The organism is Ruegeria sp. AM2 (assembly GCF_056540685.1).
Genome location: NZ_JBQFXE010000010.1, coordinates 1 through 57,671, shown reverse-complemented (window position 1 = coordinate 57,671; position 57,671 = coordinate 1). Strand labels below are relative to the sequence as shown.

At 56.8% G+C, this 57,671-nt stretch carries 53 protein-coding genes (1 of these 53 running past the window's edge); 23 read left to right on the top strand and 30 right to left on the bottom strand.

Annotation, left to right across the window (positions count from 1 at the left end):
* The 4 genes in view from ACR0CR_RS16375 to ACR0CR_RS16360 are tightly spaced (at most 26 nt apart) and all read right to left on the bottom strand, a layout consistent with a single transcriptional unit that may run on beyond the window.
* A protein-coding gene (locus ACR0CR_RS16375) for a thiamine pyrophosphate-dependent enzyme (protein ID WP_480601074.1) crosses the window boundary here: on the bottom strand, nucleotides 1–340 show its 5' portion. Its footprint begins 1,811 nt before the window's first position; only the first 340 of its 2,151 coding nucleotides appear in the window; it begins with the start codon at nucleotides 338–340; its stop codon lies off the left edge, out of view.
* 26 nt (nucleotides 341–366) lie between these two features.
* Entirely contained in the window at nucleotides 367–846 is a 480-nt protein-coding gene (locus tag ACR0CR_RS16370; protein WP_480601070.1) for a MarR family winged helix-turn-helix transcriptional regulator, read from the bottom strand.
* Nucleotides 843–2,417: a phytoene desaturase family protein gene (locus ACR0CR_RS16365; protein ID WP_480601069.1), complete on the bottom strand. Its 1,575-nt coding sequence runs from the start codon at nucleotides 2,415–2,417 to the stop codon at nucleotides 843–845. The genes ACR0CR_RS16370 and ACR0CR_RS16365 overlap by 4 nt, the downstream gene beginning before the upstream one ends.
* 6 nt (nucleotides 2,418–2,423) lie before the next feature.
* Entirely contained in the window at nucleotides 2,424–3,215 is a 792-nt protein-coding gene (locus ACR0CR_RS16360) for a cyclase family protein (RefSeq protein ID WP_480601067.1), read from the bottom strand.
* Nucleotides 3,216–3,319: 104 nt separating this feature from the next.
* On the opposite strand from ACR0CR_RS16360, the gene ACR0CR_RS16355 reads away from it, so the two are divergent.
* The 8 genes from ACR0CR_RS16355 to ACR0CR_RS16320 are packed head-to-tail and all read left to right on the top strand — an operon-like array spanning nucleotide 3,320 to nucleotide 10,936.
* The gene (locus ACR0CR_RS16355) at nucleotides 3,320–4,888 is read left to right on the top strand and encodes a phytoene desaturase family protein (RefSeq protein ID WP_480601064.1); all 1,569 of its coding nucleotides are present in this window, start codon (nucleotides 3,320–3,322) and stop codon (nucleotides 4,886–4,888) included.
* Between the two features lie 38 nt (nucleotides 4,889–4,926).
* Complete coding sequence (locus ACR0CR_RS16350; protein WP_480601062.1) at nucleotides 4,927–6,462, top strand: ABC transporter substrate-binding protein; 1,536 nt, start codon at nucleotides 4,927–4,929, stop codon at nucleotides 6,460–6,462.
* Nucleotides 6,463–6,519: 57 nt separating this feature from the next.
* Nucleotides 6,520–7,530 carry an ABC transporter permease gene (locus ACR0CR_RS16345; RefSeq protein ID WP_480601060.1) on the top strand — a complete coding sequence of 337 codons (1,011 nt, stop codon included), beginning with the start codon at nucleotides 6,520–6,522 and terminating at the stop codon, nucleotides 7,528–7,530.
* Nucleotides 7,523–8,374, top strand: a complete 852-nt coding sequence (locus ACR0CR_RS16340) for an ABC transporter permease (RefSeq protein ID WP_480601057.1) — start codon at nucleotides 7,523–7,525, stop codon at nucleotides 8,372–8,374. The genes ACR0CR_RS16345 and ACR0CR_RS16340 overlap by 8 nt, the downstream gene beginning before the upstream one ends.
* Nucleotides 8,371–9,237, top strand: coding sequence for an ABC transporter ATP-binding protein (locus tag ACR0CR_RS16335; RefSeq protein ID WP_480601055.1), 867 nt, complete (start codon nucleotides 8,371–8,373; stop codon nucleotides 9,235–9,237). The genes ACR0CR_RS16340 and ACR0CR_RS16335 overlap by 4 nt, the downstream gene beginning before the upstream one ends.
* Nucleotides 9,234–10,031, top strand: coding sequence for an ATP-binding cassette domain-containing protein (locus ACR0CR_RS16330; RefSeq protein WP_480601053.1), 798 nt, complete (start codon nucleotides 9,234–9,236; stop codon nucleotides 10,029–10,031). Before ACR0CR_RS16335 ends, ACR0CR_RS16330 begins: the two co-directional genes overlap by 4 nt.
* A 46-nt stretch (nucleotides 10,032–10,077) precedes the next feature.
* Nucleotides 10,078–10,509 carry an acyl-CoA thioesterase gene (locus tag ACR0CR_RS16325; RefSeq protein ID WP_480601051.1) on the top strand — a complete coding sequence of 144 codons (432 nt, stop codon included), beginning with the start codon at nucleotides 10,078–10,080 and terminating at the stop codon, nucleotides 10,507–10,509.
* Nucleotides 10,510–10,531: 22 nt separating this feature from the next.
* Entirely contained in the window at nucleotides 10,532–10,936 is a 405-nt protein-coding gene (locus ACR0CR_RS16320) for a RidA family protein (RefSeq protein ID WP_480601049.1), read from the top strand.
* A gap of 63 nt (nucleotides 10,937–10,999) precedes the next feature.
* Here the strand turns inward: ACR0CR_RS16320 and ACR0CR_RS16315 are convergent, their stop codons facing one another.
* Complete coding sequence (locus tag ACR0CR_RS16315; protein ID WP_480601047.1) at nucleotides 11,000–11,644, bottom strand: GntR family transcriptional regulator; 645 nt, start codon at nucleotides 11,642–11,644, stop codon at nucleotides 11,000–11,002.
* 274 nt (nucleotides 11,645–11,918) lie between these two features.
* On the opposite strand from ACR0CR_RS16315, the gene ACR0CR_RS16310 reads away from it, so the two are divergent.
* From ACR0CR_RS16310 to ACR0CR_RS16300, 3 genes are all read left to right on the top strand, one after another.
* Nucleotides 11,919–12,725 (top strand): ABC transporter substrate-binding protein, encoded by an 807-nt coding sequence (locus ACR0CR_RS16310; RefSeq protein ID WP_480601045.1) that lies wholly within the window; start codon nucleotides 11,919–11,921, stop codon nucleotides 12,723–12,725.
* A 70-nt stretch (nucleotides 12,726–12,795) separates the two neighbouring features.
* A complete protein-coding gene (locus ACR0CR_RS16305; protein ID WP_480601043.1) occupies nucleotides 12,796–13,470 on the top strand; it encodes an amino acid ABC transporter permease in 675 nt (224 codons plus the stop codon).
* A gap of 16 nt (nucleotides 13,471–13,486) precedes the next feature.
* The gene (locus ACR0CR_RS16300) at nucleotides 13,487–15,484 is read left to right on the top strand and encodes an aminotransferase class V-fold PLP-dependent enzyme (RefSeq protein ID WP_480601040.1); all 1,998 of its coding nucleotides are present in this window, start codon (nucleotides 13,487–13,489) and stop codon (nucleotides 15,482–15,484) included.
* Between the two features lie 779 nt (nucleotides 15,485–16,263).
* Here ACR0CR_RS16300 and ACR0CR_RS16295 read toward each other — a convergent pair.
* The 3 genes from ACR0CR_RS16295 to ACR0CR_RS16285 are packed head-to-tail and all read right to left on the bottom strand — an operon-like array spanning nucleotide 16,264 to nucleotide 18,183.
* Nucleotides 16,264–16,689, bottom strand: a complete 426-nt coding sequence (locus tag ACR0CR_RS16295; RefSeq protein ID WP_480601038.1) for a GlcG/HbpS family heme-binding protein — start codon at nucleotides 16,687–16,689, stop codon at nucleotides 16,264–16,266.
* A gap of 10 nt (nucleotides 16,690–16,699) precedes the next feature.
* The gene (locus ACR0CR_RS16290) at nucleotides 16,700–17,122 is read right to left on the bottom strand and encodes a MaoC family dehydratase (protein ID WP_480601267.1); all 423 of its coding nucleotides are present in this window, start codon (nucleotides 17,120–17,122) and stop codon (nucleotides 16,700–16,702) included.
* A gap of 44 nt (nucleotides 17,123–17,166) precedes the next feature.
* Complete coding sequence (locus ACR0CR_RS16285; protein WP_480601036.1) at nucleotides 17,167–18,183, bottom strand: aldo/keto reductase; 1,017 nt, start codon at nucleotides 18,181–18,183, stop codon at nucleotides 17,167–17,169.
* A gap of 175 nt (nucleotides 18,184–18,358) precedes the next feature.
* On the opposite strand from ACR0CR_RS16285, the gene ACR0CR_RS16280 reads away from it, so the two are divergent.
* From ACR0CR_RS16280 to ACR0CR_RS16265, 4 genes are read left to right on the top strand one after another with little or no spacing between them, the layout of a single operon-like run.
* Nucleotides 18,359–19,504: an acyl-CoA dehydrogenase family protein gene (locus tag ACR0CR_RS16280; RefSeq protein WP_480601034.1), complete on the top strand. Its 1,146-nt coding sequence runs from the start codon at nucleotides 18,359–18,361 to the stop codon at nucleotides 19,502–19,504.
* Nucleotides 19,501–20,271 (top strand): 3-ketoacyl-ACP reductase, encoded by a 771-nt coding sequence (locus ACR0CR_RS16275; protein ID WP_480601032.1) that lies wholly within the window; start codon nucleotides 19,501–19,503, stop codon nucleotides 20,269–20,271. Before ACR0CR_RS16280 ends, ACR0CR_RS16275 begins: the two co-directional genes overlap by 4 nt.
* A 9-nt stretch (nucleotides 20,272–20,280) precedes the next feature.
* On the top strand, nucleotides 20,281–21,429 hold the full coding sequence (locus tag ACR0CR_RS16270; RefSeq protein WP_480601030.1) for a dihydrodipicolinate synthase family protein: 1,149 nt from the start codon (nucleotides 20,281–20,283) through the stop codon (nucleotides 21,427–21,429).
* Nucleotides 21,430–21,433: 4 nt separating this feature from the next.
* The gene (locus ACR0CR_RS16265) at nucleotides 21,434–22,294 is read left to right on the top strand and encodes a sugar phosphate isomerase/epimerase family protein (RefSeq protein ID WP_480601028.1); all 861 of its coding nucleotides are present in this window, start codon (nucleotides 21,434–21,436) and stop codon (nucleotides 22,292–22,294) included.
* A gap of 9 nt (nucleotides 22,295–22,303) precedes the next feature.
* Here ACR0CR_RS16265 and ACR0CR_RS16260 read toward each other — a convergent pair whose 3' ends face one another.
* Genes ACR0CR_RS16260 through ACR0CR_RS16250 form a run of 3 tightly spaced genes read right to left on the bottom strand, consistent with a single transcriptional unit; the run spans nucleotide 22,304 to nucleotide 24,981 of the window.
* On the bottom strand, nucleotides 22,304–22,615 hold the full coding sequence (locus ACR0CR_RS16260; RefSeq protein WP_480601026.1) for a Dabb family protein: 312 nt from the start codon (nucleotides 22,613–22,615) through the stop codon (nucleotides 22,304–22,306).
* A 21-nt stretch (nucleotides 22,616–22,636) separates the two neighbouring features.
* Complete coding sequence (locus ACR0CR_RS16255) at nucleotides 22,637–23,404, bottom strand: enoyl-CoA hydratase/isomerase family protein (RefSeq protein ID WP_480601023.1); 768 nt, start codon at nucleotides 23,402–23,404, stop codon at nucleotides 22,637–22,639.
* Entirely contained in the window at nucleotides 23,401–24,981 is a 1,581-nt protein-coding gene (locus ACR0CR_RS16250) for an acyl CoA:acetate/3-ketoacid CoA transferase (RefSeq protein WP_480601021.1), read from the bottom strand. Before ACR0CR_RS16250 ends, ACR0CR_RS16255 begins: the two co-directional genes overlap by 4 nt.
* A gap of 145 nt (nucleotides 24,982–25,126) precedes the next feature.
* Here ACR0CR_RS16250 and ACR0CR_RS16245 point away from each other — a divergent pair, with 145 nt between their 5' ends.
* Nucleotides 25,127–25,945: an aldo/keto reductase gene (locus tag ACR0CR_RS16245; protein ID WP_480601019.1), complete on the top strand. Its 819-nt coding sequence runs from the start codon at nucleotides 25,127–25,129 to the stop codon at nucleotides 25,943–25,945.
* A 52-nt stretch (nucleotides 25,946–25,997) separates the two neighbouring features.
* On the opposite strand, the gene ACR0CR_RS16240 is transcribed toward ACR0CR_RS16245, so the two are convergent.
* From ACR0CR_RS16240 to ACR0CR_RS16205, 8 genes are all read right to left on the bottom strand, one after another.
* Entirely contained in the window at nucleotides 25,998–27,602 is a 1,605-nt protein-coding gene (locus ACR0CR_RS16240) for a GMC family oxidoreductase (RefSeq protein ID WP_480601017.1), read from the bottom strand.
* Nucleotides 27,599–29,101, bottom strand: a complete 1,503-nt coding sequence (locus ACR0CR_RS16235; RefSeq protein ID WP_480601015.1) for an aldehyde dehydrogenase family protein — start codon at nucleotides 29,099–29,101, stop codon at nucleotides 27,599–27,601. The genes ACR0CR_RS16240 and ACR0CR_RS16235 overlap by 4 nt, the downstream gene beginning before the upstream one ends.
* A 27-nt stretch (nucleotides 29,102–29,128) precedes the next feature.
* Nucleotides 29,129–29,686: a hypothetical protein gene (locus tag ACR0CR_RS16230; protein ID WP_480601013.1), complete on the bottom strand. Its 558-nt coding sequence runs from the start codon at nucleotides 29,684–29,686 to the stop codon at nucleotides 29,129–29,131.
* A 21-nt stretch (nucleotides 29,687–29,707) separates the two neighbouring features.
* Nucleotides 29,708–30,745 (bottom strand): zinc-dependent alcohol dehydrogenase, encoded by a 1,038-nt coding sequence (locus ACR0CR_RS16225; protein WP_480601012.1) that lies wholly within the window; start codon nucleotides 30,743–30,745, stop codon nucleotides 29,708–29,710.
* Nucleotides 30,742–31,683 (bottom strand): ABC transporter permease, encoded by a 942-nt coding sequence (locus tag ACR0CR_RS16220; RefSeq protein WP_480601010.1) that lies wholly within the window; start codon nucleotides 31,681–31,683, stop codon nucleotides 30,742–30,744. The genes ACR0CR_RS16225 and ACR0CR_RS16220 overlap by 4 nt, the downstream gene beginning before the upstream one ends.
* Before the next feature lie 10 nt (nucleotides 31,684–31,693).
* The gene (locus tag ACR0CR_RS16215) at nucleotides 31,694–33,202 is read right to left on the bottom strand and encodes a sugar ABC transporter ATP-binding protein (protein ID WP_480601007.1); all 1,509 of its coding nucleotides are present in this window, start codon (nucleotides 33,200–33,202) and stop codon (nucleotides 31,694–31,696) included.
* A gap of 10 nt (nucleotides 33,203–33,212) precedes the next feature.
* Entirely contained in the window at nucleotides 33,213–34,178 is a 966-nt protein-coding gene (locus ACR0CR_RS16210) for an ABC transporter permease (protein ID WP_480601004.1), read from the bottom strand.
* Between the two features lie 93 nt (nucleotides 34,179–34,271).
* On the bottom strand, nucleotides 34,272–35,378 hold the full coding sequence (locus ACR0CR_RS16205; RefSeq protein WP_480601001.1) for a sugar ABC transporter substrate-binding protein: 1,107 nt from the start codon (nucleotides 35,376–35,378) through the stop codon (nucleotides 34,272–34,274).
* 267 nt (nucleotides 35,379–35,645) lie between these two features.
* On the opposite strand from ACR0CR_RS16205, the gene ACR0CR_RS16200 reads away from it, so the two are divergent.
* From ACR0CR_RS16200 to ACR0CR_RS16180, 5 genes are all read left to right on the top strand, one after another.
* Nucleotides 35,646–36,296, top strand: coding sequence for a TetR/AcrR family transcriptional regulator (locus ACR0CR_RS16200; protein WP_480601266.1), 651 nt, complete (start codon nucleotides 35,646–35,648; stop codon nucleotides 36,294–36,296).
* A gap of 121 nt (nucleotides 36,297–36,417) precedes the next feature.
* On the top strand, nucleotides 36,418–37,668 hold the full coding sequence (locus tag ACR0CR_RS16195; RefSeq protein ID WP_480600998.1) for an ABC transporter substrate-binding protein: 1,251 nt from the start codon (nucleotides 36,418–36,420) through the stop codon (nucleotides 37,666–37,668).
* A 75-nt stretch (nucleotides 37,669–37,743) separates the two neighbouring features.
* Entirely contained in the window at nucleotides 37,744–38,661 is a 918-nt protein-coding gene (locus ACR0CR_RS16190) for a carbohydrate ABC transporter permease (RefSeq protein WP_480600996.1), read from the top strand.
* Entirely contained in the window at nucleotides 38,661–39,542 is an 882-nt protein-coding gene (locus ACR0CR_RS16185) for a carbohydrate ABC transporter permease (protein ID WP_480600993.1), read from the top strand. Before ACR0CR_RS16190 ends, ACR0CR_RS16185 begins: the two co-directional genes overlap by 1 nt.
* A gap of 3 nt (nucleotides 39,543–39,545) precedes the next feature.
* Nucleotides 39,546–40,661: an ABC transporter ATP-binding protein gene (locus ACR0CR_RS16180; RefSeq protein ID WP_480600991.1), complete on the top strand. Its 1,116-nt coding sequence runs from the start codon at nucleotides 39,546–39,548 to the stop codon at nucleotides 40,659–40,661.
* A 128-nt stretch (nucleotides 40,662–40,789) separates the two neighbouring features.
* On the opposite strand, the gene ACR0CR_RS16175 is transcribed toward ACR0CR_RS16180, so the two are convergent.
* The 9 genes from ACR0CR_RS16175 to ACR0CR_RS16135 form a co-directional block, all read right to left on the bottom strand.
* A complete protein-coding gene (locus ACR0CR_RS16175) occupies nucleotides 40,790–42,493 on the bottom strand; it encodes a GMC family oxidoreductase (RefSeq protein WP_480600988.1) in 1,704 nt (567 codons plus the stop codon).
* Between the two features lie 26 nt (nucleotides 42,494–42,519).
* The gene (locus tag ACR0CR_RS16170; protein WP_480600986.1) at nucleotides 42,520–43,005 is read right to left on the bottom strand and encodes an adenylate/guanylate cyclase domain-containing protein; all 486 of its coding nucleotides are present in this window, start codon (nucleotides 43,003–43,005) and stop codon (nucleotides 42,520–42,522) included.
* Nucleotides 43,002–46,202 carry an ATP-binding protein gene (locus tag ACR0CR_RS16165; protein WP_480600982.1) on the bottom strand — a complete coding sequence of 1,067 codons (3,201 nt, stop codon included), beginning with the start codon at nucleotides 46,200–46,202 and terminating at the stop codon, nucleotides 43,002–43,004. The genes ACR0CR_RS16170 and ACR0CR_RS16165 overlap by 4 nt, the downstream gene beginning before the upstream one ends.
* A gap of 466 nt (nucleotides 46,203–46,668) precedes the next feature.
* Complete coding sequence (locus ACR0CR_RS16160) at nucleotides 46,669–48,549, bottom strand: adenylate/guanylate cyclase domain-containing protein (protein WP_480600979.1); 1,881 nt, start codon at nucleotides 48,547–48,549, stop codon at nucleotides 46,669–46,671.
* 242 nt (nucleotides 48,550–48,791) lie between these two features.
* Entirely contained in the window at nucleotides 48,792–49,685 is an 894-nt protein-coding gene (locus tag ACR0CR_RS16155; RefSeq protein ID WP_480600976.1) for a carbohydrate ABC transporter permease, read from the bottom strand.
* Between the two features lie 3 nt (nucleotides 49,686–49,688).
* Entirely contained in the window at nucleotides 49,689–50,606 is a 918-nt protein-coding gene (locus ACR0CR_RS16150; RefSeq protein ID WP_480600974.1) for a carbohydrate ABC transporter permease, read from the bottom strand.
* Between the two features lie 45 nt (nucleotides 50,607–50,651).
* On the bottom strand, nucleotides 50,652–51,905 hold the full coding sequence (locus ACR0CR_RS16145; RefSeq protein WP_480600972.1) for an ABC transporter substrate-binding protein: 1,254 nt from the start codon (nucleotides 51,903–51,905) through the stop codon (nucleotides 50,652–50,654).
* On the bottom strand, nucleotides 51,902–53,008 hold the full coding sequence (locus ACR0CR_RS16140) for an ABC transporter ATP-binding protein (protein ID WP_480600970.1): 1,107 nt from the start codon (nucleotides 53,006–53,008) through the stop codon (nucleotides 51,902–51,904). Before ACR0CR_RS16140 ends, ACR0CR_RS16145 begins: the two co-directional genes overlap by 4 nt.
* Before the next feature lie 9 nt (nucleotides 53,009–53,017).
* Entirely contained in the window at nucleotides 53,018–54,142 is a 1,125-nt protein-coding gene (locus tag ACR0CR_RS16135; RefSeq protein WP_480600967.1) for an enolase C-terminal domain-like protein, read from the bottom strand.
* 135 nt (nucleotides 54,143–54,277) lie between these two features.
* On the opposite strand from ACR0CR_RS16135, the gene ACR0CR_RS16130 reads away from it, so the two are divergent.
* Nucleotides 54,278–54,979 (top strand): GntR family transcriptional regulator, encoded by a 702-nt coding sequence (locus ACR0CR_RS16130; protein WP_480600965.1) that lies wholly within the window; start codon nucleotides 54,278–54,280, stop codon nucleotides 54,977–54,979.
* A gap of 318 nt (nucleotides 54,980–55,297) precedes the next feature.
* On the opposite strand, the gene ACR0CR_RS16125 is transcribed toward ACR0CR_RS16130, so the two are convergent.
* Nucleotides 55,298–55,492 (bottom strand): hypothetical protein, encoded by a 195-nt coding sequence (locus ACR0CR_RS16125; protein ID WP_480600963.1) that lies wholly within the window; start codon nucleotides 55,490–55,492, stop codon nucleotides 55,298–55,300.
* Between the two features lie 64 nt (nucleotides 55,493–55,556).
* Nucleotides 55,557–56,321 (bottom strand): SDR family oxidoreductase, encoded by a 765-nt coding sequence (locus ACR0CR_RS16120; protein WP_480600962.1) that lies wholly within the window; start codon nucleotides 56,319–56,321, stop codon nucleotides 55,557–55,559.
* Between the two features lie 267 nt (nucleotides 56,322–56,588).
* On the opposite strand from ACR0CR_RS16120, the gene ACR0CR_RS16115 reads away from it, so the two are divergent.
* Entirely contained in the window at nucleotides 56,589–57,377 is a 789-nt protein-coding gene (locus ACR0CR_RS16115) for an IclR family transcriptional regulator (RefSeq protein ID WP_480600960.1), read from the top strand.
* Nucleotides 57,378–57,671: the final 294 nt, after the last annotated feature.

Sequence of the window (57,671 nt, the reverse complement as noted above, 5' to 3'; positions counted from 1 at the left end):
CCAGATTGGCCAGCGCATCCGACGCTACGTTGACACCAACTGAACCCTTGAAGGTCACCGCGCCGCGAATTGGGTAATGCACCGAAGCCGCCAGCATCGCGGCGGCGGCAGCTTCTGAGGCGTTGGCCTCGTACCGCACACCCAACTCGCCCAAAAGCTCTTCGGCATCAGCCAGAACGTCCATCAGATGGCTGATCGGTGCGCCCTGATATCCGCCGACATAACCGACACCGTTTTCCAGAAGCGCCTTAGTGATGGCCAGGATACCCTCACCCGTAAAAGTATCTCCGGCACCCTTGCGCAAATGTTCGACTTCGGCACGAAAAGACCGTTCTGCCATCGGATCCTCCTTTGGTTCAGACCCTCTCAGAAATCATGCATGCGGACGTTTGACAGCATGGTTTGTAGCGTTTTCACAAAAGTCTGCCGCTCGGCCTCGGGAATGTTCTCGAACATGTTCTCATAGCTTTCGGCCATGATCGGCCAAAGCGCGTCAAAAGCGCTGCGCCCGGCGTCAGTAATATAAATCCGAAAGGCGCGGCCATCCTCATCGTCGGTCTGGCGTCGGATCAGACCTTCGGCCTCAAGCGCATCCAGCGCCCGGCTGAGCGTTGATTGTTTGACCACAGCATAGACCGCAAGTTCCCGGATCAGGATGCCGTCGATCACCGCAAGAACCGCAAGCGTTCGCATTTGCGCCGTGCTCAGGCCCAGTTGCGCCATCTGATCGCTCAGCGCGGCGTTGTAGCGGCCCATGATCCGGTTCATCAGGTAGGGCGCAAAGTTCTGCAGCCCGATGGTGGTCAGATGGGCAGCGTTCCCGCCCCTGCGCATCTGTTCGGTCATGCACCCAGCCTCTTGGCCAGCGCATAGCCCGAACCACCGCCAAGGCCGGGGCCGGGATGCGTCGATGCACCGATGTGATAAAGCTCTTTGACGGGTGTGTCGTGATTGACTGTTCCCGCACCGGGCCGGAACACAAAGAACTGTTCGAGTGAGCAAGCCCCTCCATAGGGATCGCCGCCAACCAGATTGACATTCAGCCCTTCAAGATCGGCTGGAGAATAGGCCCTCCGCGCCAGCTTGATCTGGGCGAAGTTGCAAATATGCGCCGACACAATGTCCTCGATCCGGTCGGCAAATGCCTCGCGCGTGGCTTCGTCCCACTGGCCATTGGTCGCAATACGGCCTGCGGCGTCACCCTTGACCTTGCGCGGCGCATCCGGGATCTGGATCCAGAGGATCGCCTTACCATCCGGGCAACGGGACGGATCAAGCCGGTGCGGTTGCCCCACGCAGATCGTGGGCGTTTCGGGCAGCATCCCGCGCTCGGCCTCGTTCGAGGATTTCGACACCGAGTCAATCCCATCCGCCAGATGAATCAATGCCACGTCAGACAAACCTTCGGCCTTCCATTCGGGCTCGCCATCCAGCGCATAGTGCAACTGGAAATTGCCGCGCCCGTGCCTGAATTTCCGCGACGCCTCGGGATTGGCTTCGGTAGCGTCCGACAGCAACCGGGTTTGCAACTGTCCCGGCGCGACGCTGGCAATCACCTTTTTCGCCGCAATAACATCTCCGTCGGCGGTGCGCACCCCGGTTGCGCGGCCCTTGGAGACATTGATCCGATCAACATCGACACCGCAGCGAACTTCGCCACCGCGCGCTTCGATCAGCTTTTGCAGGGCCACCGCCGCCTGCCCGGCCCCACCCCGGACAACCGGCGCACCTGCGGCCTCAAGCGCAAAGGCGATGACCTTGCCCATCTTTCCGGAATAGGTTGCCTCGGGCGTCAGCCCGGTATGCAGACACCATGGCGCCCACAGCGCCTGCACATCGGGGTCGCTGTACGTGGTTTCAAGCCAACCGCGCGCCGGTATCAGCGCTTCTCCGAACCAGGTGGCCATGTTGCGTATCCCGCGTCGCCAAGCCTCCTTGCCCAGCAGTTTGACCATAGGCCGGCCCCAAAGGTCCTGACCCAGAAGCGAGAACAGAAACTCTGCCTCACCCTCGATCCCTTCGACATCTTCGCGATGCGCGGCACCGTCGCCTTCCGCCCGCGCATCCCATGCGGAGATATTGGCGGCCCGGTCGGTTGTCAGAACCAGCGCCGACCCGTTGGGCCGAAGGACAGCTGTTGGGTGCGGTGTATGGCAGAACTCAAGCCCATGTTCGGTCAGCGCCTCGCCCAATTCCGCGTAGGCGGGCGAGGTCAGAAATAAAACGAAGGTTGCCGCCATGACGTCGTGAGTGAACCCCGGCAACGTGATCTCATCGCTGCGCATACAACCGCCGGGTCGGTCAGAGCGTTCCAGAACCAGCACCTTGTGGCCCTTGCCCGCCAGCATCGCCGCCGCAACCAAAGCGTTGATGCCCGCGCCGATGACAACGATCGGGTCCTGCGATGACCGCGCCATGACAGACTAGGTCCGCGGCACAAGCGCCAGCGCTCGAATGGGCGAGCCTGTTCCGCGCTGGATTTTCAGCGGTGCTGCAATCAGGATCGCCCCTTTGGCCGGAAGTTTGTCGAGATTGGCCAGGCTTGCCAAACCAAAGCAGTTGTCGCGGTGCAGAAGATTGTGCGCAGGAAACGGTGGCTCCATCCCGCCAGCTTGCCCGGCGTCGGTGCCAATGCACTGGCTGCCCCAGCCGACAATCCCCTTTGACAGCAGATATTCTATGCAGTCCGGCGTCGGGCCAGGGCTGTGCGGGCCGGTCTCGTCTGCATTCAGGAAAAGCCCTTCGTCATGGGCGCGTTTGTCCCAGTCGGTCCGCATCACAACCCATTCCCCCTTGCCGATCTCGCCATGTTCGGCCTCCCACGCTTTCACAAGGTCTGCCGTCAGCAGGAAATCGGGATTTGCCTCGGTCTCGGCCGAGCAATCGATGACATTGACCGGCGCAACCAGGCGGTTCACATCCAGCGTGTCGGTATAGCCGTCCTCGTAATCCTTGCCAGTGATCCAGTGATGCGGCGCGTCAAAATGGGTGCCTGAATGTTCTCCTAGCACCATCCAGTTCCACGCAAAGAACGGCCCGTCCTCGTCATATTCGCTGATCTTGTGAATCTCGATCTTGGGGGTGTTCTTGGCAAAGTCCTCGGGCAGTTGAAGAATCGGCGTCTCGGGCCCGAGCGTTCCCGAACAATCTACCACCTCAATGCCGCCCGTGGCCATCAGTTGAGCCAGGTTCTCGAGTGTTCCCGCAGAGTCCATTTTCTCATCCTCCCATGAGCATCGCGATGGTTGAAACCGCTGTCGCAGATAATCTGCTAGACATATTTATATGATTTTGCAAATATCTCTGTCGGGAGTATGATGTGTCAAGCAATAATGATGCAGTTTTTGTTGGCTCGGGGGTGAACGCGCTGGTCTGCGCGGCTCATCTGGCCTCGCTCGGGTGGCGCGTCACAGTGCTGGAGCAATCTTCGCGTCCCGGTGGGGCCGTCAAATCCGGCGAATACACACTTCCCGGATTTACCCATGACTGGGCGGCGATGAACCTGTCGCTGTTTGCCGGTTCGGCCTTCCATGCCCGCCACGGGGCCGAATTGGCACAGCATGGCCTGCAATTCGTTCCGGTCAAACATCCCTTTGCCAGCGCGTTTCCGGACGGATCGTGGCTGGGGGTCAGCCACGACCGCAAGCTGACGACCGCGCGCATCCGCGCGCATGACGCAGTGGATGGGCAGACCTGGGACCAACTGAGCGCAGAGTTTCCCCAACGGTTTGATCGAATCGGCGCAGTCCTTGGCACGCCGATGCAACGTGGTCCGGTCCTTCGAACCGCATGGAAGCTATGGCGCGCCGAAGGCACAGCCGGACTGCTGGATTTGACCCGCTTTCTGGTTCTGTCACCGCGTGCCTGGCTGGAAGAGTGCTTTCGCTCACCAAAAGTGCGCGCATTGCTGAGCGCTTGGGGCATGCATCTGGATTTTGCACCAGACGCGGCGGGCGGGGCGATGTTTCCTTACCTCGAAGGCATGGCCGGGCAAAGCTTTGGCATGGCGCTGGTCTCAGGCGGCGCGCAGGGCGTGACGGACGCATTGTGTAAAATGATCGAAAGCCACGGCGGCACGATCCGATGTAACGCCAGTGTTAGCCAAATCCTGCACGAAGGTGGCCGCGCAAGCGCCGTCCGGCTTGCCGATGATGAGGTCATTCAGGCCCGCAAAGCCGTTGTCGCGGGGGTCGCGCCCAAGACGCTGGCACAGCTGACCGGCGACACCGGATCGGGGCGGTTCGACAAAGGGCTGGCCACCTATTCCCACGCACCCGGAACACTGATGATCCATGTCGCCGCCTCGGCCCTGCCCCCTTGGCGGGCACGTGAATTGCGGCGGTTTGCCTATGTCCACCTGGCCCCGAGCCTCGATCAGATGGCAGCCACATACACCGAGGCGCGGGCCGGGTTGCTCCCGAAAGAGCCCGTGATTGTGTGCGGTCAGCCAACCGTGGCCGACCCGTCGCGTGCGCCTGAGGGGCAGCATTCGCTGTGGCTGCAGGTCAGAATGGCTCCGGGTCGGATCCGCGGCGACGCGGCTGGACGGATCGACGCACGTGACTGGGCGGACGCCGCCGCGCCCTTTGCCGAACGCGTTTTCGACCTGATCGAGACCTATGCGCCCGGATTTCGCCACACGATTCTGCATCACCGCATCGTGCCGCCCTCGGAATTGGAGGGCGACAATCCCAATCTTGTGGGTGGCGATCAGATCTGCGGCAGCCACCACCTCAGTCAGCATTTCATGTACCGGCCCTTGCGCGGCCATGCGGACGGACGAACACCGATCCGCAACTTGCACCTGACCGGTGCCGCCGTCTGGCCCGGCGCGGGAACCGGCGCAGGAGCAGGTTGGATGTTGGCCAACAAGCTGGCTGGCAGCTGAACAAAAACGGAAATCATGCACTAAGGGGAGAAGAAAAAATGAATGTTTCACGTCGTTCAATGCTGCGGCTCAGCGTGGCGTCGGCTGCCGTCATTTCGGCACCGTTCGGTCGGTTTGCGCTGGCGCAAAGCTCTGCCGAAGAACTGGTGATTGCCTACAACGTCAATCTTCCAAGCTGGGATCCGACCGTCGGCCTGTCTGCGGTGAACCCCACCATTCAGGGCATCTATCAATCCGTGTTCGACATGTTCATTCACCAGAACCCCGACCTCAGTTTTGGTCCGGGCATCGTGACCGACTGGGGCTGGAACGACGACAACAGCAAGATCTGGATGGACGTACGCGAGGGCGTGACCTGGCACAACGGCGATCCACTGACACCCGAGGATGTTGTCTGGAGCCTTGAGCGAGCGGGCAACCCCGACAGCGGCAACCCCATTCAATTCATCTGGGGCAAGATCGGCAATTTCACTATCGACGGAAATCGCGTGACCGCCGACGTGCTGGAATATGAGCCCACCATTTTCAAATGGATGAGTTTTCTCACCGGCTATGTATTGCCGAAGAAATACTATGAAGAAGTCGGCGCCGAAGGCTTTGAGGCCGCCCCGATTGGCACCGGCCCCTATATGCTGGATCGGTTTGAACGCGGCGCGTTCATCCGCCTCAAGGCAAATGACAACTACTGGGGCGGTGCTCCGGCCTTCAAAACGGTCACGATCAAATTCGTCACCGACGCTTCCAGCCGAGTTGCCGAGATCGAAAGCGGCAATTCCCACGTGACGATCGAAGTACCCTACGAGGAGTTCGACCGTCTCAAGGCAACGGATCGGATCGCTGGGGCCGCTAATCCGGTCTCAGACATCGGTATGATCTTCATCAACGACGTGGACGCAATGACCGATCCCAATGTCCGTATGGCCATGGCCCATGCCATCGACAAGCAGACCATCGTTGACCGGTTGCTGTCGGGCTATGGTGTTCCAATCGATACGCTGCAGACGCCGGATTACTCGGCCTATGACGCGTCGGTCAAGGTGCCCTACGACCCCGACAAGGCCAAAGAGTTGCTGGCCGCGTCCGGCTATGGGCCGGACAACCCCGTCAAATTCACGATCCAGACAACCCGAGGGTTCAAGCCCAAGGATTATGAGATCATTCAGGCCATTGTCGGCCTCTGGCGGCGCGTGGGCATCGAAGCGGAAATCGAGGTTTACGAAATCGCCAAGCATTTTGAGCTGCGTGCAGCAGACCAACTGGCTCCGGCGGCCTTTTACAACTGGGGCAATGCAGTTGGCGATCCGACCACTTCCACCGGCTTTGCCATGTTCGGCCCCTCGCCACACTCGGTCTGGGACGGGCAGGAAACGTTCGACATGATCCTACCGCTCTGGGGTGAGACGGATGAGGCCAAGCGCATCGAAGGCTGGAAGGCGGTCGATCGGCACATTGCAGAAAACGCGCTGGTCATTCCGCTTCTGCAATATGTGCAACCGATCCTGCACAGCACTGATGTGAAAGTGACACCGCACCGGTCCGGGGCGCTGCTGCCGCACCTGATGTCACCTGCATGATCCAAGCGGTCCGCCTCGCAGACATCGCGAGGCGGACCCTTTCAAAAGCACTCGCCCTTGAAAATCGTACAAACACTTCTGAAACGGGTCATGACCTCGCTGATCACGCTCTTTGGAGTAGCGGTCATCGTCTTTGTCGTGATCCGTATCGTACCCGGCAATCCAATCGCCATGATGCTGCCACCTGGTGCGACCGAGGATGACATTGCCCGGCTTCAACGACATTTTGGCCTCGACAAATCAATTGTCGAACAGTTCTTTATCTGGCTCGGAGGTATCGCGAAGGGCGATTTTGGCACCTCGATCTCACTGCGCCAACCAGTCAGCGATCTGGTGCTGGGCCGCTTGCCTGCTACGCTGGAACTGTCCGCGTTTGCATTGCTGGTCGCCTTGGTCTTGGGGGGGACAGCGGCGGTCTACGGCACGCTCTGGCGCGACACGCGGGTCGAGTCCGGCATTGACGTCGGTGTGGGCGCAGCGCTCAGCGTACCGGATTTCCTGTGGGGTCTGGCGCTGATCCTGCTGTTTGGCGTATTGTGGCCGATCTTTCACATATCCGGACGCATCTCACCAGCGCTGAACCCGGAATTCAGCACCAATTTCTACCTGTTCGAGTCCTTCATCCGTCTGCGCATGGATGTCTTTGGCGATGTGCTGGCGCATATGCTGATGCCCGCTTTGGCACTGGCCCTGCCGCTCGCCGCGATCATTTCGCAACTCCTCAAACAGAGCCTGAAGGAAACAATGCATCTGGACTATGTAACGCTGGCGCGGGTCAAGGGCTTTTCCGAACGTCAGGTCATCCTGCGCGAGGCCCTGCGCAACGCGGCGCTGCCCACGCTGACTCTGGTCGGAGTGCAGTTTACCTTTCTGATCGGAGGCACCGTCATCATCGAACGGCTGTTTTCCTACGAAGGGCTAGGCAACATGGCGATTGATGCGGTCATCAATCGGGACCTGCCGCTGATCCAGGGGATCGTGCTGATCTTTGCCCTGCTGTTTACACTGGTCAATCTGGCCGTCGATCTTCTTTATGCCGTGCTGAACCCGAGGCTGCGCCATGCCTAGCGTCCGCCTTGCACAACCCCGCCGCGCAAATCTGCGTTTGTGGCTACCCGGCCTCTGGCTGGGTCTGCTGGTCGTCCTGACGATCTTTGCTCCGCTGATCGCGCCGGTGGACCCGCTGGAACAGGACCTTTTTGCCGGACGGTTGCCGCCCTTCTGGTACGACGGGGCCGATCCCAAGTACCTGCTGGGCACCGACAGTCTTGGCCGGGATGTCCTGTCACGGCTGATCTACGGCACTCGAATCGCGCTGACTGTGGCGCTAATCGCGGGCGTTCTGACCTGCTTGCTCGGCACCTTGCTGGGGATGCTGGCCGGGTATTACCGCGGCTGGACCGATCAGGTCATCAGCCGCCTGATCGACATCTGGATGGCTTTTCCGCCCGTGCTGTTCGCTATCCTGCTGATCGCCGTTCTGGGCACCGGGCTGACCTCGATCATCATCGCTATCGTCATCATCGACTGGACACGCTTTGCCCGCGTGGTGCGGGCCGAGACCATGGTTCAGTCCGCGATGGACTATGTTGATAACGCCCGCGTTGTCGGGCGCTCGCGGTTTTCGATGCTTTGGACAGAAATCCTGCCGAACGTGCTGCCCACGATCGGGGTCATGCTGACACTGGAAATGGGCATCGCCTTGATCGTCGAGACAATACTGGGCTTTGTAAATCTGTCGATCTCGACCGATGCACCGACCTGGGGCGGGATGATCGCCGAAGGCCGCCAGAGCATCCATCAGGCCTGGTGGGTCCTGATCTTTCCGCTGATTGCGCTGTTCCTCACTGTGCTTTCGTTGGGCCAGCTTGGCGAAGGGCTGAAACAACGTTTTGATCCGGTGCTGCAATGAGCATGTTGTCGATCAAAAACCTCGACGTTCGTCTGCGGAACGGGCAACCCGTCCTGCGCCGCGTGAATATCGAACTGGCAGCAGGCGAGGTGCGCGGCCTGATTGGCGAAAGCGGCGCAGGAAAATCGATGATCGGCAAAGCGATTCTGGATATCCTACCGCAGGCGCTTCATCTTACCGGAGGGTCCATTCATCTGGATGGCACCGATCTGACCGCCCTGCCCCCGCGCGAACGGCGGGCCTGGGTCGCGCGGAACGTCGCGCTGATCCCGCAAGACCCGCTAACCGCGCTGAACCCCTCACGCCGGATCGGTCCGCAGATTACCGACCGGCTGACGAGCATTCTGGGCTGGGCAAAAGCCGATGCAGTGGCACGCGCAATCGACCTGCTGAATGAGGTCGCAATCCCGGATCCCGCTCGTGTGATGCGGCTTTATCCGCACGAACTGTCGGGCGGGATGCGCCAGCGAATTCTGATCGCGTCGGCCTTTGTCGCCGAACCCAAACTGATCATCGCCGACGAGCCAACCACGGCGCTGGATGTCACGGTGCAAAAGAAGATCATCCGTCTGATCCGGCAGATGCAGGAACAGCACGGAACCGCGCTTTTGTTCGTGACCCACGATCTTGGCGTCGTCTCAAAAGTGTGCAGCGTGCTGACCGTGCTTTACGCGGGTCACGTTGTCGAGGACACCGATGTCCACCAGTTTTTCGCCGGTCCGAAACACCCCTATGCGCGCGCGCTTCTTGCGGCCACGCCTCGTCATGACGATCCCGCAGGCGCGTTGATGCCGGTTCCGGAACAGGTCATCGCCGCCGTCCAAGCCGAAGTTGCAGCGGCTGATCGCGAGTTTTTTGAATGACCCCGCTGTTTTCGATTAAAGACCTGCGCCTGTCGCTGCCCGATTTCACCAGAACACCGGTCTTCGGTCCGCGCCCGACAATCGAGATCCTCAAGGGGCTGTCCTTTGACATCCCGCGTGGAAGTATTCTGAGCATTGTCGGTGCTTCGGGCTCGGGCAAATCGACGCTTGGCCGGGCGCTGATCCGCCTGATCGAACCCACCAGCGGGCAAATCCAGTTTGACGGCACGGACATTACCCATCTGGATGATGCCGGATTGCTGCCGCTTCGACGACAATTGCAGATGATCTTTCAGGACCCCATGTCTTCGCTCAATCCGCGTCATCGCATCCGGCGGATCATCGAGGCACCGCTGCGACTGCACAACGTCTATGAAAAGGGCGCAGCCGAGGCGGCGCTTGAGCGGGTCGGTTTGAACCCGGCACTGGCCACGCGGTACCCGCACGAGCTTTCGGGTGGTCAGCGTCAACGCGTGGGCATCGCCCGCGCCATTGCGCTGAACCCGACCTTCATTCTGGCCGATGAAATCGTCTCGGGGCTTGACGTTTCAAGCCAAGCGCAGATTCTTCAACTGTTGGCCGAGTTGCAGTCGCAGATGGGCCTGACCGTGGCCTTCATCAGTCACGACCTGAGCGTGGTACGACGCATCAGCGATCAGGTGCTGGTGCTGGAAAGCGGACGCATCGTCGAGAACGCCTCGGTACAGGAGATTTTCGAGGCCCCAAAGGCCGCCTACACAGCCGAGCTTTTGGCAGCGATCCCCTCGCCCGACCCCGACCAAACCTGGGGCTGAGGACACCGTTGCCGTCAGGCAGATAAAGGGAGCTACAGAGAAAAAGATGAGCAAGATTTTCACCACTGAACGGGAACTGCGGTTCGGCGATTGCGATATCTCGGGCACCGCCTATTTCCCCTCGTATCTCGACATACTGAATGGCGTTAACGAACATTTCTGGGACCATATCGGCTATCCGTGGAACCGGATCATTTGGGAACAACGCTGGGGCACGCCTACGGTTCACCTGAGCTGCGATTTCTCGAAACCGTCCTTGTTCGGCGAAACGCTCGTGTTCGATCTGATCGTTACGCGGGTTGGAAAGTCCTCGGTGACGCTGCACCATCGGATCAGCTGTGAAGGACAAGAGCGCTGGCGCAGCAGGCAGGTTCTGGCCGCCAGCGATCTGGACAAACATACGTCGATCCCCTGGCCGGATGAGGTTTATGCCACCTTGATGGACTGGCGCACCGATCCCGAAACCCTTGACCGATAACCAAGCAAACGCAGGAGAGAACATGACCGTCAAAGCCATCAATCCAGCCGGAATGTACAATGCAACCCAGTTCGGATTTTCCCACGCCGTTGAAAGTCAAGGCCAGCGCCTGTTGCATCTGGCGGGACAGGTCGCATGGGACAAGGACTGCAACATCGTCGGCGCAGGCGATCTGGCCGCGCAGGCCGCGCAGTGTTTCGCCAACCTCAAAGAAGTGCTGGCTGATCAGGGGGCCGGACCGGCCAACGTGGTCCGGCTGCGTACCTATGTGGTGAACTACTCGCCCGACCATCTCAACGAAATCGGCCCGGCCATCGGCGCGTTTTATGGCGATGTCACTCCTGCAGCGAATACCTTGCTAGGTGTGCAGGCGCTTGCCATGCCGGAATTCCTGATCGAGATCGAAGCCACCGCCCTGCTCGACTGACCCGCGGCCAAGATGCGTCGGCGCGGCGTTGTCACGTTGCGCTGCGCAGGTGGCGATTTGACCTCAGACCTGATCCGGCGACGGGTTTCGGCTTTTGAGATAGCTTTCTCTGCCATGCTGGACAAAGATCTGCATCTCACTCATGGCGGCCATGGAATCCCGCCTCGAAAACGCGTCGAGCAGCGCAGATTGTCCGCGCACAAGCACATTGCGACTGCCTTGGTTTTGCATCGTGGCGACCCGCACGGTGCGGACCTGCGCGTGATAGCGTTGAATGGTGTTCTCCAACTCCCTGTTCGGGACGCTGTTCAGCCAGGTGTTCCGGAACAACTCGATCGCGCGGAACAGTAGATTGATATCCGTGGCCTCAAGCGCCTGCATGGTATCCGCAACAGCCTCGCGCAGGCGGTAGACGGATTGATCGGACATGGCCTGAGCTGCCAGTCCAGCCGCATGCGGTTCCAACAGCTTTCGCAGCTCAAACACATCCAGAACCTGCTGATCCGATAGCTTGGGCAGTGCGAAACCTCTGGATGTTCCTTCCAGATATCCCTCGTGCACCAGCTGCATGAGCGCCTCGCGAACCGGCATGCGGGACAGGCCAAGTTCGCTCGCGATGGTCTTGTCGACCAGCCGGGCATCCTGATCAACCTCCCCGCGCTGGATGCGCCCGCGATATTCTTCATAGACCTGCTCTCGATAGCTCATTTTCGCCAATGCTGCGCACCTCTTCGCTAAGACCTTTGGGAAACCCGACTGCCAAATCGTCTAAACTGTATACTGTTTATCGCAATTTCATGCTAAAAACGCAAAATTCAAGCAGTTACGGGACAATTCCGTTGACGAACAGTATACTTTACGGAATCCTCATGGCATCTTTGCACAGGGAATAATCTCAAACTTTCGTCTGTGTCCCTGCGTGCGTTTCAACTGCAAAAATAAGCTACCCAATACCTCAAAGTAGCCAGTCAGGGAGAAAATCATGTTATTCCATCGTCGTCGAATTTTAGCAGCCATGACAGGTCTCGCATTTGCCGTCGCGGGGTCCGCCGCACACGCAGAAGACCCGCTTCGGGTCGGTGCATATCCGGCCAATCCGCCTTGGCAAAACAAGATGGAAAACGGTGACTTTGAGGGTTTTGAGGTTGATATCGTCAAAGAAATCGCTGCGCGGATGGGGCGTGAAGCCGATATTGACGGATATGATTTCCGGGCGCTTTTTGTGGCCACGGCGTCGGGGCGTGTCGACATGGTGATCTCATCGCTGACGATCACGGATGAACGCTTGGAAAGCCAATCATTCACGCAGCCCTATGTCGAAGGCGCGCTGGGGGTTGGTGTGCGCACAGACTCTGGCATCACAAGTCTTGAAGACCTCAAGGGTCAGCAAGTCGGTGCGATCGCGACCTCATTCGGTGAGAACTGGCTGAAGGAACGCGAGGAGGTGATCGGTTATAGCGGCCTGAACAGCTATGACACGCTTGCGAACATGCTGACAGACCTGCGCACAGGGCGTGTTGATGGGGTCGTGAATGACGTCGTGGGGCTACGCTATGCGTTCACGCAGGGCGAAGGGCTTGAGGTCGCGACCGAGATCAACACCGGCGAGCGTTTCGCCATGATGATGCCGAAAGACTCGCCGATGCTGGAAGACGTCAACGCCATCATAAGCGAAATGAAATCGGACGGGACAATGGCCGAGCTTTACGAGCGCTGGTTGGGTGTACCTCCGGCCGAAGGAAGCCTGACCGTGACGCCGCTTCCAATTCCGACATCCGCAACCCAGTAAGCGGCGCCCTCAAGATCCGGGTGTGCCCGAGCCGCATACCCGGGCACACACGACGTGACCGGGTAGGGCAATGGACGCACTCGACATCTTCTTCAACATTGACGTACTGAAACGGGCCTTTCCGATGCTCATTAGGGGGTTGGGAAACACCTTTCTGCTTGGCATCACCGCAATCGTGTTTGGCTCGATCCTGGGCGTGTTATTGGCCATGATGCGGCTTTATGCGCCCAAACCGTTCCGCTTTCTGGCCATCGCCTATATCGACTTGATCCGGGCCATTCCGGTTCTGGTCCTGCTTATCCTGATCTATTATGCCCTGCCCTTTGCGGGTGTGACCCTGAATTCTTTCACAGCCGCCGCCGCTGCGCTGACCATGGTTCTGGCGGCATTTACGGCCGAGGTCATGCGCGCCGGGCTGCAGGCCATTCCAAAAGGCCAGTTCGAAGCCTCTGCCGCGCTTGGACTTGGGTTCTGGACGACAATGCGTAAGGTGATCGTCCCGCAGGCCATTCGGATTGTCATTCCGCCGCACGCTTCAAACTGTGTGTCCGTCATCAAGGACACCGCGCTCGCTTCGGTGGTGGCGATGTCAGACCTTCTCAAACAGGCGACAGATGCGCAGGCACTCTTTGCAAATCCCAGCCCGCTTATCGGCGCGGCGATCCTTTACATCATTATCCTTCTGCCGCTTGTGCGATTGACAGGATGGCTGGAGAAACGCGCGCAGCGCGCTTATCAACACTAATTCCGGGAAACACGATATGCTTTCGAACGCTCAGAACGCTGGCTATTTCCTGTATCACTCCATCGGAATTTACCCCGGCAAGGAAGAGGAACTGTCGCGGGCGATGGCGGAATTTGCTGAAATTTGGGCAGCCCCAAATGACAAGCAATGGGGATATATGCTGCTGAAACGGCAGGATTTCATCGATTTCTGGCGACGCATAATCAACGTGCCCAAAGGGTCGACCACGACCTGCGAGAGCGTGACCGAAGGCATGCATAAGCTGATGCGATCGTTACCGGAAGGTCAACTTAAGGGTAAGCGAGTGCTGGTTGCAGCTGATTGCTTTCCATCTATTCATTTCCTGTTGGCAGGGCTTGCGCCCAAGATGGGTTTCACGCTGGACACTGTTCCCATCAGTGAGGGCAAATCCTGGGTCGAAGCAGAAGACTTCGCCGCCCGGTGGGGCCCGGATGTCGGCTTGGCACTTCTGACCTGGGTCACCTCGACCGCCTCGGCGCGCGTCGATCTTGCGCCACTGGTCGCGCACGGGCGCGAGATGGGCAGCATGATCGGTGTCGATATCACACAGGCTGCGGGCCTGATCCCGTTTGACGCGATGAACCCAAGGGTGGATTTCGTGCTGTCCACCAGCCTCAAGTGGATGTGTGGCACGCCTGGGGCCGGAATTCTGTACATCGACAAAGATCGTATCGCGGACCTCAAACCCGAAGGGCGCGGGTGGTTTTCTCAGAACAACCCATTTTCATGGGATCTCGACAAATTCGACTATGCGCCCGATATCCGCCGTTTCGACGGTGGCACGCCGGCCGTTGTTCCTGCACTGGCCTCACTACCGGCGCTTCGTTGGCACGCGGGGCAGGATCACGTGGAAATTGCCGCATGGAACCAACAGCTTGCAGATCAGATCATCGCACGTGCGGACGCGCTTAATATCCCGTTGCATTCTCCGCGCACGGCAGCAGGGCGCGGCGGGTCTGTCATGTTGCGGTTTCCCGACAAACCCGAAGCCGCGGCAGTGGTCGGTGCGCTCAGCGTCGAGGGATATTCTGTCGATTTTCGCGGGCCACTCGTCCGCCTTTCTCCGGGAAATGTCACAAAGAAAGAAACGATCGGGACCGTTTTTGACATCACCGGCGAAGTCCTCGCCCGACGCCGTCGCCGGTTTGCGGGTCGCACACCGCAAGGATCAACCACCACAGCAGTTTCCCCATGTGCCAAAGACGTACTTGCGAGGTTCGGGGCCATGTTGATGTCGGGACAGATCAAGATGGTCGATTGCACCGCCCCTTTGGGCCCCGACACGCCGATCCTGCAACTGCCCGAGGATTTTGCCAGAAACACGCCAAAAGTCGAAATTCACCGCATCAGCGAGTATGACGCCGATGGACCATTTTTTGCCTGGAACTGGCTGAAATTGGGTGAGCACTCTGGCACTCATTTCGACGCGCCGCATCATTGGATCACCGGCAGGGACTTTCCTGATGGCGCGACCGATACGCTCGACGTACAGCGCCTGATCGCGCCTGTGAATGTTATCGACTGCTCAAGGCAGGCCGCCGCGGACCCGGATTTCCTGCTCACTGCAGAGCACGTCAAAGAGTGGGAGGGGGAACACGGCGAAATCAATCCTGGCGAATGGGTCGTTATGCGCACGGATTGGGACAAACGATCTCATGATCCAGAGACCTTCTTGAACATGGACGCCAACCCTTATGAAGACGGGTCGCACAGCCCTGGACCCACCACCGACTGCCTCGATTATCTTTTGTCCAAGGGTATCGTCGGTTGGGGCAGCCAATGTGTCGGGACGGATGCCGGCATGGCAGGCAAGATGAGCCCGCCCTATCCTGCGCATAACTACTTGCATCGGGACAATTGCTTTGGCTTGGCCTCTCTTGCCAATCTTGACCTTTTGCCGCCAAAGGGTGCGCTCCTGATCGCGGCACCGCTGAAGATCGAAAATGGCACCGGGTCACCCATCAGGGCTCTGGCGATGGTGCCGCTGACCTAAGGGTTTGTGATGGGCAGGCAGGGAAAACAAAGGCAGATCTGTAGCAATAATAAATCTGTTGATGCTCAGCCCCTAAGCTGGTGAATGACTTTCGGAAATCGCAGAACAAAAGAATGTTCATGATTTCTTTCAAAGGCGCGCAGTATCCGAACGATGTCATCCTCGTTGCGGCGTTCTTCTAAGTCCGGCGCGGCGTGCCTTATCGTTGTCTGGTAGAGTTCACGGCCGAGCGCTGTGTATCGGATGATCACACTAGGCTGAAACGATGGGTTGCACGGTACTCAGGCGCTATTGCCGACGCTGCTTGCGGGCATCGCGATATTGCGGTCGATCATGCGAATGGATGAAACTCTTTTCTAAGTGAATGTCGCGTGAGCATTTCTTTTAAATGCCCTCGACAAGAGCGGTACCAACACCGCAGGCATCGAGGCTGCACACATGATCCGCAAAGGTCGGTTCACACCCGGACTGTGTCCATTTCAGCAGCCGCGAAACTGGTTGCTTAGACCGTTGGCTCGGCCTGGTTTCTTCAGTCAGAATATTACTTCGCAACAAAGCCATATTTGTTTGCTTTGACCAAGGTCGGATGAGCGCCTTGGGTTGCCGTCAGATTGATCGCCAAGTTCCCACCCTTCGCTCCGCTCTCTTGGTTACAAAGACAACACAGTTCTACGCTGCCAGAAAAAGATCTTCGGATTGGCACAACATCAGGTCTTCCGCGCAAAACCTCGGAGCCATTGCCACCAACGTCCTACAACCCAACAGCGCTCAAACTCGAATCAATCACCCAAACCAATCGCCATCAGCCCGGCCTGGACACACTGAATGTCGTCAGGACCGGCTGCTCCCGATACACCCATTGCACCGATCAACACACTGTCTTCGTAGATAGGGACACCTCCATCCCAGGCACACAAGCCCGGACGGTTCAGTAAACCCATTTTCAAATTCGGATGCGAGGACATGCGTTCGGCAAATGCCCGTGTCGTTTTACCCAGAACCGCTGTACGGGCTTTGTCCAGCGCGAAATCTGCCACGGCGGCAGGAGCTGTATCCATCCGGCCCGCTGCAACCATATGCCCGCCCGTATCGACCACCAACGCAGCAACAGACCATCCGTTCTGTGCCGCATGATCCAGCGCTGCCTGAATCGCAGCGTTGGCCGCTTTATGCGTGATAACTCGTTTGGTGAGTGATACAGACATGAACCCCTCGTCAGCCCAGTTGAAGTTGCATGTCAAATATCAACTTATTGGTTCCGTGCTGGACCCTCAGATCATCCTGATTGAAAACATCAAAATGAAACTCAATGATCCCGCACTTTCCCGATGACGTTATGCGTTTTGAGACAACGATCAGTTCAGCCCGGATAATGTCACCTGCGTAGACAGGTTTTTCAAAGCGCCAATCCCACCCCAGCGAAGCCAGACCATCGGGTTTTGCACGAGCCTGAAACTTGAGCCCATCCACCACTGACAACACCAAAAGGCCGTGGGCTACACGAGCCTTGAAACCCCGCTGACGAGCGGCCGCATCGTCGAGATGAAGCTCATATTCATCCCCGGTCAGTGCGGCAAAAGCTGCAATTCGGTCCGCAGAAATCTCTGCGGATCCAGTTTTCATGACATCCCCGACCATTAGGTCGTTGTAACCGTATTTTCCTGCTGGCAGGACAGCTGGCTTCATTTCGGAACTGGGGAGTCTTCGCGCAGAAGCCCCTTGGCCTTCAGGTCAGCCCAGAACTCTGCTGGAATGTCATAGCTGAACCAGTTGAGATTCTGATCCAGTTGCTCGACGGTGCGGGTCCCGGCCAAGAAACTCGGAACTGCCGGGTGTGCGACAACGAATTGCAGTGCAGCTGCGGGCAGCGGCACATTGTATTCCGCGCAAACGGCTTCGATCCTGGTGACTTTTTCCATGATCTCGGCTGGTGCCGGGGCATAATTGTACTTGGCCCCCTCCTTCGCGCCGGTCGCCAGAATGCCGGAATTGAAACCGCCACCAACAACAACAGCCGCCCCGCGCTCTTCACAAAGCGGTAGGAACTTGTCCAGCGCATCCTGCTCCAACAGAGTATAGCGCCCCGCCAGCAGAAAGCAGTCAAAATCGCGCTGCTCTAGTGCGGCGTGGCAGACTTCCCACTCGTTCACACCAACACCGATGGCTTTGACAACGCCCTGATCACGCAGGCTCTCCAGCGCTTTCCACGCACCATCCATGGCTTGATTGAACACTTCGGGCTGGTCGTTGCCGCGCGTGAAAACATCGATGTCGTGAATGAAACAGATATCCATCCGCTCCAGTGCCATACGATGCAAGCTGTCCTCGAATGATCGCATGACGCCGTCGTAAGAGTAATCAAAGTGCATCGTGAACGGCGCAGCATTTGTCCAAGGTTCAAAATTGATGTCCTGGCGTCGGGCAGGCTTAAGCACGCGACCAACTTTGGACGAAAGGACGAAATCATCACGGTTTTTCCAGCGCATGCTATGACCAGTCCGCATTTCCGAAAGCCCATGGCCGTACATCGGTGCCGTGTCAAAATACCGGACACCCTTGTCCCAAGCATGCTGGATCATCGCATCCGACGTTTCTTCGTCGATTTCGCGAAAGATATTGCCGATTGGCGCGGTGCCAAAGCCAAAGGCGGTCACCTCAAGATCGACCCTGCCAAACTTGTTTTTTGCATTCGGATTCATGCAAGCCTCCCATTGACAAACCGGAACCAGGATAGTGGCCGGATTGCAAATCTCTGTTGCCAATTAAGTAACTGTTTGGTTATTTATCTTAGTTTTCCCACCCGATCAAGCCACTTGACGAAGGTGGGCACAGCGACGTATTAGTAACTGACTGGTTACATCTTGGGACGCAGCTATGTTTCTGACGGAAACCCACATTCAAGTCCGTGAAATGACCCGGCAGTTCGCAGAGGATGTCATCCGCCCCGCAGCGGAAGAACTGGACCGCGACTCGCGTTTTCCTGCTGAAATCTATGACCAGATGGCCGAGCTTGGTCTGTTTGGCATTGGCGTTCCCGAAGATCTTGGCGGCCCAGGATTCGACACCGTAACCTATGCGCTGGTGATGGAAGAGCTGTCCCGCGGCTACGCTTCGATCGCAGATCAATGCGGCCTGCTTGAGCTGGTGACAACCTTGCTGGTACGCCACGGAACGGCGGAACAGAAACAGAAATGGTTGGGTGATCTGTTGGCCGCCAAATTGCGGCCAGCCTATTGCATTACCGAACCTGAAGCAGGCACCGACGTGTCGAGCATCCGGACAACGGCTGTACGCGATGGTGATAACTGGCTTCTGAACGGCGGAAAAATCTGGATTCACAACGCCCCCGTTGCTGATCTGGGCTTTGTTCTGGCCCGGACAGACCCAGAGGCAGCGCATCGCGGTATGTCCATCTTTGTGGTCGACCTGCACGCCGTAGGCGTTTCGCGTGGCCCGAAAGAGCTCAAAATGGGCCAGCGGGCCAGTCAGGTTGGGCCGTTGTCATTTGACGATGTACGCCTGCCCGCCGACGCATTGCTAGGCACCGAAGGGCGCGGTTTTCACATGATGATGAGCGTTCTCGACAAGGGTCGGGTCGGAATCGCGGCCCTAGCGGTTGGAATTGGTCAGGCAGGCCTAGAAGCCGCCACCGACTATGCGCAGCAGCGCAAACAATTCAACAAACCTATCTCGGACTTTCAGGGGGTTCAGTGGTTGTTGGCCGACATCGCCAAGGATGTCGAGGCAGCCCGGCTTCTGGTTCACTCTGCCGCCTACAAGATCGATACCGGGCAAGATGCGACCAAGGCGTGTTCGATTGCCAAGTGCTTTGCCGGAGATATGGCGGTTCAGCGCTCTTCGGATGCTGTTCAGGTATTTGGCGGGTCTGGGTATATCCGCGGATTCGAGGTTGAACGACTGTATCGAGATGCAAAGATCACCCAGATTTATGAAGGCACAAACCAGATTCAGCGTATGATCATAGCTCGAGAATTGCTGACAAAAGGGGCAGCGACATGAGCATTCGTGCAGCACTTGTAACCGGATCGTCCCGTGGGATAGGCCTAGCGGCGGCCGTGGCTTTGGCGCGCGAAGGTTTTGCCATCGCGGTCAACGGTCCCCTATTGGACGATGAACTGAGCGAAGCCTCGGGCAAAATCGGCGAAATCGGCGTTCCGGTTGTCGCCGCCGCTTTTGACGTTTCAGACACTGCCATCCACGATGAGCAATTAGCAGCCATTGAGGCCGAGATCGGGCCCCTCACGACGCTGGTAAACAACGCCGGCGTCGGCGTGATGCAGCGCGGAGATCTGCTGGACGTGTCGGAAGAAAGCTATGACCGCTGCATGTCCGTGAACACAAAGGCGATGTTTTTCCTGTCGCAAGCTTTTGCCAGACGCCTTCTGGCGCGCGATCGGGACGCGGCGACCTTTCATAGCATAGTCAACGTGACCTCGTCGAACGCGGTGGCTGTTGCCGCACCTCGGGCAGAGTATTGCGCCTCCAAAGCAGCGGCCGCGATGATTTCCAAGACATTTGCCGTTCGGCTCGGCCCCGAGAATATCGCGGTTTACGACGTACAACCGGGTCTGATCGCCACCGACATGACTGCGCCGGTGATTGAGCAATATGACCGGCGCGCCAAGGACGGGCTGACCCTATTCCCCCGCGTGGGTCAGCCTGACGAGATGGGTACAATCATCGCCTCTCTGGCCAGCGGCAAATTTCCCTATACAACCGGACAGGCAATTTCGGCGGATGCCGGCATGCTTGTTCCCCGTTTCTGAGGTCACCCGATGAAGATCAAGCTTCCCGACGCCACAGGCAAAATGCAAGACCACACATTGGTCGGAACACCTGTCGCGCCCTCGAAGCTGACACCCAATTCTGCCCGCGTTTTGTATTCCGCCGCGCATGTCGTGGTCGATCCCTTTGGCGATCACGACCCAACCGGCCCCGCCCATTTGGATTGGGGCAAGACGATGGAGTTCCGTCACTATCTTGCCGGTATGGGTATGGGCATCGCAGAGGCGATGGACACCGCTCAGCGTGGCATGGGATTGGACTGGACCGGCGCTCTGGAACTGATCCGCCGCACCAAGGAAGAACTACCGGATGCGTTGGTCGCCAATGGCTGCGGCACCGATCATCTGGACCCTGCCGATGCTCGTACTCTGGACGATGTGCGCCGCGCCTATCTTGAGCAGGTCGATGCCATCCAGAAGGTGGGTGGACGCCTGATCCTGATGGCCTCGCGCGCGCTGGCGAAGGTTGCCAAAGGCCCCGAAGACTACTTCGCCGTATACCGCGATGTTCTGGCCGCCTGCGATCACCCGGTGATCTTGCACTGGCTGGGGGAGATGTTCGACCCGCAGTTGGCAGGCTATTGGGGATCGGACAGCTTCGAGGTCGCGCTGGAAACTGCCCTTGCGATCATCGAGGAAAATGCCGCCAAAGTGGAAGGCATCAAGATCTCTCTTCTGGCAGCGGAAAAAGAGATCGTCATGCGCCGTCGATTGCCTGACGGCGTCAAAATGTATACGGGCGATGACTTCAACTATCCCGAACTGATCGAAGGCGACGAAAGGGGCTATTCCCACGCCTTGCTAGGTATCTTTGACCCACTGGCACCGGCCGCGGCTTATGCGGTCAGCAAACTCAGCGCGGGCGATGCCAAATCCTTCCGCGCAACTCTGGACCCGACGGTGCCGCTGGCACGCCATATCTTTCGCGCGCCGACGCAATACTACAAAACCGGGGTGGTGTTTCTGGCCTGGCTCAACGGCTTTCAGGACCATTTCATCATGCTGAACGGTGCGCAGGCAACGCGGTCTCTGCCCTATTTCACCGACTGCTTCAAAATGGCGGATGAATGTGGTTTGCTGCGCGACCCGGATCTGGCGGTTCAACGGATGGGCAATCTGCTGAAGCTGTACGGGGTCTGAGCAGATGCGAGACTTTTCGCAGGACCATTCCGCGCTGGCCCTGAATACAGCGACCCTTGGTCACAATCTTGAAGGCCATGGCGCTGGATGGTCCCCCGAGCGCGTCATCGACGCCTGCGCCGTGCGCGGGTTTGGCGGCATCACCTTCTGGCGGCGCGAGCTGGACGGGCGCGAGGCCGAGATCGGGCAACGCGTTCGCGAAGCGGGAATGCAGGTCGTGGGTCTGTGCCGAACACCTTTTCTGACCGGCCCTCTGGCGTTGCCCACTGATAAAGAGATCATGGATGATTTCCACCTGTCCATCGATCAGGCTGCGGAATTGGGGACCTCGGTGCTGACCATCGTCACTGGTGGCCCGGAACCGGGCACCAAGGGTGTTCTGGAAAGCCAGAAAATCTTGACCGACCGCGTGGCCCGCGCGGCCCCCTTTGCGGCAGAGCGCGGCGTCCACCTGGCGTTGGAGCCGCTCAATCCTGCGACTGCAGGCAACCGGACCTGCCTGATGACCGCCGCAGATGCGTTGAATGTCTGCGACGCGGTGGAGGCGCCGAATGTGGGCGTTGCCATCGATGTCTATCATGTCTGGTGGGACACGTCGTTGGCCGACACACTGGCGCAGCGCGCCAACGGCCGAATTCTGGGGTATCACCTTTGCGATTGGTTGGCTGATACCACTGATATCCTATTGGATCGCGGGATGATGGGTGACGGGGTTGCGGATTTGCCAACCCTTCGCGCGGCAGTCGAGGCCGCCGGGTACAGCGGCCTTTGCGAGGTCGAAATCTTCTCAGCTGGCAACTGGTGGAAGCGCGATCCGAATGAAGTCCTGGATGTGATCGTCGAACGCTTCAGAACCTGCTGTTAGAGACTGCGATCAAACCTCGACATCACAGACGAATACGCCATCCGCACCGCCTACGGTTTTTGCGACAATGCGTCCGCCGATTTCCTGATGCACCGGATCAATCAGATACGCGTCACGAACCGCTGCATCGCGGAAGTCGAACCAGAACATGTCGTTGAAGCCTCGGATCAGATCGGTCTCAACCGAAACGTTCTTGCGGTGCTGAAAATCCAAGATACCGTCTATGTGATCGCCAAGATCGGCCAAGTCATTGTACAGTCGTTCTTTTTCGTCGTCAGAGACGTTGTCCTCGAAACGAAGGTGAACAAGGTGACGTATCATCGGATGTCCTTTCGAAACTGGTTACCAGAAATCAGCTTTCTTGCGATCTTTGAACGCGGCGAGACCAGTTTTTAGTTCGGGCTGCACAGCGGCAACCCGGCCAGCGAGCGCCTCAAATATGCGCTCACGCTCCTCGCCTTCGGCGGCATTGATCAGCATTTTGACAAGCTCAGTCGCCACCGGCCCGCGATGGCGCATGCGACGGGAAAGATCTTCGGCGGCGTCCAAACCCTGCCCATTTTCGACAACCTGATCGACAATCCCGGCGGCCAGCGCTTCCTGCGCTGAAAGCTGTTCGCCAAACAAGGCCATGCGCCGCACAAGCTGCGCGCCGAACCGCCGGACCACACGCTGCGTGCCGGACCATCCGGGAATGATCCCTAGCGCGGGCTCGGGCTGTCCGATCCGGATGTGGGATTCTGCAATGCGATAATCTGCACAGGCCGCCAATTCCAGCCCACCGCCCAGAACATGCCCGTTCAGGACAGCGATAACCGGCTGGCGCAGCCGTGTCAGCGCGTCCAGAGCCTGATGCCCGTCACGCAACCAATGGCGGCCAAATTCATCCGCCGACCGGCTGGACCAGGCCTCGATATCACCCCCTGCGCAAAATGCCTTGCCGACCCCGGTCAGAATGACAAGATGCGTGTCATCGGCATGTTCGATCCGACGGCACATGGACAACAATTCGTCCATCATCGGCTCGTCAATCGCATTCAACCGATCAGGGCGATTGAGCGTCAACCGCGCGATCCCGTTTTCGATGTCCAGCAGAAGGTGCTCCATCATGCTGTCTGCAATTGCAGGCCCATCGGGGCCGGATCAAACAGTTCTTTAGCCATCGTCACCAGCGTATCGGCGACCAACAACGGTGTCGCCGCCTGATTCAGAACGTCTTGCTGCAGATCCACGCCTGGCGCGATTTCGGTCACCATCAGGCCGCGTTCCGTGAGTTTGATCACACAGCGCTCGGTCACATAGGTCACGTCCTGCCCCTGCAGCCGGGCCCGCTTGCCCGAGAACGAGATCTGGTCGACCTCATCGACGAATTTGGCAACTTTTCCTTCCTGCAGGATATTCAACAAACCATCTTCAACGGTCATTTTTGCTCCGGCATTGAAATTGCCGGAGAACACGATCTTGCGCGCACGCGCGGTGATGTCCACAAAGCCACCTGCCCCCGCTGTTCTGTGGGGAATGGCAGACAGACGCGACACATTTACCGAGCCGTTCCTGTCGACTTCAAGAAATGACAGGAGCGAGGCGTCAAACCCGCCGGCCTGGAAATAGCAGAACTGGTGCGGAGACGGCACAAACGCCTCGGCATTGGCTGAACAGCCGAATTTGAAGTCGAGCAACGGCACACCGCCAACCGCACCTTGTTCGATCATCCATGTGACTGACCCATGCAGCCCCTCTTCGACAAGAATGCGGGGGACATTGGCCGAGATGCCAAATCCGATATTCACGGCCCAGCCGTCCTTCAGCTCTTGCGCAACCCGGCGGGCAATGACTTTGCCAACGTTAAATTCCGCCGTGCGGAAGCTGTCGATTGGACGGGTCAGTTCACCTGAAATTGCCGGATCGTACTCTGTCGCCGTAGTCTGCAACTGATCCGGGGCTTCGACAATCGCGTCGACCAGAATGCCGGGCACATGGACGTCGTGCGGGCGAATGCTGCCTGCCGCCGCAATCCGCTTGGCCTGCGCAATCACGACTCCGCCGTTATTGCGCGCAGCCAGCGCCATCTCCATCGCGCCCAGATAGGCCCCTTCATGTTCAAAGCTAAGATTGCCCTTTTCATCCGCCGTAGTGGCACGGATGATGGCAACGTTCGGAGCCATGGATCTAAAATACAGCCAGTCCTCGCCTTCGAATGCCATACGTTTTACAATGGGCTCGGCACGGGCCGCCGTGTTCATGGCGCAACCTTCGATGTCGGGATCGACAAATGTGTCCATACCCACTTTCGTCAACACACCCGGTCGTTTGGCCGCCGCTTCGCGAAGCATGTCAAAGATGATGCCCGAGGGCACATTATAGGCCCGCACCTGTTCACCCGTGATCATCTGCCAGATCAGCGGCGGTTCGGCATTGCTGGGCCCCGATGGGTATGACCCGCCAATGATCCGGGTCAAAAGGCCCGGCTTTGCAATGTGATCGACGCCTTTGGTGCCAAAGAAATCACCTGCCGCGATGGGGTGGATAGTCGTGAGATTGGTTGGCGCGCCTTCCTCATCAAAACGTTCACCCAACCCTTTGAGCACCGCATCGGGGCAGCACAGACCACTTGACGAATTCACCGCCACGGTCGCCCCGTCAGGCACCAGATTTGCTGCTTCGCGCGCCGTCATCTGCTTGCTCATGCGATCCTCACGAAAGTAACTAACTGGTTATATGTTATGCCCCGGCAACCGACCAAAATCAACCAGAATTAATCACACAGCAGAATTGACCTGACATCAAGTAACTAATAGGTTACTTACAGGGTTGATATCAGTGAGGACCGCTATGAATATCTACTTTCAGAAGACCTATCAGCGCACTTTTGGCACCTTTCCGCTGACCGAGACCGAACTCCGGGATGCCATGATGATCGCCGCAGAGACCGGATACCGTTCGTTCGACACCGCGCAAATGTACGGAAATGAAAGGGAAACCGGCGATGCATTAGCCGAGCTTGGCCTGGCCCGTGATGAGATCTGCGTCACCACCAAAGTCCATCCTGACAGTTTCAGCGAGGCGGCCTTTTTGCCCTCTGCTGAAGAAAGCCTCAAGAAACTGAAGCTGGACTATGTTGACGTGTTGCTTTTGCACTGGCCCCCTGTTGGTGGCGATATCGCACCATCCCTGAAGATGCTGGAACAAGCACACACAAAAGGTCTGGCCAAGAATATCGGTGTTTCGAATTACACGGCGCAGATGATGCGGGATGCAACCAAAATCATCGACACTCCTCTGGTAACGAACCAAGTCGAATTCCACCCGTTGCTGAATCAGGATACCTTGCTTGCGGCAGCCAGCGAAACCGGAATCCCTCTTTCGTCTTATTGTTCGGTTGCGCGTGGTGAAGTCTTCAAGAATCCGATCTTTGCCGAAATCGGCAAAGGCTATGGGAAGACCGCAGGACAGGTCGTGTTGCGGTGGATCCTGCAAAAAGGCGTTTCGATAAACACGATGTCCACCAAGCGCGCCAATATCCAAGCCAATTTCGACGTGATGGACTTTACCCTGTCCGGCATCGACATGGACCGGATCGATGCCTTGACCCATACCGGCTACAGGATCGTCACCGAAGATCTTGTGCCCTGGGCACCAGAATGGGACTGAAAAAAGCGGCGGTGCCCTTGGGGAACCGCCATTTCCGAAAGGCAAACCGGTTTCAGTGATTACCCCGGATCATATCCGACGCTTTTTCAGCCATCATGATCGTCGGCGCATTGGTGTTTGATCCAATCAGGCTGGGCATGGCCGAACTGTCGCAAATCCGCAGCCCGTCAACCCCGTGAACGCGCATCTGCGGATCGACCACCGCCATTGAATCCACACCCATTTTACAAGTGCATGTGGGGTGATAAGACGTGCGCCCATATTGCCGCGCATAGGCTTCGAAATCGGCCTGTGTCTTGACGCCATTATCCGGAAACCGGATCTGGCGGATGTATTTCTGCAGGCTGTTCTGGCGGAAGATCTCGACACTTTGTTGCACACCCTCGACCGAGGTTTTCAAATCATCCGGATGCCCAAGGAAATTGGGGTCAACCAGAGGCATATCTTCGACCCGGCTTGACCTCAGCCGCACGGTTCCACGCGCCTTGGGGCGTATTGTGTAGGAGTTCAGGGTGATGCCCGAGCTGCCCTTGGGAACACTTGGCACACCGGCTTCGGCACCTGCACCTGCCAGGAAATGAAATTGCAAATCGGGAACCGGGGCGGATGTGTCACCGTACCAGAACGCGCCGCCTTCTACTACGTTCGATGCTACCGGCCCCGAGCCAAACAGGTAATATTGAATCCCGGCCCACGCCGCCCAATGCGGTTTGTTATACTTGTCGAGGCTTTGATGCCCGTTCAACTCTGCCACGATGTCGATGCCGAAATGGTCATTCAGATTTTCGCCGACACCCGGCAGATCGTGTATGACCTCAATCCCATGCTCGCGCAGATGCGCAGCAGGGCCAACGCCCGACAGCATCATCAGCTTGGGCGTTCCGATGGCACCCGACGTCACCAAAACCTCTTGATCGACGGTCACCGTCTGAACCTGCCCACCCCTGTTGTATTCGACACCGGTCGCGCGTCCGCCTTCGATCAAAATGCGATGCACCTGGCATCCGGTTTCGACCGTGAGGTTCGACCGAGACAACGCTGGCTTCAGATAACCCACCGCAGCCGAACAGCGTTTCGCATTCCAGATCGTGGTCTGATAGACGCCTGCCCCTTCCTGAACCGACCCGTTAAAATCGGGGTTGTAGGGGATGCCCGCCTCTTGACAGGACCGCACAAAGGCATGCGTCATCTCCTGCGGCGCGGCGATATTCGACACGCCCAGAGGGCCTTCGGTTCCGTGCCATTCACCAGACAGGATAGCGTTGCGTTCCGACCGAACGAAGTACTTCTGGATCTCCTTGAACGACCAGCCTTCGCAGCCCTCTTCGTTGGCCCAGCGGTCATAATCCACAGGGTGGCCGCGGGTGAAGACTTCGGCGTTGATCGAACTGCCGCCACCGATGACCCGGCCCTGAGCATAGGGGATTTCGCGATTGTTGGCGTTCACCTGAGGCACGGTCGTGAACCCCCAAGTGTGCGGCCCGGCGGTCATCTTGGCGAACCCAACCGGCATATGGATCAGCGGGTGATTGTCATTGCCACCCGCTTCCAGCAACAATACCTGTGCTGTGCTGTCTTCACTGAGACGGCTGGCCAGAACGCAACCGGCCGAACCACCCCCGACAATCACATAGTCGTACCCGCTTTGCCCCATCATTCCACCCAATGCGTCCGCTTGCCAATCTCGACATGGATCGATTTGATCTGCGTATATTCCTCGACCCCGTGCATCCCAGCCTCGCGGCCCCATCCCGACGCCTTGAAGCCACCGATGGGCAGTTCCGGTCCTCCGGCCAACGTGGTGTTAACCCAGAAGCGGCCCGCCTGAACCCGGCGCGAGATGGTCAGAGCCTTGTCGATATTCTTGGTCCAGACACTGGCGGCCAGACCGTATTCCGTATCGTTGGCAATCGAGATCGCTTCGTCAATCGTATCGAACGGGATCACGCACAAGACTGGGCCAAAAATCTCTTCCCGGGCAATCACCATATCCGTGGTGACATCGGTGAAGACGACCGGATCTATATATTGCCCGCCGGATATCTTGGGTGTGGTCCCACCAGTCAGCAGGGTTGCACCCTCTTCCTGACCTTTGGCGATATAGGACAGGATCGTGCGATTCTGCGCGTCCGTAGTGATCGCGCCGGCCTGTGTACGCTCATCCAGCGGATCGCCGACGCGCACCTTACGCAGTTTGTCCGCCACCATTTCCGAGAATTTCCGCGCCACTGACCGCTCGACCAACAGCCGCGCGCCCGATACACAACATTGACCGGTATTGAAGGCGATGCCAAAGGCAACACCATCTGCGGCATCCTCAAGATCGGCATCCGCGAACACAATCTGCGGGTTCTTGCCACCAAGTTCCAACCCCAGTTTCTTGAAGTTGCTCTGGCCCGCAGCCGCAACCACCGACCGCCCCACAGCAGTCGAGCCGGTGAAAGACAGCATGTCGATATCCATATGCTCGGCCAACTTCTGGCCAATCACGCTACCTGATCCAGTGACCACATTGAATACCCCATCAGGCAGCCCTGCTTCGCTGAGGATTTCCGCAAGCAGTAGCGTCGTCGCGCTGGTCACCTCGGAAGGTTTGGCAACAATCGTACAGCCTGCGGCAAGAATATACGGCACCCGTTCACACAGGATCAGAAACGGAAAGTTCCAGGGCGTGATCAGACCGACAACACCCACGGGTTCACGGGCGACGATACCCATTGCCGCGTCGCCGCTGTTGTTAAAGCTTTCTCCGTGCAACGCGCGCGCCAGACCCGATGCAAACTCGAACATGCCAACGGTGCCCTGAACTTCGGCCCGCGCCTGACTGATCGGTTTTCCGTTTTCCAGCGTTTCCCAATAGGCGATCTCGTCCGTCCGCGCGCGGATCAGCTCGGCCGCTTTCAGCAAAACCGCCGCGCGGTCGGCCCCGGTCAGACCGCACCACCGGCGATCATCAAATGCCGTGCGGGCCGAGGCGACAATGACGTTCAGATCATCCTCGGTACAGCGCGAGATGCGCGTGACCGGCACGCCGTGTCCTGGCGAAGACCGTTCGAACACCTCGCGGTCTCCGGCGGGCACCCAATTGCCGTCCAGAAAAAAGCCAAACTCTCGCGGTTGGGACGGCGGCGTCAGAACGTGGCTACCTTGATCCATCTGATGTGCTCCATCTTGCGTTGCGACTCAGGCCGACGCATCCAGCCCGTCGCGAAAATCATTCCAACCGCCATCAACGGACGACGGCGCATCGTGCCATTGGTCAAGAACACCTCCGGTCACAGGGTCTTTGTCCGGGATCGGCAGCATCATGATCCGCTTGACAGCGGCCTGAAACATTTCGGGTGTCAGGAAAGCTTCCTGAATATTGTCCCAGTCGCGGCCTCCGGCATAGCCGCCGCACATCATGATGTCGTCCGAGCGTCCAACCATCTCATGGCTAACACCGGCGGGCATGACGATCACGTCACCGGCTTCAATCCGCACTCTGGTCCAGCCATTCACAGACAGGTTGAATTCCATCCAACCGGTCGCGCAGCCCAGGCATTCATGTGAGGTCGAATGGAAGTGAGGGTATTCGTAGACGCCCGGGTATTCCCAATTGTTCCCCCAGCCATTTGCACGGAACCGCGCCTTTACCGCGACCACCCCGCCACCGGGGATCGCACCGCGATGAATCAACAGCGGAAAGCGGCTGTTGGGGATCATGCCCTCCGGTTTCGACATATAGATCTCGACAGTCATGCTGAGTTCCTCCCGTTTTAACTAACGCGCCATAACAATCTGGGTTTTCAAATCCTGTGGCCGGTCCGGGAAGCTATCGAAAGCCTCCTGAATGCGATCCAGCGGGTAAGCGGCGCGCGTAAAAAGGTCAGTTTTGATCCGGCCATGCGTCAGCAACGTCAGAGCGTCATGCATGTCCTGCCCCATACCCGCGACAGACCCTTTGATCGAGTTTTCCTGCAGGATTGTCTGCAGGATATCGACGGGCAACGTCTCACCGGCCCCGGTCAGGCCGAAGGCCGCGATGTGGCCGCCTTTGCGGATCAATTGCATTGCCTGCTCATACAGCACAGGCAAGCCAACACTTTCGATGACGATATCCGCGCCGCGCCCGTCGGTATGGTGCAAAACCGTCTGTTTCAGCTTAGACGGATCGGAAACACCGACATCCGCTCCGTTCTGCAGGGCCATTTGTACGCGGTCTTCCGACACGTCGGCCACAATGATCGGAGCGGCACCAATTGCACGCAATAGCTGAACGTGCAGGTTACCGATCGGACCGGCGCCTAATACCACAACAGACTGACCAAAGGTAACATTTGCCTTGCGTGCGCAACGGGCAACGCAGGCCAGCGGTTCGGTCAATGCCAGAATATCAGCAGGGACATCATCAGAGGCGGGAATGACCAATCGTGCAGGAACCGAGATAAATTCGGCAAAAGCCCCATCCATTGATATGCCCATTTGCTTCATTTCAGGGCAATTCAGAATTTCGTTGCGCCTGCACCAATAACAGTTTCCGCACCCAATATTCATGTCCACCACTACCGGAGTCGCAACGGCAAGACCTGTCACATCTTCTCCGATCGCCGCGATGATACCTGTGAACTCGTGGCCCGGGATCATCGGCAGGTTTTCCGCCGCATAGTGGCCATTGAAGATATGCATGTCCGTGCCGCAAATCCCAACCCGCGATATCCGGACCAACACCTCGTCCCGTCCAGGCTCGGGGCGCGGCACGTCCCGCACTTCGAACTGCCCTGGCCTGATCAGGACTGCGGCTTTCATGGTCCCGGTCATTTCACGACCCTGAGTTTTGATCGGTCGATGGTCAATGCAATCGCCGCAATCAGGATCAGGCCAAAAACCATCTGCTGCCGGGTGGCATCCACCTCGAAATACAGCATCGAAGAACGGATCACCGCAACGATCAGCGTACCGATCAGAGTGTTGATGACCCCGCCGACACCGCCGGTCAGGGGCGTGCCGCCAACCAGAACCGCAACGATTGCAGGCAGCAGAAACCCGTTGGCCAGCGTGGGAGAACCACCGGACAATTTGACCGAGAACAGCAAGCCCGCAATCGCCGCAAGTCCACCGGACAAGGCAAATGCCATGATCTTGATCCGGTTGACATTAAGTCCCGAGGCGACAGCCGCAGGTTCACCCGCACCCACCGCCTTAAGAGCGCGTCCAAAGGTTGTTCGCGATTGCACGAACCACGCGCCCAGAACCAGGATCGCGGCAATGATCAATTCGCTGGGCAGACCGAAAATATTCCCAGTCATCCAGCCGAAGGTCGCATCCCTCAGTGTCGCGTCCATGAACAGGGCGCGCTGACCGGACAGGTATTGCGCCGTCGAGAACGCGATACCGCCAACAGCCAGCGTAGAAATGAAGGAAGGCACAAATAGCCGCGTCGTCACGTAGCCTGAGATGCTGCCCAGCACCACGCCCGACAGAATGCACAACAGCGCAGCGCCAATGCCAAAGGTTGGCAGAGCGATGGTGGCAACAACCGTCGTCATGTTCGCAATCGATTGCGCCGAAAGATCTATGCCGCCAATATAAATGGCAAACGTCATGCCAAGCGCCATGATGAACAACGGCACGATGTCTGCCATCATAGAGATCAGGTTCGCCGGTCGCAGGAAGTTCGAGTCCGCGGCACCGACCAACAGAACCAAAGCCAGCAACGTGATCCAGGGCAGATGGGGTTTGATGTGTTCAAAACTCATGGCGCGGGCCTCAGATCATGTGGTGAACAAGGTCGTATAGCGACGGCTTGTCCCCAGGGCTGCAATCATATCGTTTCTGCTCGGCACCGTCCTTCAGAACGATGATCGTGTGACTGAGGCCAATGGCCTCTTCCAGAGTATCCGCGACCAGAATGATGCCCACGCCGTCATCCGACATCTCGCGCACCATGTCATAGACATCTTCCTTGGCCCCAATATCCAAACCACGCGTGGGGTGATCCAGCAGGATGATATCCGATCCGGCCGAGCGCCACTTGGCCAGCACCACCTTTTGCTGATTGCCGCCGGACAGACCGCCGCAATCTTTGTAGACATCAGGGGTCTTGATCGCGAGACGGTCGATCCATTGTTTCGCAAGCGATTTCTCTGCACTGATCCGCAACACGCCCGAATTGGCATAGTTACCCATCTGGCTGAGCGTCATGTTTTCATAGACATTCATCCCCGCAACGATGCCTTCGACTTTGCGTTCGCGCGGGATGTAACCAACCCCGCAGGCCACACCCGCTTGCGCATTGAATTTGCCGACCGTCTGCCCCTTGATCGTCAGGCTGCCGGCTGAGGGTGTTTCAAGGCCGAAAACCGTGCGCAGGATCGCTTCGCGTCCGGAGCCTTCGGTTCCGACCAGACACAAAACCTCTCCGGGGCGCAAATCGAAGGAAATGCCGGAATACTTGCTGCTCAGCGAGACATCTTTGAAGGCGACCAACGGCTGGGCGTCGGCCTGATAGGGTTTTTGCTTCTGCTCGCGATAATACTCCTTGTCGACGTCGCGCCCGACCATCTTGTGCTGGATCGCATCCACTTTGGCATCGTCATGGGCGACAACATCCACAACCTCGCCGTCTTTCATCACGTAGATGCGGTCGGACAGGTCCAGAACCTCGTCCATGCGATGGCTGACAAAGATGAAGGACGCACGGTTGGTCAGTTCGCGCACCAGGGTGAAAAGTAGCTCGACCTCTTCCTTGGCCAGAACCGAGGTCGGCTCGTCCAGCAGAATGACCAGATCACCGTCGATCCGCTCCTCCAGCGTCAGAACCTTGGCGAGTTCGACCAGTTGGCGCTGTGCGAAGGACAGTTTCGATGTGGTCATACCTGGATCAATATCCAGCTTCACCTTGGCCAGTTGATTTCGCGCGGCATCAGCCATGGCTTTCCAGTTGATCACGCCATAGCTGACGAATTGCTGTTCGAACCCCAGAAAGATGTTCTCCATCACAGTCAGGTTGGTGATCAGGGATTGTTCCTGAAACACCATGCCGATGCCGTGATCCATCGCCTGACGCGGGTTCTGAAAGCGAACTTTGGTGCCGTCGATGGTGATGTCGCCGGCGTCAGGCTGATAAGCGCCATAGATGACCTTCATCAGGGTCGATTTTCCTGCGCCGTTTTCGCCGACCAGACCAACGATCTCGCCCCGTCCGATCTTGAAATCGACGGATTTCAGCGCGTGAACCCCGGGGAATTTCTTATCAACGTTAATAAGTTCGTACATCTGCCCGTCCCTATTTCACGAAGGTCACGGATTTACGGTCTGTCGACAGAACCACAGCCGCAATGACCAGAACACCCAGAACGCCGTCCTGCACGTAGCCCGGCAATCCAATCACAACCATGCCGTTGTTAATGACATTCACGATCAGAACTCCGATCAGCGTGTTCCACACACCGCCAATACCACCCCACAGCGCGGTGCCGCCCACAACCACCGATGTGATCGACACAAACATAAAGTTCGACCCCGTCGCGGTTTCGGCAATTCCTATGCGGCCCACTGCCAGCAATGCACCCACCGCATAGAACACGCCCGCCAGCGCAAAGCCCATGATCCGTACACGATTGACGTTCAGGCCTGACGCATGCGCCAGGTCTTCGCCGCCGCCAACGGCATAGAAATTGCGGCCCAGCGTCGTGCGCGACTGAATGAACCAGGCAATCAATAGAAAGAGAAAGCCCACATAGCACATCACGGGAAAGCCAAACCAACGTTCGGTCAGGAGCGAGCGAAAAAGGTCATCCTCGACCCTGATCCGGTCCCCGCCGGTCAGCAACAATGCGAAACCGGTGCCGACAAAGCCCATAGCCAAAGATGCCATGAAGGATGGAATCTTGAGACTGACATGGACAAGTCCGTTGACCAGTCCAATTGCGGCACCAACCAACAATGCAAGCGGAAGGGCCAGCCACGCCCAGGATGCCAATGTGCCCCCGAGCCAGATAAATGCGAAGGCAAACACTACCGCGCAGACAGAAACAGTGCCTTCCATCGACAAGTCAATCGACCCCATTATGATGATGAAAGTGACGCCGATGGCGACCATCAAAGCCGGTGTGGACGAGATCCCGATCCGCGCGAAATTGCGCAGCGAGAAGAAGCGCGGCTCCATCGCCGTGAAGATCAAAACCAGGACGACAAGGACGATCAGGGGCGCCCATTTGATCAGCACGTCCCGTGTCAGCACATTACTCACGTGCTTCCTCCCACTGAGTGATTTGTTCGGGTCGTCGACCTACAAGGTCGGAATTGGAGCAGCGGACCGGGGCAAAACCCGGTCCTCCAAGGTTTACTTGTATTGGATCTGGCCGTTGGTTGGCCCCCAAAAGTCCTTCCAGTCATAGGTCGGAACGTTGTCCAGATACTCGGCCTTGAACGCCTGCGCGTCTTCCGGACGGATCATGATCGTCGGTCCATAGAACTCGCGGCTTGAATGTGGTTCATCGGATGGTTTGAAGTGACCAGTGGCCGCATAGTAGGCCAACGCCGCGGTGATACCGCCACCCCAGTGCGGGTTGGTAAAGACGGTGGCCAAGATTTTGCCCTCGGCGACCAATTCGACCGCCTGCGGGTTGCCATCATATGACACGATCGGCATGTCCTCGATCCCTTCGGCACGCAAGGCTTCCAGCACACCGTAGGCGATGGTGTCGTTGGCGCAGTGTACGCCTTTGATCTCGTCACCGTAGCGGGTCAGGAACGCGCTCATGACCTGGTTAGCTTTCTGGGTATCCCAGTCCGCAGGCTCGGCCGCCAGCAGTTCTACATTCGGATAGTCATTCAGGGCGGTTTTCAGACCGGCAAGACGTTCAATCGCCGGGTTGTTCGAAGCAATGCCCCCCAGATGGACCACGCCGCCTTCGCCGCCCATCGCATCCAGCAAAATGCGCGCGGTTTGCTCGGCCGGACCTTCGTCGGACCACGTCATGTGACTGACATAGTGATCACCGAAATCCCACGGATGCAGATCGTCGGTCTTGTTCCAGATGGTCGAAACGTATCCACCGGCTTCTGCCACAGCCTCGACAACGGGGCGGGCGTTGGGTGCATCATTGGTGTCAATGGCCAAAGCGAGTTCGCCATTGGTCTTTGACAGCAGCGCCTTGACGTCTGCCAGCGACTTTTCCGATGACCCCTCGTTGATCAGGTGGGTCAGAAAATCCTTGGGCTTGCCCAAGCTTTCGACAAACGCTTCGCCACCTGAAACGATTTCGTTCCAATACGGGTTGGTGCGGTTGCGATACGACCAGGCAACCGTTGGGTCCGTGACTGCAGCCCGGGCCATTCCGCCGAGCATGCTGGAAACGGCGGCCCCACCTACACCATAGGCAGATGCCAGCAGGAAGTTGCGACGAGTGACCGTCTCCTGCGCGATGAACTTCTTGATGAATGACATTGCGTCCTCCCTTTAGATCAGCAACTGGGACCACAGGTATTTTCCATGCCGGCCCCTCCCCGGCACATGTCCCACATGACGGCACTTTACACCGGTAATGCACTAACTAGTTACTTCTTTACGAAATGGTGTGTCAAGCGCTAAGAATGAAGTGAAGCTGGTCAAGACGGGCATGCTTTGCGCCGAAACAGGGCAAAACGCCTCTTGAATCATGGCTGCATTTTCCCGATCACGTCGGGCAAAGCAGAATGGAAAAGGAACTTGGCAGTGGTCGAAAAGACAACCACCAAAAGGAAAAGAGACGCCGAGGCGACAAAGGCAAGGATCCTGCAGGCGGCTAAGAAAGAATTTGCCAAGCACGGTTTGGGCGGTGCCCGCGTGGACGTGATTGCAGAGCGTGCAAATGCCAACAAACGCATGTTGTATCACTATTTTGGCAGCAAAGAGGATTTGTTCCGCACGGTTCTGGAAGCAGCCTATCTTGATATTCGAAGCGCGGAACGTAAGCTGAACCTTGAAAGTCTGTCGCCCTCCGACGCGCTGGAGTCGCTGGTCCGCTTTACCTGGCAATACTATTTGAAAAATCCCGAGTTCATCACACTCGTCAATAGCGAGAACCTACACCGCGCGCGCCACATAAGGTCACTTTCAGGTCTTCCAGAAACAACCAAAGGACTCGTGGCCATGGTGGAAGACATTCTGAGACGTGGCGAAGAAAGCGGCGAGTTTCGTTCTGGTATAGATGCCACGCAGCTGAACATCACCATTGCTGCCATCGGGTACTACTATCTGACGAACAGATTTACTGGCTCCTTCCTGTTTCAACGAGACATGATGGAGGAACAAGCGCTGAATGCGCGGCTGGATTTCAACGTGGAAAGCGTGATGAGGATCGTTCGAAACGATCAGGGTGCCTAGGCCTGACGCCGCCACTGCCCCTAAAGGCGAGCCCGTAAATAGTTTTCTTGACTCCGATCAGGATTCCACCCCTATTATTTTGTAACCGCACGGTTACAATAATGCCAATAGGGAGGAAGGCATGAACAAGGTAATCAAGACGCTCAAATTGACGACAGCGGCTTTGGCCTTTTCGGTCTCGGCGGCTCAGGCCGAGGATGTGGAAGTTCTGCACTGGTGGACTTCAGGCGGTGAGGCTGCCGCCCTCAATGTTCTGAAGCAGGATCTTGAAGGCCAGGGCATTGGCTGGCAGGACATGCCGGTTGCCGGCGGTGGCGGCACCGAGGCAATGACGGTGTTGCGCGCGCGCGTCACCGCTGGTGATCCTCCGACCGCCGTTCAGGCGTTGGGTTTCGACATTCTGGACTGGGGTAATCAGGGCGCACTGGCCAATCTGAACGACTTGGCGGCCAAGGAAGGTTGGGATGAGGTCGTGCCTGAGGCCCTGCAATTCTTTGCCAAGGTTGATGGCAAATGGATTTCCGCACCGGTCAACGTCCATTCCACCAACTGGGTCTGGGCCAACAAATCTGTGCTGGATGCCAATGGCATCGCCCCCCCGCAAAACTGGGAGGAGTTTGTGGCCGCCGTTGAAACACTGAAAGCGGCGGGCGTGACCCCCATCGCGCATGGCGGTCAGGCCTGGCAGGATGCCACGGTTTTTGACGCAGTCGCCATGTCGGCTGGCGGCCCCGAGTTTTACAAGGCGGCCTTCATCGATCTGGATGAAGAGGCTTTGGGCTCGGACACGATGAAAGAGGCCTTCGACCGAATGGCCTTTATCCGTGAAAATGTCGACGACAACTTCTCGGGCCGTGATTGGAACCTTGCCACTGCCATGGTCATCAACGGCGAGGCCGGTTTCCAGATGATGGGTGACTGGGCAAAGGGTGAATTCCTGAACGCAGGCAAAACACCCGGAACGGATTTCCTGTGCTTCCGCTTCCCGGGCACGCAAGATCAGGTCACGTTCAACGCCGACCAGTTCATGATGTTCGATCAGGGCGGCTCGGTCTCGGCGGAACAGGCCGCACTGGCCAGCGCCATTCTGTCCCCTTCGTTCCAGATTGCGTTCAACAAGGTCAAAGGCTCGGTTCCGGCCCGGACGGATGTTGACGGCAGCGAGCTGGATGCCTGTGGGCAGCAGGGTATGAAGGATCTGGCCGCAGCAGCCTCATCCGGCAATCTGTTTGGCTCGATGGCACACGGCCACGCGGCACCGGCTTCGGTGAAAAACGCGATTTACGACGTGGTCACCGCACATTTCAACGGCGAGTACGACAGCGAGACCGCTGTAACCGAACTTGTCGACGCGGTATCAATCGCCAAGTGATCCGCCTAGGGGGCGGTGCGCCAGTGCCGCCCTACTCATCTTCTCGCAGAAATCTCCGATACCGGGAGGGATGCTATGGCCACGGCCACCGAGGCGGATTTCAAAACCCGTCTGCAGAACTGGATTCCCAAACTTGTCCTGTCGCCGTCGCTGGCCATGGTTTTGATCTTTGTCTACGGGTTTATTCTGTTCACCGTTTTTGTGTCCTTCACTGACAGCCGCATCCTGCCTTTTGTGGACAAGAACGGGCAGCGCAGCTTTGATCTGATTGGCCTGTCCAATTACGAGAAACTTTTCAAACTGTCCCACTGGGAAATCGCTCTGACCAACATGGCGGTATTTGCGGGACTGTATATCGTGGTCTGCACGCTGATCGGCCTGACATTGGCGATATTGCTGGATCAGAAAATCCGCGGCGAAGGGTTCCTGCGCCCGCTTTATCTTTATCCCATGGCTCTCAGCTTCATCGTGACGGGCACGGCCTGGAAATGGTTTCTGGACCCCGGCATCGGGCTGGAAAACATCCTTCAGGCCTGGGGTTGGGAGAGTTTTGAATTCGACTGGATCAAAAACCGCGACTTTGCGATCTACACGGTTGTTCTTGCCGCTGTCTGGCAAACATCCGGCTTTGTCATGGCGATGTTCCTGGCTGGGCTTCGGGGCATCGACAACGAGATCCTGAAGGCGGCTCAGATGGACGGTGCATCGAATTGGAATCTCTATCGCCGCATCATTATCCCACAGCTCCGCCCCGCCTTCCTGTCGGCCTTCGTCATCCTCGCCCATCTTGCCATTAAAACCTTCGACCTTGTCATCGCAATGACCGGAGGTGGCCCCGGACGGGCAACCGAATTGCCCGCAACCTTCATGTATTCCTACACGTTCAGCCGTAATCAGATGGGGATCGGCGCGTCCTCGGCGGTCATCATGCTGATGACCATTGCCGCGATCATGGTCCCGTATCTCTACGCGGAACTGAAGGAGAAGAAGTGATGGCCGTTGCAAGCTCAGATACAGCAATCCGCACCGGCCGTTTCACCCGCACGCTAATCTACGTCGTGCTGATCCTGTTCGTGTTGTTCTACATGCTGCCGCTTTACATCATGCTGGTGAACTCGGTGAAACCGCTGTCCGAGATCACAGGCGGCGGCATGATGTCTTTGCCAAACGTCTTCACGCTCGAACCCTGGTCCAAGGCATGGTCCACCGCGCAGATCGGCGTCGAACCCACAGGGTTGCGCCCCTATTTTCTGAACTCGATCGCTATGGTGGTTCCAGCGGTTGTTATCTCGACCGTGCTGGGGGCATTGAACGGGTACATCTTGACCAAATGGCGGTTTCGCGGCGACACGATCCTATTCGGGCTGATGCTGTTTTCGTGTTTCATCCCCTTCCAGATCGTCCTGATTCCGATGGCCGCCATTCTGGGAATGCTGGGCCTTTCGGGAAAAACTGCGGGTCTTGTGCTGGTGCATGTGGTCTACGGCGTCGGCTTCTCGACGCTGTATTTTCGCAATTACTACGCGGCTTTCCCGACCGAACTGGTGCGCGCTGCGCAGATCGACGGAGCTGGTTTCTTTCAGATCTTCTGGCGCATCCTGCTGCCATCTTCTGGGCCAATCATCGTGGTCTGCGTGATCTGGCAGTTCACAAACATCTGGAACGACTTTCTGTTCGGAGCCTCCTTCGCCTCGGGCGACGGAGCACCGATGACAGTCGCTCTGAACAACCTTGTGCAAAGTTCAACCGGAGTGAAGGAATACAACGTTCATTTCGCCGGAGCGATCCTTGCCGCAATGCCAACCCTGCTCGTTTACATCGTTGCCGGACGCTATTTTGTGCGCGGCCTGATGGCGGGCTCTGTCAAGGGGTAACCGATGGGTTTTCTCGATATCGACAATGTCACAAAATCTTACGGCGCGGTGGAAGTTCTGCACCGGGTCGACATCGCTGTCGAAGAAGGCGAATTTCTTGTTTTAGTCGGCCCCTCGGGCTGCGGAAAGTCCACGCTGCTGAATTTGATCGCGGGTTTGGAGGAGATCACTTCCGGCGAAATCCGGATCAAAGAGGCGGTGATGAACGGGGTGCACCCGTCGAACCGCAATATCGCAATGGTGTTCCAGTCTTACGCTCTCTACCCCAACATGACAGTTGGACAGAACATCACCTTTGGGTTGGAAATGCACGGGGTGCCCAAGCCTGAGAGAGACAAGGCGATGGCCGACGTCGCCAAGTTGCTGCAGATCGAACAGTTGTTGGACCGCAAACCCGGGCAGCTTTCGGGTGGACAACGCCAGCGTGTCGCGATGGGTCGGGCCCTTGTGCGCAATCCGGATGTGTTTCTGTTTGACGAACCCCTGTCCAATCTGGACGCAAAACTGCGCGTAGATATGCGGACCGAGATCAAGAAGCTGCACCAGAACCTCGGCACAACCATTGTCTACGTGACCCATGATCAGATCGAGGCGATGACCCTTTCGACGCGGATCGCCGTCATGAACGGCGGGTATGTGCAGCAACTCGGCACCCCGAAAGAGATTTACGACACCCCAGCCAACCTGTTTGTCGCGACCTTCATGGGTTCACCTTCAATGAACCTGATCGAAGCGAAAGTGCGGGTTGAAGGCGAGACCGTCCATGCGATGACCACAAACGATCAGGGCAACGACGTCAAGCTTTCAGTTTACCAGCCCTCGGCAGCATTGCGCAGCTTTGACGGGAAACAAGTCATCCTGGGTGTTCGCCCCGAAGCGCTGACGGATGTCGAAGGTGCTGATCACCGGTCGACCCATGTCGAAGTCATTCAGAACTCGGTCACGGTGACAGAACCGGCAGGCTCGGACACCTTCGTGGCCACGACCATCGGAGGCGCCGAATGCGTCGCCCGAATGCGCGCAGACGCCGACGTCGAACCCGGACAACAAGCTGAATTCGCATTCAATATGGAAAAAGCCGTTCTGTTTGACCCAAAAACTGAAAAGCGGATCGAGTAAGCGCCCCCGAAAATCGAATTGAAGCTTGAAGCGATTTTTGCGGCCAAGTCAGTACGGCGATTTTTTCAAGCAGTTCTACCGCAGTTTTCAAGCAGAGTCCGACCCCTCCAAAGCCAGCTGTTGATCCGTCAGCGATCTGCATCCCTTCTTCGGTGAATTCTGGAAGCTCCAGGACGCTGTTTGTCTCTGCGCGTGTCGGGGAGATCGACGGCTGGCAACGGCTCCAACCCACGCACAAGATCAGCGGCCTTTTCGCCGATCATTATCGTTGGGGCGTTGGTGTTGGATGAATTGATTTTCGGCATGACAGAACTGTCGCAAACCCGTAGGCCGTCTATCCCACGGACGCGCAGTTTCGGGTCAACGACCGCCGTGTCTCCAACGCCCATCTTACAGGTGCCAACAGGGTGGTGGTCCGTCTTGGCCATACCACACGCGTAGTCGAATAGGGCTTCTTTAGATCTCACGTCATGACCGGGCAGAACCTCTTTGCGAAGGAACGGTCTCAGGGCGGGCTGGCGCAGGATCTCGCGGGCCATATCCAGCCCCCTCAGGGACATTTCCAGATCATAGGGATCAGCCCAGTAGTTCGGATCAATCAAAGGTGCGGCTCGCGGATCCGACGACGCGAGTGTCACGGTCCCTCGCGAACGTGGCCGCGTGAATGCGCTGTTCAGAGTCAACCCTGCGCCGTTGATCTTTGCAATACCCTTTTCGATCCCCGATCCCTGTCCAAGGTGGAACTGGATATCCGGTGACAACGCGGTTTCGTCCGCATACCAGAACCCCCCGGTTTCGAATAGCGAAGCAGTCACCGGCCCCGTCTTGAAAAGCATGTATTGCAACGCGGCAAGCACCGTTCGATCGAACCGGTCCACACCATCATAGGTATGCGGGCCGGTGCATTCCTGAATGGCACACAAATCAATATGATCCTGCAGATTCTGCCCAACCCCAGGCAAGTCATGAACCACCTTTACGCCAACGGAATCAAGGTGATCGGCAGGACCGATTCCGGACAGCAACAGCAGCCTCGCTGACCCGATTGCACCTGAGGCGACCAACACTTCGCGGCGCGCAAGCAGCGGCTTTGCTTGCCCCCTATGCGCCACTTCAACTCCTGCGGCGCGACTATTCTTGACCACGACCTTCAGCACCTGCGTTTCCGTCAACACCGTTAGGTTTGGTCGTGTTTCTGCCGGCTTCAAATACGCCGTGGCGGTAGATGACCGTCGGGCATAGCGCTGTGTAAGCTGATAATATCCCACCCCAGCCTGTTCCATGCCGTTGAAGTCCGGGTTGTAAGGCAGACCATACTCTCGACCGGCTCGTATGAAAGCGTCGCAAATCGGCAATGCGCCACGCGGCATGGATACGCCCAGCGGACCGTCGCTCCCGTGAAATTGGTTAACGAAACGTTCATTGCATTCAGCGCGTTTAAAATACGGCAGAACCTCTCGATAGCTCCATCCGTTGCACTGTTCTTCAGTAGCCCAGGCGTCGTAGTCCATTTGATTCCCGCGCGTGTAGATTTGCGCGTTGATCGTACTGCCGCCGCCTAGAACCTTGGCTTGCGTGAACCAAAGCTCGCGGTTTTTCATGTGCCTCTGCGGAACCGTCGACCACCCCCAGCTCGCGATTCCTCTGGTCATCTTCGCGAAACCCGCGGGCCAGTGAAACAGCAGGCTCCTGTCACGCTTACCTGCTTCGAGAAGCAACACTGAAACATCAGGATCTTCGGTCAACCGATTAGCCAGCACACAGCCTGCCGACCCCGCGCCGACGATAATGTAGTCGAACTCCTGACGCACGATGCTCTCCCAATGCCACATGTAACCATGTGGTTAATTAAAATGTTTCACATAATGCTGCGGAAGTCAAAAACCTCCAGCTTCCAAAAAGCCAAATGAGTCCGACGCATCCTTGGGCGAATAGGTTCGCAATCTGTGAACACAAACAGAGTTTTCTCGATGTTGTGCGACACATGGACAACCGGCGCATGCGTATTGAACCGTGTCGGGTTTCCTTTTGTTCGGATGGGGTAGTCCAACTCATGGTTCAGCGCTTTGACCTGAGACAGCATCCGATGCGCCATTTCAACGATCACTTCAGCATGGTCGTCCCTGTGATCAGGCACTCCGGCGGCAACCAAATATACGCCTCCGATTGTCTTGATCTTTTCCACGCCAAGTTCTGATGCGGTCACATCTAAGCTGGAAAAGACCCGATTTAGATTGCGAACAACTTGCGCGGGTGGCAATTTCGCCGACATCTCGGTAAAACCAACGATATCCGAGAACAGGATGGTGACGTCGTCATGCCGATCGGCAACCCGATTGCTCAACTGTTGGCGTCGAGGAGAACTTGTTTTGTACGAACCGCGCGTTCGATCAGCATTTGGGCCTTTTGAGTCTGTGCAACCGTGATAGCCTGGTCAAAGGCAGCATTCGCTGAATCGCTATCTCCTTGTGCCGCTCTGATTTCTCCGGTGATCCGCAGCAATTCAGCCTCGGCCCAGTGTTCCCCTGTTGTATCCTGTTCTCGCATCGCGCGATCAACTGTACGTTGGGCCGCGCCAGGATTCCCGGCCCTGAGTAGGGCTTTCGCATGTTCAGCCAAATAGAGCGTTACCCAAAGCCAGCAACCTTTTGCGCGATACTCTTCCAAGGCCTTGTCCAATTGATGAACGGCACCAGGCGCGTCGGTCATGCAAGCCAGGACAGCGTCATGAATGGCAACAAAATCTTTCCACAACGCCATGTCGTGCTCGTCAGAGAGCCGTCGCATTTCCTCATTGATCTGGGTTGCGCTTTCCAAGTCGCCATTCCAGATCGACAACGTGACAGCATGCAGACCTGCGTAACAAATTGTGTTGGCGTGATTTAGCTCGCGGGCTCGAGCAAGAGCCTTGTAGCAGGTTTGTTGAGCCGCGTTTTCGTCGCCACACATCCATTGCGCAAGGAACATGTAGCACCAGATCTGCACACCCGGGTCCTGGGCGAATTTCGTGGAAAAATCTACGATCTCGGCAGACTGATAGAGTTCATAAGCAGCTTCGAGGTCTTGAAGTGCTTCAGCGGGCCGGCCCTTGGCTATCAGAGTCGCAGCCCGCATCCGGCGCGAGATCAGCTTTGGGATCGGGTCAGATTCGTTCGCCATGTCCTCTACAAGTCTCGAAACCAGATCGAATGCTTTGTGCAGATTGTTACCGATATAAGGCGCGATCCAGGTTCCATAGTAGATTGCTACCTTGAGTTCCGGGTCCGTGGTCGCTTCGATCCGGTCCAACGCTTGTGAGAACGCTTTGCTGGCTTCGGTTGATGCATAGCCATCCTTGGCGATATGCACCTGAGCGAGTTGCACCAGAAGCGCCAGCTCACGTTCGCGCCATTGCGGCTTGTCCAGCAAACCCGCCACCAGCGTCAGAGCAGTTCTAAGATGATTTCCCGCTTCTACATACGCCGGTCGGGCCTGGGCTTTTCTGGCAGCGTCGCCCCATAAAGTTATGGCCTTTTCTGTCAACCCAGCCTCAGTCGCATGATGTGCGATCAATTCTGAGGGCACATTCGGGTCGGCCTCAAACAGATTCGTGAGTCTTTGATGGATTTCCAGACGTCGACGTTTCAGTAAGCTTTCATAAGCTACATCCCGAACCAGTGCATGCTTGAAGACATATGTCGCATCCGGAGGAATCCCCCGCCGAAACACAAGTTCGCTGCGTTCAAGCTGTCCCAGCGCATCGTCAAGCACCAGATCATCGACCTGGGCGATTTTTGCCAAGGCGGCACGGTCGAAACTTCGCCCGATACAGGCGGCCATCTGGGCGACTTCCTTCACAGGTTGAAGCCGGTCAATCCGCGCCATGAGGGAATCATGCAGTGTCGCCGGGATAGTTACCCGGTCAATTGGACCGGCAAGCTGGAAGCTGTTTTCGGATTCAATCAGATCGCCAGATTCCAGAATGGTTTTAGTCAGCTCCTCGACAAAAAGGGGAACGCCGTCAGTTCGGTGGATGATCTCCCTGATCAGCTCGTCTGGGAGGGTTTTTCCACCAGATATCTTTGCGAGAACACCTTCGATCTGCTCTGATCCTAGCCGGTTCAATGTAAGCTTGGATACAATTGGATGACCACCAAAAGTATGTTGAAAAGTCGGCCTGCCAGTAATCAGGATCATGACCCGCTCGGTGGCAATCCGATCCAGACACGCTTCGAGCATTGCAAGCGTCGAGGCATCGCACCAATGCGCGTCCTCGACAACAAGGAGAACCGGCTTTTCTCGCGAAAGCGCCTGCAATTCCGCCGAGGTCTCCTCCATAATCCGAACCCGAAGTTGTTGTGGTGTCAGATAAGGGGTTTCGGCAGATGGACCTGTTTCAATCTGAAGAAGCTCAGCAATGATTAATGGATCAGCAGCGCGAAGTTGATGGCGAAGCTTTGCGGTTCTTTGGCTGGCCGAGTCGGTATCCAAGTGACCCATGGCGTGTGAGAGTTGCTGGATAACGGGAAAGAAACTCGAATCCGTGTGGTAGGGTGAGCAGTGATAGGTCATCCGGAAATGATCCTGCATCGAGACCGCTTCAATGACGGCACGCGTCAGTCTGGACTTGCCGATGCCTGCCTCACCGATCAGAACGGCAACTTGGCCCTCTCCGGAATTTGCGCGATGCCAGCGCTCCATGATCAGTCCCAGTTCATGGTTGCGTCCGATCATCGGAAGGACGGGACTGAAATCTTCGGCCTCGAACCGGCTTTCCAAGCTGCGCTCGGTTGCGATCCTCCATGCCGGTACTGGCGAGTCCAATCCCTTGATGTCGAAATGGCCTAACTCTTCTAATTCGAACGAGTCTTGGATCAATTGCTTTGTCGATTCCGGAACCAGTACTTGCCCCGGCTCAGCCAATGCCTGAAGACGCGCTGCAAGGTTTGGTGTGTCGCCCACTACGGTTTCTTCCCGTGATGCTCCGTCCCCGATAAGGTCACCGACGACGACCATGCCGGTCGCCACTCCGGCCCGAACAGAAAGTGCCTGACCATCAGGCGAGACCACTTCAGCGACTGACCCGACAATTTCCAGCGCAGAGCGCGCGGCGCGTTTGGCGTCGTCTTCGTGCGCCACCGGCCAACCAAAGTAACAAAGGACACCGTCACCCATATACTTTGCTACATTCCCTTCATATCGGGTGATGATACCGGCGACGGTATTTTGATAGCGCTTGATCACTTCGCTCATGTCTTCAGGATCCAACCGCGCTGACAGTGCTGTTGATCCGGCGAGATCCACGAACAGCGTCGTCAAATGGCGACGCTCGGCTTCGCGCTTAATATCCGTAGCAGTTGTCGCGTCAGACTGAGACTGATTGGTTTCGCTTGCTTCGATAGCCGTTCGCAACCGCTTGCGCGCACCCAGTGAAAGACCAATTTCACGCATGTCCTCATCTGTTAGGTCAAAAAGGACATCAAGATCGATCTCATTCTCAACCAGAACCGTCTCCAGGTTAAGGAGCTTCCTTTGCGTCAGCCATTCTATGAGATCGGACATAGGTTGATTGTTCCTCGAAGAGGGTTTGAGAACCGTAGTGTTCCCGATCAAGTCAGTTTGGGCAATGAGTATTCGTGAGACGACGATTTTGCTAAATTCACTACAGAATAGCATTACGGCTTGGTTGCGGACATAAGAACAAGGTGCCAACTAAGTTGGCCTGGGATGCGACTGAACAAAGTTGCGTTCAAAGAAGTGACCAGGGCTTTCACTCCGGCATAGCGCTCGGAAAATCCCGAGGTCGGCGCTGATCACTATGCTCCTGGCTAGGGCATCACGATCAACCGGGAAATTCAATTCGGGCGCGATGCCTGGGAATACGAACGATAAGTAGCTGCCCATGTACAATGATACCGCCCGTACATTGACCCGTGCGGCGACCATCAAGACCCGGATGGCGCGGGAACCACTTGCGATCCTCGCGAAGCTGCGAATGCGGAAAATGTCCGCAGAGTGCAAAAAACCACTATGACGCGTTTTCCGGAACTCCCAATGTTCGCAGATCGTCTAACCAACGGTTGTGGAACTCTTTGTCTGTGAACGGAGCAGCTCTCGCTTCTTCAATATCGTAGCCGGGATTGTCCTCTAGAAACTCGCCCATCATGGTCCGGGCCTCGTCATCCCGCCCCAACCGCAGCAAGATCGGAGCAAGCGTGCGCCTGAGGCGATCCGGGACCCCGTTCATCTTCTCGATTGAAGCCAGCGCTCCTTCGTAGTCCTCTGCAAAGTACTGGGCCCAACCCAGATTCCACAGATACCAATCCGGATGATGTGGATTGAGACGTATTGCAGCCTTCATCCGGTCAACAGCTTTATCTGCCTTTCCGCTGTAGATCAGAGGATCAATTGAATCGGCGAGTACCTGAGCGGAATTTGGGTTTAAAGAAATAGCCTTGTCGTAAAGCAATGCGGCCTTCTCTAGATCGCCACTTTGCACAGTGATACTTGCCAAAACCTGATGAGCTTTGAAATTGAATGGCTCCAGGCTTATCGCCTTTCTGGCCATTTCAAATGCGCGCGCCAAAGATTCTTCACGCGAAGTAGTTTTAGTCCATCCCCAGCGGTAGCCGAAGTTATGGGCCCAGGCGAGTTCGATATATGCACCCGCAAATTTGGGGTCGAGTTGGATTGCCTTCTCGCTCAGCTCCATAGCAAGAATGTTGCCTTCCTTGGTGAACGTAAATGATTGTTCCTGAGCGCGCTTAAAAAGCTCGTATGCATTCAAATTGTCAGTGGGCTGATGCTCTAGCCGATCATACTCGGCTAGGTCGATATTCTCATTGAGGGTCAGGGCGATGGTTCGCGTAACTTCGTCTTGAACAGCAAAAATATCTTCAACATCGCGGTCGTAGTTCTCAGCCCAAAGATGTTTGCCGTTTGTTGCGTCGATCAATTGCGCTGTGACCCGCAGCTTGTTTCCTCTTATTTGGACACTGCCCTCAACAACGTAGCGAACGCCCAGCTCTTCTGCCACTTGTTGCACCAATACTGGCTGGCCCTTGTAGGTAAACGTGGAATTGCGTGAGATAACGAAGAAGTCGACAAATCGGGAGAGCGCAGTGATGATGTTTTCACTGAAGCTGTCGCTGAGATAGTCTTTTCCTGGATCGCTGTTCAGGTTGTCGAACGCCAGCACCGCTATAGAAGGTTTGCCAGTTGGTGGGACGACGGAAAGATCGGCCGTATCGGATGATAGGTCGTAGGAGTTCCAAGTTTGCCACGATACTATCCCCCCGATCACGACTGCAACCGCGACTAAAACACCTACGAGGCGCGAGCGACGCGCGGGTGCCACCGGTCGACTGATTGGGGAAACAAGAGCCTTTGCTTTGTCATCAAGCAACAGGCTGAAAACGCGTATAGGTTCTGAGATGTTCTTGAACTCTTGCAGTCCAAGGTCCTCGATATTGAGATCGAGTTTGTCTGATACCTGATCAAATACGTTGGCTGCCATATAGATGCCGTCAGGTACAGCCATACCCTCCAGGCGCGACGCGACGTTCACGCCGTCCCCGTAAATATCCTCGTTCTCCACAACAATGTCGCCGACGTTGATCCCAATTCGGTAGCGGATCCGGCTCGTTTCCGGGACGTCTTTGCCGTCCAATCTGATGTAATGTTGAAACTCAATCGCGCATTGCACCGCTTCAACAGCGCTGGCAAATTCGATTAGCAGACCATCACCCATCAATTTGACGATGCGCCCATTTCGTGCTGAAACGATGGGTTCTATCAGGTCTTCGCGATGCGCTTTGATTGACGTCAGAGTCCCTGCTTCATTCTCACGAATGAGGCGGCTGTAGCCCACCACATCTGCAGCAATTATCGCCGTGAGGCGTCGTTCCAATGCCCAACCTCCCTCGCTCAAACAACAGGTTAGCCAAAAAGGCGACTCTAATCCAGATTCGAGGTGACCGGGTGCATCGCGCCAGCGAAAGCCGCTATAGAAGATTTGGTCAGGAAACGGTGGTCTGTGGCATTTTTTTCATAAGCCGCACATCCAATAAGCTTAATCAGTGCAGCAAATGCCGGAAATGCAGGCTTCTGGGTCCCGTTACCGTGGTCCTGAGCCTAGTCGGAGTTGTAAGCTCAGCCCTTTTCTGCCCCCGACAGCGTTCCCGAACGCACGTATTTTTGCGAGGCCAGAAACAGCACCAGAACGGGGGCAATCACCAGCAGCGCAGCGACGATGGCCTCGGGCTTATTGATCGGGATATCACTGGCCACGTCATTGCCAAGCGCGCCCGAACTGCTGACCAGAACCGCAAGACCAATGGGCAGGCTGTAAAGCTCATCCTTGGTCAACAAAACGAAGGCCAGGAAATAGTTGCTCCAGTTTGCAAGAAAACTGAAGAACGCGACCAGTGCGATCAGAGGTTTGGACAAAGGGAGCGCGACACGGCTGAAGACCTGAAACCGGGTGGCCCCGTCAATGCGTGCGGCGTCGATCAAACCAGCGGGCAATGATGTGGAGTAAAAGATATAGGCCAGATAGACACCGAACGGAAAGAACGCTGTAGCGACGATCATACCCAAGTAACTGTTGTTCAGCCCGAACGCTTGCATTTGCAGAAAGATCGGCAGAGCCACGACGGTGTTTGGCGTAATCATCGCCACCAGCGTTAGAACCAGAATGGTTTTGCGCAAGGGAAAATCATACGTCGCCAGCACGAAGCCAGCAGGCAGGACCGCAACCAGCGACAAGGTGACCCCGCCTATCGTGTAGATGGCCGAATTCAAAGCCCATCTTCCGATTTGGAAATCATTGTAAGTCGTCAGATTGTGCCAGGTTTGGCCGAACATCTCGAAACTGCCAATGCTGAACGGGCCAGAGGAAAACAACATTGGTTCGTCCCGGAAAGCGGCCAGGATCAGCCAAAGCATCGGTGTTGCATAAAAGATGAAAGCGAGGATCAAGATGGTCCACATTGCGACCCGGCCAAGGGTCGATGCCATCGAGTTATCCATGTAGCGCGCGGTCATGGGTCAGTCCATTTTGTAAAAACGTGTGCCGAACACAACACATAGGGAAATGGTGATCGCGACGGTCAGCAACATTGTGCTCAGCGCCGCCGATGCGCCAAAATCACCCAGATTGAACGCGTATTGGAAAGCCAGCTGATTTACCGACCAGTCAGGCCGCGAATACTGCGCCCCGGCCAGCGACATCAGCTGTGGCTCGACAAACATTTGAATGCCGTTGGCAAAGGACAGAATCCCCATCAATGCCAATGACCGCCAGACCATTGGCAATTTGACTCGTGTGGCCGTCTGAAAGGCGTTCGCGCCGTCCACGCGCGCGGCCTCAAGCACTTCGTTGGAAATTCCTTTCAAAGCCCCACCAATCACGACGATCCAACCGCCGGAATAGGCCAGGAAGGCCATCAGGGCAAAAACCATCGGATAGCCGAGGCTTGAGACCACCTGACGGCGGTTTTCCCATCCCAAAGCTTCGAATAGACCGGAATAAGGGCTGACCGCGGGATCCAACAGGAACAGCCACAGGATTACAATCGCCGAGGAAGTGATCGCGCCGGGCAGAAAGAATGAAGTGCGTAGGATCGCGGCCCTGCGCGCAGGGAGTGCGTCAAGCATCAGCGCCAGAGCGGCAATGCCGATGACCATCATTGTTAGCCAGATTGCAACGTAGGAAAACACGTTGCCGATGCTCTCGATCAAACGGAAGTCCTGCAGCGCAAATTGGTAGTTTGTGAAGCCCCAGAAGACCCAGTCGATGGTATCCATGAAACTCAGACCCAGGGCGTACAACACCGGTGCAACGCCAAAGAACAAGAGCAGCGCCAGATAGGGCGACAACATCGCCAGCACAAACCATCGGTCCTTGCGCCTTTGCGCGCGTGGGTCCGAGGGATTGGATGGTTTGGTTCGGGCTGGCGTGTTCATCTGTTTCCTTGATGAAAATGGGGCGCTTACGGCGCCCCATCGTGTTTAGTCAGCGACCTTGTAGCCTGAGACTTTGGCCGAGTTTTCAATCTCGGCGGCATAATCCGGCAGCTTGTCGACGATGCTGGCATCGCTTGCGCCATCGATCTTGGCAAAAGCGGCCATGATGTCAAAGCGATAGCCCCCGTAGGCCGGGTGGCCATAAGCAGCAGATGTTTCCATCTTGTCGTAAACATCGTTGGCGGCATACCAAGGATCGTTGGCCACGCGATCCTTCCACACGGCCGAGCTTTCGGCGTGTGCGGGCATCGTTGTCGCGTTGCCCTGCAGGCCTGAGTCGGTGGTCATCCAGGTTAACAGTTCAATCACCTCATCAGGGTGTTCGGTCTTGTTGTAGCCGCCAAAGACACCGCCGCCCCAGCTCCAGGCAATGGGCTGGTCCTGATCTGCCCATTTCAGCGACTCCGATGCCGCCAGAATTCCGCCGTCCAGTTCATAAAGCGGGCGCATGACATGTTCGCCGAACCATGTGGGGCCGTTGAACATCAGCAGCTTGCCGTCCTTCACATCTGTGACGAAAGAAGGCTCAAACGGCCCATGCGGGCTGAGCGCGCCATTTTCGCGCATCCGGTCGACCATTGCGGCGGCAGCAAGGCATCCTTCGGACGAGAAATCCACGCGGATCGTATCGGTCGACCCTTCCACCAGAAAGCCGGGTTCGCACCCGCCTGCAATCAGCATGTTCACGACAGGTGTGGGCTGCGTGCCCGAGCCAACGATCATTCCGTTTTCGGCCGCGACCTTGCCAATGGCCTCGAACTCCTCCCAGGTTTTGGGCGGTTCCAACCCTAGCTCGGCAAATTTGGGCGCGTCATACCACGCAATGAAATGTGCCAGATCGTTGCGCAGGCACAGCAGCTTGTCGTCACCGGTCTGGCAGGGGGACAGCGCATTCGGCAGGAAGCTGTCCACCACCGACTGGTCGACTTTGTCGCTGATATCCATAAGATAATTTGACCGGCGCGTGGACAACTGCGCGATCTGCTGCAACTCGGCCATGAAGATCGCATCGGGGATATCATCACCTGACCGCATGGCCAATTGCAGCTTGGCGGTCTGATCGGGCGGCGCGACGGTCACAATCTCCAATTCAATATTCTCGTGCGCCTCGTCAAAGGCTTTGAAAGGCTCGATCCGGGCGGTATCGGACCAGACCGTCAGCTTGACAGGTTCAGCAAATGCGCCACTGGCCAACAGGGCCAGCCCGGCGGCAGACATGGCAAAAGACGTCAGTTTCATCCTTGGTTTCCTCCCTTGGAATTCTCTTTTGGAATTGACAGCCCCTGCGCGTCAAAGACGTGGAACGCGTCACCGGGCATCGAAACCGTAACGTGATCGCCGCGACGATAATGGGCATCGGCCTCCAGTTGCGCCACCAACGGCGCAGCATCGGCATAGAGGATATGGGCATAGCTTACGTGGCCCAGTTGTTCGAGGGCGAGGATTTCGCCGTCGATCATGAGTGAGTTATCGGCTTCATTTGCGTTAAGGCGCAATGCTTCAGGTCTTATGCCCAACGTCAGGGATGACGCGTTCGGCAACGCGCGCGCAAGGTCTATGCATTGCGCCGCGCCCATATCTACCCGCACATTCCCTGAAGGGTCGGTGACTGCAGGTATGAAGTTCATCTGGGGCGAGCCGATGAACCCCGCCACAAAAAGATTGCTAGGGTTGCGATACAGCTCCAAGGGGGTGCCGATCTGCTGGATGCGGCCATCGTCAAAAGCCACTATCCGATCAGCCAATGTCATCGCTTCGACCTGATCATGGGTGACGTAAACCATTGTCGCGCCCAGCTCGCGGTGCAGTTTCTCGATTTCGAACCGGGTTTCCACCCGTAAGGCTGCGTCCAGATTGGACAGCGGCTCATCGAACAGAAACACCTCAGGGTTACGCACGATCGCGCGACCGATGGCGACTCGTTGACGCTGACCGCCAGAAAGCTGGCTGGGCTTGCGGTCCAACAAGTCGGTCAGTTTCAGAATCCGCGCGGCTTCGCGCACGCGGGTGTCGATCTGGCCTCTGGCGACTCGGTTCAGGCGTAGATTGAATGCGATGTTCTCAAACACCGTCATATGCGGATAAAGCGCGTATGACTGGAACACCATTGCGATGCCACGTTCTGATGGGGCGGCATAGGTGACATCGTGCCCGCCGATCTCGACCGCGCCCGAAGTCACCTCTTCCAACCCCGCTAGAATGCGGAGCATCGTGGATTTTCCCGACCCGGATGGACCAACAAACACCACGAATTCGCCACCCTGAATGTCCAGATCAACACCCGAGATCACCTCATGGGCTCCGAAGGACTTTTTGACGTTTTTCAGGGCGACTGCGGACATCTGCCTTTCCTAGAATCTATGCTGGTCGATGACCGTTTTGGCGATGGCCTTGGCATCTAATGCATCCCTGTCGAATGCATGGCCGATCCCCGGCTCTTGCGAGATATTCAATTGACCGTCGATGATCGAAATCGCGCCCTGATCCTTGAGCTTGTGGATATGTTCTTCATCAAAGATGATCTGTTCGTAGAAATCGTTGTTCTCAATCGCCCCGCACAGCTGGGCGTTCTCAAGCCCCATCCCGTGAACCTGCGCCCGCATTCCGAAACTATCGGACAGATGCGCAATCTTCATGCAGCCGGTAAAGCCACCTTTGAAGTGGAAACTGGCGCGAGTCATATCCAGTGCTCCGGCTTCGATCCAACTTGCGGCGTTCCAATGTACACCGTCCGAAGTCTCGGCAGCGAGGATCGGGATATCCAACTTGTCGGCGAGTTTGGCGTAAGAACCCAGATGGAACTCGCGCATCGGCTCTTCGTACCACATGTATCCTTCGTCCTGCAGCGCCTTGCCGACAGTCAAAGCATCCGCATAATCCCATCCGGCAGAACCGTCGAACATCAGCGGAGCATCCGGGCCAACCCAACGGCGCAGGGCGCGGATCAGTTCGATATCTTCTTTCACAAGCCCCCAAGCATGCAGCTTGTACGCCCCGAACCCTACATCGCGACAGGTTTTGATATTGCGCTCGTAGGTTTCCAGGTCAGCCCACGTCGCAGTTGAGGCATAGGCCGGAATACTGGTCCGGCTGCCACCAAGCAAAACGTGGATCGGCAGACCTGCGACTTTGGATTTCAGGTCCCAGCACAGCAGATCCATGATGCCCAGTTGCCGCTGATGGAACTCTTCCATCCGGTCGACTTCCCAGACCTTGGTCCACATGGCTTCGGTCATCAAAGGGTTGTCGCCGATGAAATGCGCAAAACGGCGACGGACCACATCATGCACCGCATCACCCATTTCAACAGTGACACAGCCGGTATCGCCGGTATCGGTTTCCATCAGGATCGACGCCATCCGCGGCCCTTCACCTTCTGGAAACCCTCCGTGCGAGGTTGGCAAGCCGAAACGCCAGATGATCTGTGGCGGCCTAGGCACTTCGTGAACCCAGCAGGTAAATCGAGTAATTTTCATCTTTGATCCGTTTTTTATCTTGGTAAGATATTTTTTTATGCGCTGTAAAGATATTTTTAATACGAGAAATTCGATTTTTTGTTTATTCTCTGACCCCATGGTGCTAATGTGGGACCATCGGGCAAAGGAAAATCCATGGCGCAGGCGACCCTGAACCGCATAAAGATACCAACATCGATCTCGGAACTTCCGCGCCATCCGAACGCCGGGTTTGATCGCTTTGTTCAGGCGATCGGCGATGGACGGCTTCAGCCAGGTGCAACCCTTACGCAAGCTCAGCTATGCGACTTTCTGGAAATCTCCTTATCCCCACTGCGCGAGACCCTGGTGCTGCTTGAGGAATATGGTTTGATTGAAATAAAACAGCGTGCGGGGATAACAATCATCAACCCCGAGCTGTCTTTTGTCCGCGAAAACTATCAGTTCCGCATTCTGATTGAGACTGAGGCATTGAAGGCCTTTATCTTGGACGTCTCCGACGGATGGATGGAGGCGGTACGCGAGCGACACAAATCCGTGTTGGCTGATATCGACGGCGCAAAACCTGATGCCGCTTCAATCGAAGCATTTGTGGCACTGGACCAGTTCGTCCATTTCAGCTTTGTCCAAGCGTTAAAAAACAAGTCGATCCTTTCAACCCACAACCGATTGCAACAGAACATCCGAATGGTTCGGGTTCAAAGCACAAATCCATCAGTTGCTGAAAAACTACTGCAAGCGGGACAAGAACATCTTGAACTGCTGGACAGTATAGAAGCAGGCGATCTCGACGGCGCGTCCGCCCGGTTGCGCCGACATTTCGAGGCTTCGATTTACCGTACTGTTGTCAATACCTGACAAGGAAAAGTTGGCCTGAACACTGGCAGCTATCGAAGCTTGAAGGCTTACTCGTTGCTTTCAGCTGACAGTTCCCTGCGTTCCGCTATGTTCCACTGGTTGCGTCTCGGCGCCACGTTCGCAGGTGTCGAGTAAGTGATTTCGCGGCCCTCAGCATATCGACCAGAACTTTGTTCACTCTCTCGTTCTGCAGCCATCGGATTGAACAACTTCGATCGCGCCTTCCTTTGTGAACTGCTTGAAAGTGATGCGGACTTGGCACATTTCACCTGTCGCGACCTTGACCAGCGCGGCACCTTCGCGAATTGCCATCGACTTTCAGCTTTGCGATACGCTCGGCCCTACTCGCACCGTGGCGCGCAGCATGGCCAGCGCTCCATCCGGGGTGATCGCGGCGGAGGGATAGCAATAGTCGCAGAAGCGCAGGCGTGCGGGGGTTTCGTCACTGAGCGCCACGCCCGCGATATCGTTGATGGTGCCAGACCGGCCACGGATGGCACCATCGTGATACATTAGTCCGGGCTCTTACTGGCCTACCTGGCCGAGAAGCGCCAATTTGATCTGAGTCTCTGCTTGCCTACACGGTCCAGCCACCATCGATGGCAAAGGTCTGACCGGTGGTAAAGCCGCTTTCGTCGCTGGCCAGATAAGTCGCCAAAGCCGCAATTTCGTCCGCATGACCGATGCGGCCCATCGGTTGGCGGGCGATAAAGTTCTTCAGAGCCTGGTCATAATCGCCGGTGGCGCGCAGCCGGTCATGCAAGCTGGGGCTGTCGACCGTGCCGGGGCAAATCGCGTTGCAGCGGATATCGTCACCGATAAAGTCGGCGGCAATCGACTTGGTCAACCCGATCACGGCCGCCTTCGAGGCGCAGTACGAAAAGCGGTTCGGCACGCCTTTGATCGAGGATGCCACCGAAGACATGTTCACAATCGACCCGCCGCCCTTGGCTACCATGCCCGGAATAACCAACCTGGCCAACCGATACATCGCCTTAACGTTGAGATCAAAGCTGAAGTCCCATTGTGCCTCATCGCACTCCAGAATAGTCCCTGCGCCGACAAAACCCGCGCAATTGAACAGCACGTCCAATTCCCCAGCACCTGCAACAGCTTCCGCGACGGCCTCCGCGTCGGTGACATCTAGTTTCAGTGCGGTGACGCCTTCGAGGTCGGACAGTTCAGCTATTGTGGCATCGTTAATGTCGCAAGCAATCACCTGCGCGCCCTCGGCCACGTATTTCTCGACGCTTGCGCGTCCGATGCCCTGACCCGCAGCGGTCACGAGAGCTCTTTTTCCGGCCAATCGGCCCAGAGATGGGTTCATATTGATCTCGATCATTGGTTCAGGTTTCAGGCCTCGACCAGCGTGAACCTTGGAAGCCAACCATTTTTGCTTGCGGTTAATGTTGGACGTCAGTCTTGCTTAGACCGACAGCACGTACGCGATTCAGAGTTTGGCATGTGCGGCTTCCATTTCTCCTGATTCCTCTCCGCGCTTTGTTCATATGTAAATCACTGCTTCATTTATAAATCAACATTGACTTTTAACCGCTGTCCAATCGAAGATTCAAACGCTCGGACTCATAAGCTTAATCGGGAGGGGCTAGTGGCAAATTCACCAGAGAAGTACCGCGCTCCGGCGCTGGAAAAAGGGCTTGATATTATAGAATTTCTATCCCTTCACGGCGAAGGACAATCGCAAGGTGAAATTGCGCGTGCCCTGAATCGGTCGCAAAGTGAAATTTACCGCATGCTCTCCACTTTGGTGCGGCGGGGATATGTCAATCGTTCAAAGGATGGCGACCTGTATTCCCTCAGCTTGAAAATGTTCGCAGTATCCCAAGGGCACCCACCGATTGAGCGCCTGATGGAGGTTGCCACCCCAAAAATGCGCGCCGTGACCCGAAAGGCGTGGCAATCTTGTCATCTCGGCATGGAAAGCAACGGGGATATTGTCGTGGTTGCTTCGGTTGCGGCCCCCGGAAACTGGGTTTTTTCGCTGCGTGTGGGTACGGTCGTTGGGCTGGGCAACACCGGAACCGGTCGTGTTCTGGCTGCGTTTCGGAGCGACGACCAGATCGACGAGCTTCTTGATATGCATCGGCCGGCGCAGGGGGAACCGGAGATCGACCGCGCTGAATTCTATGAACATGTAAGCCGCATTCGTGACGTTGGTTACGAGCGCATGCCATCCGCTACCGCCGTGGGCGTTACAAACCTTGCCTTTCCTGTCTTCGACCGAGAAGGCTTGCCCATCTGTGTCGTCAACTGCCCCTACGTCGAGCGCATCGACAAGCTGAATGTACCATCGTTGGATGACGTGCATCTGTTGTATCAATCTCTGGCCTCCGAACTTACCGACTTTTACGCAGGCAGGCGAAGTTTACGTTTCTAGGGCAAAACAATTGATGTGAACTCGAGCGCCCGGTCCCTCGTCGACCCTGGCTTCGAGCTGCCAAGCCTTGTTCCCTTCACGCCCTGAGGTGACATTCCTGCTCTGTTGAACAAGTGACAATTCTACTGTTTGCAACAACAGTTTCTTTTACGTAGTCATTTTCAGAACATTATGATCACTGCCCCCGCGGCTTCACTTTGCTTCATTTATCTTCGATAAGTACCCCTTATCATGAGCATTTGATTTGGCCGAAAAATGCGCGCAGAATGGCCCCATGAAGCCCCCCGCGCCCTA

Coding starts and splice junctions, on each gene's coding strand:
- ACR0CR_RS16370 (WP_480601070.1), bottom strand. CDS start 846: ATGACCGAACAGATGCGCAGGGGCGGGAACGCTGCCCATCTGACCACC.
- ACR0CR_RS16365 (WP_480601069.1), bottom strand. CDS start 2,417: ATGGCGCGGTCATCGCAGGACCCGATCGTTGTCATCGGCGCGGGCATC.
- ACR0CR_RS16360 (WP_480601067.1), bottom strand. CDS start 3,215: ATGGACTCTGCGGGAACACTCGAGAACCTGGCTCAACTGATGGCCACG.
- ACR0CR_RS16350 (WP_480601062.1), top strand. CDS start 4,927: ATGAATGTTTCACGTCGTTCAATGCTGCGGCTCAGCGTGGCGTCGGCT.
- ACR0CR_RS16340 (WP_480601057.1), top strand. CDS start 7,523: ATGCCTAGCGTCCGCCTTGCACAACCCCGCCGCGCAAATCTGCGTTTG.
- ACR0CR_RS16335 (WP_480601055.1), top strand. CDS start 8,371: ATGAGCATGTTGTCGATCAAAAACCTCGACGTTCGTCTGCGGAACGGG.
- ACR0CR_RS16330 (WP_480601053.1), top strand. CDS start 9,234: ATGACCCCGCTGTTTTCGATTAAAGACCTGCGCCTGTCGCTGCCCGAT.
- ACR0CR_RS16325 (WP_480601051.1), top strand. CDS start 10,078: ATGAGCAAGATTTTCACCACTGAACGGGAACTGCGGTTCGGCGATTGC.
- ACR0CR_RS16320 (WP_480601049.1), top strand. CDS start 10,532: ATGACCGTCAAAGCCATCAATCCAGCCGGAATGTACAATGCAACCCAG.
- ACR0CR_RS16315 (WP_480601047.1), bottom strand. CDS start 11,644: ATGAGCTATCGAGAGCAGGTCTATGAAGAATATCGCGGGCGCATCCAG.
- ACR0CR_RS16310 (WP_480601045.1), top strand. CDS start 11,919: ATGTTATTCCATCGTCGTCGAATTTTAGCAGCCATGACAGGTCTCGCA.
- ACR0CR_RS16305 (WP_480601043.1), top strand. CDS start 12,796: ATGGACGCACTCGACATCTTCTTCAACATTGACGTACTGAAACGGGCC.
- ACR0CR_RS16300 (WP_480601040.1), top strand. CDS start 13,487: ATGCTTTCGAACGCTCAGAACGCTGGCTATTTCCTGTATCACTCCATC.
- ACR0CR_RS16295 (WP_480601038.1), bottom strand. CDS start 16,689: ATGTCTGTATCACTCACCAAACGAGTTATCACGCATAAAGCGGCCAAC.
- ACR0CR_RS16290 (WP_480601267.1), bottom strand. CDS start 17,122: ATGGTCGGGGATGTCATGAAAACTGGATCCGCAGAGATTTCTGCGGAC.
- ACR0CR_RS16285 (WP_480601036.1), bottom strand. CDS start 18,183: ATGAATCCGAATGCAAAAAACAAGTTTGGCAGGGTCGATCTTGAGGTG.
- ACR0CR_RS16280 (WP_480601034.1), top strand. CDS start 18,359: ATGTTTCTGACGGAAACCCACATTCAAGTCCGTGAAATGACCCGGCAG.
- ACR0CR_RS16275 (WP_480601032.1), top strand. CDS start 19,501: ATGAGCATTCGTGCAGCACTTGTAACCGGATCGTCCCGTGGGATAGGC.
- ACR0CR_RS16270 (WP_480601030.1), top strand. CDS start 20,281: ATGAAGATCAAGCTTCCCGACGCCACAGGCAAAATGCAAGACCACACA.
- ACR0CR_RS16265 (WP_480601028.1), top strand. CDS start 21,434: ATGCGAGACTTTTCGCAGGACCATTCCGCGCTGGCCCTGAATACAGCG.
- ACR0CR_RS16260 (WP_480601026.1), bottom strand. CDS start 22,615: ATGATACGTCACCTTGTTCACCTTCGTTTCGAGGACAACGTCTCTGAC.
- ACR0CR_RS16255 (WP_480601023.1), bottom strand. CDS start 23,404: ATGATGGAGCACCTTCTGCTGGACATCGAAAACGGGATCGCGCGGTTG.
- ACR0CR_RS16250 (WP_480601021.1), bottom strand. CDS start 24,981: ATGAGCAAGCAGATGACGGCGCGCGAAGCAGCAAATCTGGTGCCTGAC.
- ACR0CR_RS16245 (WP_480601019.1), top strand. CDS start 25,127: ATGAATATCTACTTTCAGAAGACCTATCAGCGCACTTTTGGCACCTTT.
- ACR0CR_RS16240 (WP_480601017.1), bottom strand. CDS start 27,602: ATGATGGGGCAAAGCGGGTACGACTATGTGATTGTCGGGGGTGGTTCG.
- ACR0CR_RS16235 (WP_480601015.1), bottom strand. CDS start 29,101: ATGGATCAAGGTAGCCACGTTCTGACGCCGCCGTCCCAACCGCGAGAG.
- ACR0CR_RS16230 (WP_480601013.1), bottom strand. CDS start 29,686: ATGACTGTCGAGATCTATATGTCGAAACCGGAGGGCATGATCCCCAAC.
- ACR0CR_RS16225 (WP_480601012.1), bottom strand. CDS start 30,745: ATGACCGGGACCATGAAAGCCGCAGTCCTGATCAGGCCAGGGCAGTTC.
- ACR0CR_RS16220 (WP_480601010.1), bottom strand. CDS start 31,683: ATGAGTTTTGAACACATCAAACCCCATCTGCCCTGGATCACGTTGCTG.
- ACR0CR_RS16215 (WP_480601007.1), bottom strand. CDS start 33,202: ATGTACGAACTTATTAACGTTGATAAGAAATTCCCCGGGGTTCACGCG.
- ACR0CR_RS16205 (WP_480601001.1), bottom strand. CDS start 35,378: ATGTCATTCATCAAGAAGTTCATCGCGCAGGAGACGGTCACTCGTCGC.
- ACR0CR_RS16195 (WP_480600998.1), top strand. CDS start 36,418: ATGAACAAGGTAATCAAGACGCTCAAATTGACGACAGCGGCTTTGGCC.
- ACR0CR_RS16190 (WP_480600996.1), top strand. CDS start 37,744: ATGGCCACGGCCACCGAGGCGGATTTCAAAACCCGTCTGCAGAACTGG.
- ACR0CR_RS16185 (WP_480600993.1), top strand. CDS start 38,661: ATGGCCGTTGCAAGCTCAGATACAGCAATCCGCACCGGCCGTTTCACC.
- ACR0CR_RS16180 (WP_480600991.1), top strand. CDS start 39,546: ATGGGTTTTCTCGATATCGACAATGTCACAAAATCTTACGGCGCGGTG.
- ACR0CR_RS16175 (WP_480600988.1), bottom strand. CDS start 42,493: ATGTGGCATTGGGAGAGCATCGTGCGTCAGGAGTTCGACTACATTATC.
- ACR0CR_RS16165 (WP_480600982.1), bottom strand. CDS start 46,202: ATGTCCGATCTCATAGAATGGCTGACGCAAAGGAAGCTCCTTAACCTG.
- ACR0CR_RS16155 (WP_480600976.1), bottom strand. CDS start 49,685: ATGACCGCGCGCTACATGGATAACTCGATGGCATCGACCCTTGGCCGG.
- ACR0CR_RS16150 (WP_480600974.1), bottom strand. CDS start 50,606: ATGAACACGCCAGCCCGAACCAAACCATCCAATCCCTCGGACCCACGC.
- ACR0CR_RS16145 (WP_480600972.1), bottom strand. CDS start 51,905: ATGAAACTGACGTCTTTTGCCATGTCTGCCGCCGGGCTGGCCCTGTTG.
- ACR0CR_RS16140 (WP_480600970.1), bottom strand. CDS start 53,008: ATGTCCGCAGTCGCCCTGAAAAACGTCAAAAAGTCCTTCGGAGCCCAT.
- ACR0CR_RS16135 (WP_480600967.1), bottom strand. CDS start 54,142: ATGAAAATTACTCGATTTACCTGCTGGGTTCACGAAGTGCCTAGGCCG.
- ACR0CR_RS16130 (WP_480600965.1), top strand. CDS start 54,278: ATGGCGCAGGCGACCCTGAACCGCATAAAGATACCAACATCGATCTCG.
- ACR0CR_RS16125 (WP_480600963.1), bottom strand. CDS start 55,492: ATGTATCACGATGGTGCCATCCGTGGCCGGTCTGGCACCATCAACGAT.
- ACR0CR_RS16120 (WP_480600962.1), bottom strand. CDS start 56,321: ATGATCGAGATCAATATGAACCCATCTCTGGGCCGATTGGCCGGAAAA.